This window comes from Pseudomonas sp. SZ57 (assembly GCF_009495975.1).
GTDB classification, from domain to species: domain Bacteria; phylum Pseudomonadota; class Gammaproteobacteria; order Pseudomonadales; family Pseudomonadaceae; genus Aquipseudomonas; species Aquipseudomonas syringae.
In genome coordinates this window covers 12,353-70,023 of record NZ_WIBD01000035.1, presented here as the reverse complement: position 1 = coordinate 70,023, position 57,671 = coordinate 12,353, and the positions used below count along the sequence as shown (strand labels likewise).

General features: G+C 57.7%; 46 protein-coding genes, 1 tRNA gene and 1 pseudogene (1 of these 48 cut by a window edge). 26 read left to right on the top strand and 22 right to left on the bottom strand.

Annotated elements, in window-relative coordinates; all coding sequences use genetic code 11:
• From GE543_RS25405 to GE543_RS25390, 4 genes are all read right to left on the bottom strand, one after another.
• Positions 1–46 carry the beginning of a polyamine ABC transporter substrate-binding protein gene (locus GE543_RS25405; protein WP_003394920.1) on the bottom strand. It extends 989 nt beyond the left edge of the window, so 46 of the gene's 1,035 nt are visible here — the first part of the coding sequence; it begins with the start codon at positions 44–46; its stop codon lies beyond the left edge, outside the window.
• Positions 47–128: 82 nt separating this feature from the next.
• Complete coding sequence (locus tag GE543_RS25400; RefSeq protein WP_003394921.1) at positions 129–1,253, bottom strand: ABC transporter ATP-binding protein; 1,125 nt, start codon at positions 1,251–1,253, stop codon at positions 129–131.
• Between the two features lie 463 nt (positions 1,254–1,716).
• Positions 1,717–2,346, bottom strand: coding sequence for a response regulator transcription factor (locus tag GE543_RS25395; protein ID WP_003419741.1), 630 nt, complete (start codon positions 2,344–2,346; stop codon positions 1,717–1,719).
• Positions 2,343–4,355: a transporter substrate-binding domain-containing protein gene (locus GE543_RS25390; RefSeq protein ID WP_153222641.1), complete on the bottom strand. Its 2,013-nt coding sequence runs from the start codon at positions 4,353–4,355 to the stop codon at positions 2,343–2,345. The genes GE543_RS25395 and GE543_RS25390 overlap by 4 nt, the downstream gene beginning before the upstream one ends.
• Positions 4,356–4,469: 114 nt before the next feature.
• On the opposite strand from GE543_RS25390, the gene GE543_RS25385 reads away from it, so the two are divergent.
• Entirely contained in the window at positions 4,470–5,474 is a 1,005-nt protein-coding gene (locus tag GE543_RS25385) for an alpha/beta hydrolase family protein (RefSeq protein ID WP_046271696.1), read from the top strand.
• 8 nt (positions 5,475–5,482) lie between these two features.
• Here GE543_RS25385 and GE543_RS25380 read toward each other — a convergent pair whose 3' ends face one another.
• The 3 genes from GE543_RS25380 to GE543_RS25370 form a co-directional block, all read right to left on the bottom strand.
• Positions 5,483–6,250: a TerB family tellurite resistance protein gene (locus GE543_RS25380; RefSeq protein ID WP_153222640.1), complete on the bottom strand. Its 768-nt coding sequence runs from the start codon at positions 6,248–6,250 to the stop codon at positions 5,483–5,485.
• Complete coding sequence (gene murU, locus GE543_RS25375; RefSeq protein ID WP_178118671.1) at positions 6,251–6,922, bottom strand: N-acetylmuramate alpha-1-phosphate uridylyltransferase MurU; 672 nt, start codon at positions 6,920–6,922, stop codon at positions 6,251–6,253.
• Positions 6,923–7,024: 102 nt separating this feature from the next.
• The gene (locus tag GE543_RS25370; RefSeq protein ID WP_153222638.1) at positions 7,025–8,047 is read right to left on the bottom strand and encodes an aminoglycoside phosphotransferase family protein; all 1,023 of its coding nucleotides are present in this window, start codon (positions 8,045–8,047) and stop codon (positions 7,025–7,027) included.
• A 129-nt stretch (positions 8,048–8,176) separates the two neighbouring features.
• On the opposite strand from GE543_RS25370, the gene GE543_RS25365 reads away from it, so the two are divergent.
• The 11 genes from GE543_RS25365 (at position 8,177) to GE543_RS25315 (ending at position 22,251) form a co-directional block, all read left to right on the top strand.
• A complete protein-coding gene (locus tag GE543_RS25365; RefSeq protein WP_003419759.1) occupies positions 8,177–10,957 on the top strand; it encodes an LPS-assembly protein LptD in 2,781 nt (926 codons plus the stop codon).
• Entirely contained in the window at positions 10,938–12,260 is a 1,323-nt protein-coding gene (locus GE543_RS25360; RefSeq protein ID WP_003411767.1) for a peptidylprolyl isomerase, read from the top strand. The genes GE543_RS25365 and GE543_RS25360 overlap by 20 nt, the downstream gene beginning before the upstream one ends.
• Complete coding sequence (pdxA, locus tag GE543_RS25355; protein WP_371927265.1) at positions 12,257–13,246, top strand: 4-hydroxythreonine-4-phosphate dehydrogenase PdxA; 990 nt, start codon at positions 12,257–12,259, stop codon at positions 13,244–13,246. The genes GE543_RS25360 and pdxA overlap by 4 nt, the downstream gene beginning before the upstream one ends.
• Positions 13,243–14,049 carry a 16S rRNA (adenine(1518)-N(6)/adenine(1519)-N(6))-dimethyltransferase RsmA gene (gene rsmA, locus GE543_RS25350; RefSeq protein WP_003419764.1) on the top strand — a complete coding sequence of 269 codons (807 nt, stop codon included), beginning with the start codon at positions 13,243–13,245 and terminating at the stop codon, positions 14,047–14,049. Before pdxA ends, rsmA begins: the two co-directional genes overlap by 4 nt.
• Positions 14,050–14,165: 116 nt before the next feature.
• Positions 14,166–14,546, top strand: coding sequence for a Co2+/Mg2+ efflux protein ApaG (gene apaG, locus GE543_RS25345; RefSeq protein ID WP_003316251.1), 381 nt, complete (start codon positions 14,166–14,168; stop codon positions 14,544–14,546).
• Entirely contained in the window at positions 14,546–15,421 is an 876-nt protein-coding gene (locus tag GE543_RS25340; protein ID WP_153222637.1) for a symmetrical bis(5'-nucleosyl)-tetraphosphatase, read from the top strand. The genes apaG and GE543_RS25340 overlap by 1 nt, the downstream gene beginning before the upstream one ends.
• Positions 15,422–15,444: 23 nt before the next feature.
• Complete coding sequence (gene glpE, locus GE543_RS25335; RefSeq protein WP_003341167.1) at positions 15,445–15,765, top strand: thiosulfate sulfurtransferase GlpE; 321 nt, start codon at positions 15,445–15,447, stop codon at positions 15,763–15,765.
• 284 nt (positions 15,766–16,049) lie between these two features.
• Complete coding sequence (locus GE543_RS25330) at positions 16,050–17,972, top strand: PrkA family serine protein kinase (RefSeq protein WP_003341169.1); 1,923 nt, start codon at positions 16,050–16,052, stop codon at positions 17,970–17,972.
• Positions 17,973–18,093: 121 nt separating this feature from the next.
• The gene (locus GE543_RS25325; protein ID WP_153222636.1) at positions 18,094–19,365 is read left to right on the top strand and encodes a YeaH/YhbH family protein; all 1,272 of its coding nucleotides are present in this window, start codon (positions 18,094–18,096) and stop codon (positions 19,363–19,365) included.
• Positions 19,362–20,924 (top strand): SpoVR family protein, encoded by a 1,563-nt coding sequence (locus tag GE543_RS25320; protein WP_003419771.1) that lies wholly within the window; start codon positions 19,362–19,364, stop codon positions 20,922–20,924. Before GE543_RS25325 ends, GE543_RS25320 begins: the two co-directional genes overlap by 4 nt.
• A gap of 97 nt (positions 20,925–21,021) precedes the next feature.
• Positions 21,022–22,251, top strand: coding sequence for a multifunctional CCA addition/repair protein (locus GE543_RS25315; RefSeq protein ID WP_153222635.1), 1,230 nt, complete (start codon positions 21,022–21,024; stop codon positions 22,249–22,251).
• A 316-nt stretch (positions 22,252–22,567) separates the two neighbouring features.
• Here GE543_RS25315 and folK read toward each other — a convergent pair whose 3' ends face one another.
• A complete protein-coding gene (folK, locus tag GE543_RS25310; protein ID WP_153222634.1) occupies positions 22,568–23,092 on the bottom strand; it encodes a 2-amino-4-hydroxy-6-hydroxymethyldihydropteridine diphosphokinase in 525 nt (174 codons plus the stop codon).
• A complete protein-coding gene (gene folB / locus GE543_RS25305) occupies positions 23,083–23,436 on the bottom strand; it encodes a dihydroneopterin aldolase (RefSeq protein ID WP_003316242.1) in 354 nt (117 codons plus the stop codon). Before folB ends, folK begins: the two co-directional genes overlap by 10 nt.
• Positions 23,437–23,510: 74 nt before the next feature.
• Here folB and plsY point away from each other — a divergent pair, with 74 nt between their 5' ends.
• Complete coding sequence (plsY, locus tag GE543_RS25300; RefSeq protein WP_178118670.1) at positions 23,511–24,080, top strand: glycerol-3-phosphate 1-O-acyltransferase PlsY; 570 nt, start codon at positions 23,511–23,513, stop codon at positions 24,078–24,080.
• A gap of 23 nt (positions 24,081–24,103) precedes the next feature.
• Here plsY and tsaD read toward each other — a convergent pair whose 3' ends face one another.
• Positions 24,104–25,129 (bottom strand): tRNA (adenosine(37)-N6)-threonylcarbamoyltransferase complex transferase subunit TsaD, encoded by a 1,026-nt coding sequence (tsaD, locus tag GE543_RS25295; RefSeq protein ID WP_153222632.1) that lies wholly within the window; start codon positions 25,127–25,129, stop codon positions 24,104–24,106.
• Between the two features lie 198 nt (positions 25,130–25,327).
• Between tsaD and rpsU the strand changes: the two genes are divergently transcribed.
• The 7 genes from rpsU to GE543_RS25260 all read left to right on the top strand — a co-directional run bounded on the left by rpsU (position 25,328) and on the right by GE543_RS25260 (position 35,809).
• Positions 25,328–25,543, top strand: a complete 216-nt coding sequence (gene rpsU, locus GE543_RS25290; protein ID WP_002551877.1) for a 30S ribosomal protein S21 — start codon at positions 25,328–25,330, stop codon at positions 25,541–25,543.
• Positions 25,544–26,022: 479 nt separating this feature from the next.
• On the top strand, positions 26,023–27,978 hold the full coding sequence (gene dnaG, locus GE543_RS25285; RefSeq protein ID WP_003411786.1) for a DNA primase: 1,956 nt from the start codon (positions 26,023–26,025) through the stop codon (positions 27,976–27,978).
• Between the two features lie 67 nt (positions 27,979–28,045).
• Positions 28,046–29,896, top strand: a complete 1,851-nt coding sequence (gene rpoD / locus GE543_RS25280; RefSeq protein WP_003411788.1) for an RNA polymerase sigma factor RpoD — start codon at positions 28,046–28,048, stop codon at positions 29,894–29,896.
• Between the two features lie 269 nt (positions 29,897–30,165).
• Positions 30,166–32,652, top strand: coding sequence for a bifunctional diguanylate cyclase/phosphodiesterase (locus GE543_RS25275; RefSeq protein ID WP_153222631.1), 2,487 nt, complete (start codon positions 30,166–30,168; stop codon positions 32,650–32,652).
• Positions 32,653–32,667: 15 nt separating this feature from the next.
• Positions 32,668–32,744 (top strand) — tRNA-Ile (locus tag GE543_RS25270).
• 647 nt (positions 32,745–33,391) lie between these two features.
• Positions 33,392–33,682 (top strand): antitoxin VbhA family protein, encoded by a 291-nt coding sequence (locus tag GE543_RS25265; RefSeq protein ID WP_153222630.1) that lies wholly within the window; start codon positions 33,392–33,394, stop codon positions 33,680–33,682.
• Between the two features lie 288 nt (positions 33,683–33,970).
• Complete coding sequence (locus GE543_RS25260) at positions 33,971–35,809, top strand: retron Ec67 family RNA-directed DNA polymerase/endonuclease (RefSeq protein ID WP_153222629.1); 1,839 nt, start codon at positions 33,971–33,973, stop codon at positions 35,807–35,809.
• 47 nt (positions 35,810–35,856) lie between these two features.
• Here GE543_RS25260 and GE543_RS25255 read toward each other — a convergent pair.
• From GE543_RS25255 to msrA, 6 genes and pseudogenes are all read right to left on the bottom strand, one after another.
• Positions 35,857–37,399: pseudogene (locus GE543_RS25255) on the bottom strand (IS66 family transposase).
• Between the two features lie 16 nt (positions 37,400–37,415).
• Complete coding sequence (gene tnpB, locus GE543_RS25250) at positions 37,416–37,775, bottom strand: IS66 family insertion sequence element accessory protein TnpB (protein ID WP_256664802.1); 360 nt, start codon at positions 37,773–37,775, stop codon at positions 37,416–37,418.
• 281 nt (positions 37,776–38,056) lie between these two features.
• Positions 38,057–38,956: an RES family NAD+ phosphorylase gene (locus GE543_RS25245; RefSeq protein WP_218571931.1), complete on the bottom strand. Its 900-nt coding sequence runs from the start codon at positions 38,954–38,956 to the stop codon at positions 38,057–38,059.
• Positions 38,957–39,082: 126 nt separating this feature from the next.
• Positions 39,083–40,018 (bottom strand): sce7725 family protein, encoded by a 936-nt coding sequence (locus GE543_RS25240; protein WP_153222627.1) that lies wholly within the window; start codon positions 40,016–40,018, stop codon positions 39,083–39,085.
• A 7-nt stretch (positions 40,019–40,025) separates the two neighbouring features.
• The gene (locus GE543_RS25235; RefSeq protein WP_153222626.1) at positions 40,026–40,910 is read right to left on the bottom strand and encodes a sce7726 family protein; all 885 of its coding nucleotides are present in this window, start codon (positions 40,908–40,910) and stop codon (positions 40,026–40,028) included.
• 405 nt (positions 40,911–41,315) lie between these two features.
• Positions 41,316–41,822 carry a peptide-methionine (S)-S-oxide reductase MsrA gene (gene msrA / locus GE543_RS25230; protein ID WP_153222625.1) on the bottom strand — a complete coding sequence of 169 codons (507 nt, stop codon included), beginning with the start codon at positions 41,820–41,822 and terminating at the stop codon, positions 41,316–41,318.
• 441 nt (positions 41,823–42,263) lie between these two features.
• Here msrA and GE543_RS25225 point away from each other — a divergent pair, with 441 nt between their 5' ends.
• Positions 42,264–43,079 (top strand): formate/nitrite transporter family protein, encoded by an 816-nt coding sequence (locus tag GE543_RS25225; RefSeq protein WP_153222624.1) that lies wholly within the window; start codon positions 42,264–42,266, stop codon positions 43,077–43,079.
• 176 nt (positions 43,080–43,255) lie between these two features.
• Here the strand turns inward: GE543_RS25225 and GE543_RS25220 are convergent, their stop codons facing one another.
• The 4 genes from GE543_RS25220 to GE543_RS25205 all read right to left on the bottom strand — a co-directional run bounded on the left by GE543_RS25220 (position 43,256) and on the right by GE543_RS25205 (position 49,486).
• The gene (locus GE543_RS25220; protein ID WP_153222623.1) at positions 43,256–43,831 is read right to left on the bottom strand and encodes a LysE family translocator; all 576 of its coding nucleotides are present in this window, start codon (positions 43,829–43,831) and stop codon (positions 43,256–43,258) included.
• 49 nt (positions 43,832–43,880) lie between these two features.
• Entirely contained in the window at positions 43,881–44,717 is an 837-nt protein-coding gene (locus tag GE543_RS25215) for an AraC family transcriptional regulator (RefSeq protein WP_065348933.1), read from the bottom strand.
• A gap of 99 nt (positions 44,718–44,816) precedes the next feature.
• The gene (locus GE543_RS25210; protein ID WP_153222622.1) at positions 44,817–45,449 is read right to left on the bottom strand and encodes a 4'-phosphopantetheinyl transferase superfamily protein; all 633 of its coding nucleotides are present in this window, start codon (positions 45,447–45,449) and stop codon (positions 44,817–44,819) included.
• Positions 45,446–49,486, bottom strand: a complete 4,041-nt coding sequence (locus GE543_RS25205; RefSeq protein WP_153222621.1) for a Pls/PosA family non-ribosomal peptide synthetase — start codon at positions 49,484–49,486, stop codon at positions 45,446–45,448. Before GE543_RS25205 ends, GE543_RS25210 begins: the two co-directional genes overlap by 4 nt.
• A 560-nt stretch (positions 49,487–50,046) precedes the next feature.
• On the opposite strand from GE543_RS25205, the gene GE543_RS25195 reads away from it, so the two are divergent.
• Positions 50,047–51,177 carry a Fic family protein gene (locus GE543_RS25195; protein WP_153222620.1) on the top strand — a complete coding sequence of 377 codons (1,131 nt, stop codon included), beginning with the start codon at positions 50,047–50,049 and terminating at the stop codon, positions 51,175–51,177.
• 12 nt (positions 51,178–51,189) lie between these two features.
• Here the strand turns inward: GE543_RS25195 and GE543_RS25190 are convergent, their stop codons facing one another.
• Both GE543_RS25190 and GE543_RS25185 read right to left on the bottom strand, forming a co-directional pair.
• Entirely contained in the window at positions 51,190–52,416 is a 1,227-nt protein-coding gene (locus GE543_RS25190; RefSeq protein WP_153222619.1) for a type II toxin-antitoxin system HipA family toxin, read from the bottom strand.
• Positions 52,416–52,739, bottom strand: coding sequence for a helix-turn-helix transcriptional regulator (locus GE543_RS25185; protein WP_003316216.1), 324 nt, complete (start codon positions 52,737–52,739; stop codon positions 52,416–52,418). The genes GE543_RS25190 and GE543_RS25185 overlap by 1 nt, the downstream gene beginning before the upstream one ends.
• Before the next feature lie 309 nt (positions 52,740–53,048).
• On the opposite strand from GE543_RS25185, the gene GE543_RS25180 reads away from it, so the two are divergent.
• The 4 genes from GE543_RS25180 (at position 53,049) to GE543_RS25165 (ending at position 57,247) form a co-directional block, all read left to right on the top strand.
• Positions 53,049–54,134 carry an FUSC family protein gene (locus GE543_RS25180; protein ID WP_032609321.1) on the top strand — a complete coding sequence of 362 codons (1,086 nt, stop codon included), beginning with the start codon at positions 53,049–53,051 and terminating at the stop codon, positions 54,132–54,134.
• Between the two features lie 10 nt (positions 54,135–54,144).
• Positions 54,145–54,606, top strand: coding sequence for an Lrp/AsnC family transcriptional regulator (locus GE543_RS25175; RefSeq protein ID WP_371927264.1), 462 nt, complete (start codon positions 54,145–54,147; stop codon positions 54,604–54,606).
• Positions 54,607–54,757: 151 nt separating this feature from the next.
• Positions 54,758–56,437: an NAD(P)/FAD-dependent oxidoreductase gene (locus GE543_RS25170; protein WP_153222618.1), complete on the top strand. Its 1,680-nt coding sequence runs from the start codon at positions 54,758–54,760 to the stop codon at positions 56,435–56,437.
• Positions 56,438–56,452: 15 nt separating this feature from the next.
• Positions 56,453–57,247, top strand: a complete 795-nt coding sequence (locus GE543_RS25165) for a carbon-nitrogen hydrolase family protein (RefSeq protein WP_153222617.1) — start codon at positions 56,453–56,455, stop codon at positions 57,245–57,247.
• The last annotated feature ends 424 nt before the right edge of the window (positions 57,248–57,671 follow it).

Here is a 57,671-nt window from a genome sequence, read left to right as displayed (position 1 = left end):
ACATCATGCCCAACGTGATGGCGGTGAACTTCAAAGACTTCAACATAGGTTCTTTTCTCCACGAGCAGTGTTGGTAAGCGATTGGGATGGGCGATCAGGTCGCCTCTGTTATTGCTTTTGTCGGTAGATCAATGCACTTGCTGCATGGGGTCGAGCGCCCGGACGTGCTCGACTTGCCAGCCGATGGGCACTACGTCGCCCACGCTCAGGCCGGGGTCCAGTTCGGCAATCGGCTGTTTGACGAAGAAGTCGTTCTTGCCGGCCACTTCCAGACGCACGCGAACGTGGTCGCCCAGATAGATGAACTCGGCCACACGACCGGAAAAACGGTTGGCGCAGCTCTCGCTGCGGCCATTGAGGTTGATGCGCTCGGGACGGATCGACAGGGTCACCGGGCCGCCAGGCTGGCCGACGTTGATCGCCAGCGCGTGGACTTTCTCGCCGCGCTCCAGCTCGACCACACAGCGGTCGCCGTCCTGACTGACCAGACGTCCATTGAGGCGGTTGTTCTCGCCGATGAAGTTGGCGACGAAGGTGTTCTTTGGCTCTTCGTACAGGCTGCGGGGCGGTGCGATCTGCTGGATTTCACCCTGATGGAAGACGGCGACCCGGTCCGACATGGTCAGGGCTTCGCCCTGGTCGTGGGTCACATAGACCACGGTCACGCCCAGGCGCTGGTGCAGGTGCTTGATCTCCATCTGCATGTGTTCGCGCAGTTGCTTGTCGAGGGCGCCGAGCGGCTCATCCATCAGCACCAGTTGCGGTTCGAAGACCAGCGCACGCGCCAGTGCTACGCGTTGCTGCTGGCCACCGGACAGCTGCGCCGGGTAGCGATGCGCAAAGGTGTCGAGCTGGACCATGCCCAGTGCCTTTTTGACCTTCTCGCCGACGTCGGTCTTGCTCATGCCACGCACCGACAACGGGAACGCCAGGTTCTCGGCCACGGTCATGTGCGGAAACAAGGCGTAGTTCTGGAACACCATGCCGATGTCGCGTTTGTGCGGCGGCACGTTGTTGATGGCGCGGCCACCGAGGAGGATTTCACCGGCCGTGGGAGTCTCGAAACCGGCCAGCATCATCAGGCTGGTGGTCTTGCCAGAGCCGGAAGGACCGAGCAGGGTCAGGAACTCGCCCTTGCGAATGTCCAGGTTGAGGTCTTTGACGATCAGTGCTTCGCCGTCGTAGCTCTTCTGCACACCACGAAAGCTGACCAGAACATCATTTGCTCCAGCGCTTGTATCGACGTCGCTCATTACCCACACCTTTGTTTTGTCTGCGTGGGCTCAAGCCTAGAGCAGCCCGAAGCCCCCGAAAATCGGGGGCCGGGAGAGAATCGCCTAGGCCGGCTGGAAGGCCAGGGGTAGGGATTGCCCTACAGAGATGGCGCGATTGGACATGTCGGCTCAGGCATCCTTCTCGACAGCGCACTCACGTGGAGCACTCATCGTTATACACAAGTCCTAGAACGCGCAGGATAAAGGGCTTCAAGGCTTCGGCCCGAAGGGCGTAGGAGCGAACTTGTTCGCCAAGACAGTTTTTCAGACGATTCATTTTCGGCGATCATACCGGCCCTCTCGCGAACAAGTTCGCTCCTACGGCCTTCGGCCAGAATCCAAATCAGACTTGTGTACAACGATGAGCGCTCCAGCGTGGGAATGCAGGTCTCGACGCTCTGCGTCGCAAAGGGGCGCGGGGTGTCGGGTGTCGTTTTCAGACTCAGAGCAGCTTGTGCTCCATCGCGTACTTGACCAGATCGGCCAGCGAGTTGAGTTTCATTTTTTGCATCAGCCGCGCCTTGTGGGTGCTGATGGTCTTGCTGCTCAAGGCCAGTTGCTGAGCGATGTCGTTGACGTTGGCGCCTTGGGCGAGGCGCTCGAATACCGAAAACTCGCGCTCCGACAATAACGAGTGCAAAGGCCGGCTGTCGGTGAGGCCGACTTCAAAGACCATGCGGTCGGCCAGGTCCGGGTCGATATAACGCCCGCCGGCCGCCACCCGGCGAATGGCAGTCAGCAGCAGCGCCGGGTCGCTGTCCTTGGTGGCATAACCTGCCGCGCCGACCTTCAATGCACGCGCGGCCATCTGCGCCTCATTGTGCATCGACAGCACCAGAATGGCCGGCGGATTGGTCAATGCGAGAATCCTCGGTATAGCCTCGAGCCCGTTGACGCCGGGCATGGAGATATCCAGCAGCACCACTTCGCAGGCCACATGACGCAGGGTTTCAAGCAACTGTTCGCCGTTGCTGGCCTCGCCCACCACTTGCAGATCCCTGGCCATGCCAATCAATTGCTTGATCCCTTCACGCACGATGGTGTGGTCTTCGGCTACCAAAACACGAATCACTGTTTTCGCTCCTGTGCGAGGGTGTCCAGCGGGATATAGGCGCGCAAGGTTGTGCCCTCACCCACCTCGCTGTCCAGCTCCAGTCGGCCACCGAGCATCAGCACCCGCTCGCGCATCCCGACCAGACCAAACGAAACCGCCCTGCCCGATTCGATGACAAAGCCCTGCCCGTCATCGGCGATGCTCATGCACATCATGCCGTCCTGCAACGTCAGGCTGATCTCTACCGTGTGGGCCCGGGCATGGCGCATCACGTTGGTCAGGGCCTCCTGAAGGATCCGGAACATGCCTGTGGCCCTGGCATCGCTGAGCGCCGGGAGATTGTCCGGCACCTGCACCAGACACGGGATCTGCGTGCGCGCCTCGAAACGGCGCGCCTGCCATTCGATGGCCGATGCGATACCAGCGTCGAGAATCGGTGGCCGCAAGGCCGTGGCAACATCGCGCACCAGTTGAAACAACTGAGCGATCAGACGCTTCATGCTGTCCAGCCGCTCGCTCAGGCCAGGGTCGAGGTCGGCATAGGCCAGCTCGCACATCGACGTCTCGAGTTTCAATACCGTCAGCATCTGACCCAGCTCGTCGTGAACCTCGCGGGCAATATGCGCCTTCTCCTCTTCACGCACGCTTTCCAGATGCGCTGACAAGTCACGTAACTGCTCATGCGCGCGGCGTCGTTCACTGACGTCAGTGAGGAACACCACCAGGTATTCGGCATCGCAAAAGCGCAGGAAGCTCAACGAGACATCGACAGGCAGCAGGCTGCCATCGGCGCGCAGGCAATGGGTCTCGAATACTTGCGGGCTGTCTTCGCTGGAGCGCGCGTTCTTCCACAGGTTGAGCCAGCGATCCATGTGCAGACCGGGCTCGAAATCGATCAGCGGGCGCTCGACCACCTGCCCCGGCGCATAGCCCAGCATGGACTCCGCCGCCCGATTGGCGTAACGCACGCGGCTGTCCCAGTTGACCCAGAGGATGCCGACGGTGCTTTGATCAATGGAAAACTGCGCCAGACGCAGCGCCTCCTCCTCTTCGACACGGCGGGCGAGTTCTTCACGCGCAGCCAGCAGCTCCTGCTCCAGCGCCTGCTGCTGGCGACGCTGCCAGATCACGATGGCGAAACACGCCAGCAACATCACCAGCAGCAGAATGCACAGGTTCTTCCAGAGTTTGGTCGACTCGATGAAATGGGACGGGGTCAGCGGCATCCAGCGCGCATGCAGCTGCTCCAGCTCCTTGGCAGGAATCGCCCGCAAGGCTTCGCTGACGATGGCGGCCAGCTCCGGCATGTCGCGACGTGAAGCCACCCGCAACAATTGTGGCAGCCCGATATCCCCCACCACCGCCAGCGCGGCGAACTCCGGCTCGCGAAGCAGACGGCTCAGTTGCGCTTCGTCCACCACCGCATAACGCGCCTGCTGACTGAGCAACAATTGCAAGGCCTGGCGCTCCAGCGGCACCCCTTGCAGGTTGAGGTGCGCAAAGTTGCTGCGCAGGTAGTCGGCCGTGGTGCTCGGCATGCGTACCGCGACGCGCGAAAGACTGTCGAGTTTCTCCAGGTCCACGGCAGTGCTGCCATCACGTTCGCCGATCAACAGCTGCGAAACACGCAGATACGGATCGGAAAACAACCACAGACGCAGGCCTGCGGGGGTTTGCATCAAGCCGGGCGCAACGTCGATTTCACCCTTGGCCAGCGCGTTCTCCAGCGCGCTCTGGTCAGGAAAATTCCGCCACAGCAAGTCGACCGGCAGCGTCGCCGCCAGCGCATTCATCAGGTCGACGTTGGCGCCGGACAACTGCTGCAAGCGTTGATCGAACTGCGCGTAAGGCGCGCGCAATACCAGCCCTACGCGCAACGGGCCATGCTGGTCGAGCCAGTTACGCTGCGCTGAACTCAACTGCGCAACGGCAGGTGTTTCAGGTTCGTCAGCCTGCGTATTCGCCATCTGAGCCATCAAGAGCAAGGCCAGGCAGCCGATAAAACCGGTGCGCAGAAGACGAATCATCAGTATGTCGCTCTCGTGTGTGCGTATCACGGCCGTGTGCCGCGCAGGCTCAGGCCTGACAAAAGCCGATCAACCCATTAGGCTGCCGGGATAGTTTCTGGCTTGGAATATCCGATGTCCTACACCTTTCGCGCAACGTTTCCTGCATTGTTTCTGTCATTGATACTGCCTTGCGCCTTGCCTGCCCTCGCAGCGGACCCGACCCCTGACCCGGCCAAGGACGCTGCAGCGCAAGCGCCCGTCGAAAGAGCCCCGCTGCTCAGCCGCTCGCAGGAAGACGCAATAGCGCTGGAACGTCAATTGCCGCGCGAAGATCAGCAGCAACTTCAGGCCGGAGACGATAGCTTTCTCGCGCTCTGGAAACCCGCCAACACTGAGGCCCCTGAAGGCGCGGTCATCATTGTGCCCGGCGAAGCCGAGTCACCGGACTGGCCTGACGCTGTCGGCCCGCTGCGACGCAAGTTTCCGGATGTCGGCTGGTCGAGCCTGAGCATCACCATGCCGGACCCGCTCGACAACACGCCGGGGGCACGCGAGCCCGATGTTGCTCCGGCAGATGCAAACGCCGCCAAAGCCACTGAGGCACCGAAGGAAAAACCCAAAGACGCCACGGAGACAGCAAAAGACCCGGCCGCAGAAGCCGAGGCCCTGGCTGCGGCTGAAACAGCCAAGGCTGCTGCCGACGAAGAACTCAACAAGGCTCAGGCCGAGCGCATCTTCGCGCGGATCGAAGCCGCGATCAGCTTTGCGCAGCAGAACAAGGCACGCAGTATCGTGTTGATCGGCCACAGCAGCGGCGCGTACTGGGCGGCCAGGTTCCTCAATGAACGGACGTCGCCTGTGGTGCAGAAACTGGTGATGCTGACGGCGCGTGAACCTCTGAATACCAAGCCTTCGCTGCTGGACATGGTGCCTCAGCTGAAAGTAAAAGCCGTCGATTTCATCTACAAAAACGCGCCTGACGAGGCTGCAAAGGCGCGCCTGCAGGCCAGCAAACGCACCAAGGGGCCGGGCTTTACCCAAATCGGCCTGATCAACATCGCCGGCAGCGGAGATACCGAACAAGAGCAGCTGTTCCGCCGCGTTCGCGGCTGGATAGACGCCAAAGAGGAAAAGTAAGCGCTGGCTCAGTTGAACCCGCGTCGGGCTTTCACCACCCGATAGGCATTGTGCAATTCACTGGTCTTCTCGGTCGCCACCCGCACTTGCTGTGGATTGGCGCCCGAGCCGGCAATCTTGTCAGGGTGATGCCGACTGAGCAGGCGCCGGTAGGCTCGCTTGATGCTCAAAGGATCGGTGTCCGACCTTATTCCCAGCAACGTCATCGCACTTTTGTAGTCGTCGCCGCTGCTGATCGGCGAGCGCTTCATGGGGTCGTGGTCAGCCGCCAGCGCCTCGACCTGCGGCCCTGTCCAGCCAAGCCACATGCCCCATACCCCGATCAGCTCGCGTTCGACCCGGGAAGCCTTGCCGTCCGCCCAGGCCATCCGCCAGCAGGCGCGCAACATATCCTCGGCAGTGTCCGACTGCCCTTGCAGGCCACGCAGGTAACTGCGCAGGCCATCGGTGCCGTCGCGGCCGCGCTTGAAGGCGTTGATGGCGCGCAACTGATCCGTCTCGTTCAGGTTCAAACGGCGCATCTCGATACGTGCCTGATGGATATGGCTGGCCAGAACCCGTCCGTTACTTTTGGCCAGACGGCCCAGCAACACAAACAGCAGGTCATTCTGGGGGATCGTTGCACGTCCGCCCAGACGCTCACGCAGATGCGCCCAACTCTGCAGTTTCAGGCGCCGGTCCAGCGCCTGCCCCAACAGAGCACCGAGCATTGCGCCTGGAATACTGGCAATTGCGTAACCGACTCCAGCGCCGATCAGTGTGCCGGGCCAAAGCATTCAGCGAGTCTCCGCAAGCATCTGCTCGACTTCAGCCAGGCGCTCGTGGGTGCCGACATCGACCCAGCGCCCTCTGTAGTGCTCGCCTGTGACCAACCCCTTATGCATCGCCTCGCGCAACAGCGGCGCGAGCTTGAACGCGCCGGGCTCGCAATTGGCAAACAGCTGTGGATGGAGGATGGCGATACCGCTGTAGGTCAGGCGCTGAACCGCCGAATCGTCGTCGCGCACCTGACCGTCGACCAGCGAGAAATCACCCGTCGGGTGATGCGCGGGATTATCGACCAATACCAGATGCGCAAGGCCGGCAAGCGGCACGCGCAATGCGCTGAAGTCGTAATCGGTCCAGATATCCCCGTTGATCACCACGAACGGCTCAAGGCCAAGCAGCGGCAATGCCCGCTGAATGCCACCGCCGGTTTCAAGCGGCAGGCCTTCGGGGGAGTAACGGATGCTCAGGTCGAAACGCTGACCGTCACCCAGGTAATCCTCGATCTGCTGACCCAGCCACGCATGGTTGATGACCAACTGGTGAAACCCTGCATCGCGCAAGGCGTTCAGGTGGTATTCGATCAACGGTACATCCCCGACACGCACTAACGGTTTGGGCGTATGCAGGGTCAACGGGCGCATTCGCTCGCCTTTACCGGCGGCGAGAATCATCGCTTTCATGCAGTCCTCTTCGACACAATCAAGATCTTTTCCAAAATGGCCATCTTTCAAAGCGGCCCTTTATAAAACCGGCTGTCTATGACGTTGGCCGTCTCTGTCATTTCAGACAGCGGTGTCTACCGGCTGCAGACTGGTAAGCAACTGCCCGAGCTGCGCCAGCTCTGGGCGACGTGACAATACCGCCTCTATATAAGCGAAAAAGCGCGGAACGTCTTCCAGGTAGCGAGGTTTTCCATCGCGGTGACAAATGCGGGCAAAAATGCCGATCACCTTCAAATGTCGCTGTACACCCATCAGATCACTGGCGCGCTCGAATGAGGCAAAATCTTCCTGTACCGGAATGCCGACGGCACGCGCCTGATCCCAGTAGATGCGCAGCCAGTCACTCACGCGCTCCTGTGGCCAGCTCAGGAATGCGTCCTTGAACAGGCATGTCACGTCATAGGTGACCGGGCCATAGACCGCATCCTGAAAATCCAGCACGCCCGGGTTAGGCTCGCTGATCATCAGGTTTCGCGGCATATAGTCGCGATGCACCAGTACTTTGGGCTGTGCCAGGGCGCTGTTGATCAACAGCTCGCTGACCTGCTGCCAGTCGCTCAGCTGCGCCTCGTCCATCTCGATACCCAGGTGCCGCTTCACGTACCACTCGGGAAACAGCTCCAGCTCACGGCGCAGCAACGCGACGTCATAGCTGGGCAATGGCGCGTCCATAGGCAGTTGCTGGTAGGCCAGCAACGCCTGAATGGCATCAGCGAACAAGGCATCGGCATTATCGGCGTCAATGACATCCAGATAAGTTTGACGGCCCAGATCGTTGAGCAGCAAAAAGCCTTGTGTCAGGTCTTCGGCATAAATTTTTGGAACATTAATGCCCGACTTTTCCAATAAATGAGCGATATCCACGAACGGTTTGCAGTTTTCCTGCGGTGGAGGGGCGTCCATGACAATAAAAGTTCGGCCCGCACCCTCCCAGCGAAAATAACGGCGAAAACTTGCGTCACTACTGGCCGCAGTCAATGTAGCCGGGGGCACGGCGCCCCAACCGTGCGCCGAAAACAGCGCCGGCAACTGCTCATCGAGCCAAACTTTCAGGGATTGCAGGCGTATATCTTGATCTGACATTACAAGGGTCTCCGACGGCGCTAGCCGTCAAGCGGGTCATGCTTTATTATCCGGAATCTTTTTCAGCCCATCGAGAGGCGTGCGGCCCCCCCGCGGGCAGATGGCGCGCAGGAAGCCCGGACTAATAAGATGGCATTGAAATCCCCCGCGTTTCGTAAAAAATTTCCGTTGCTCGTAACCGGCAGTCTGCTGGCGATGCAACCTCTGGCCACTCAGTTCGTGGTCGCCGCGGAACAGTATGACTGCTCAGTCTCTGCTTCGGGTGCCTGGAACTGTGCGCCGAAATCCAATGCTGCTGCAGTGGATCTGCCTCCGCGCCCCGTGCATGACACGACGTCGGTCAGTTCCAACGGCACGGTCACCTCACAAGGCACCTCTTCGGGTGAACAGTCTGCAGGTACGCAACTGGTCACTGAAGCCAAGGGCAAAGGTCTGAAGTCGCGTAGTGCTGACTACAGCCACCTCGATTGGGTTCCTCGCGAAAAGCTTACCGCAGCGCAACTGGCCGAGACCGGCCCGTATTGCTCGGGTGCCTACGTCGAGCCGATCCGTCCTGGCATGGACGACAAGACGCCGATGAAAGACGCGCCGATGTTCGTGGGAGCCAAGGCTTCGCGTTACGAACAGGAAGCGCAGGTCGCCACGCTGGCGGGTGATGTCGTGATGCGCCAGGGCAGCATGCAGGTGCAGGCCCAGGAGGCTGCACTGCATCAGGCCGAAAACCGTGGCGAGCTGAACGGCGATGTCCGTCTGCGCGACAACGGTGCGCTGATCGTCGGTGACAAGGCCGAACTGCAACTCGACACCGGCGAAGCCCGTGTCGACAACGCCGAGTACGTCCTGCACAAGTCGAACATTCGCGGTAACGCCCTGTACGCCAAGCGTGCAGAGAACGCGATCATCCGGCTCAAGGACGGTACCTACACGACGTGCGAGCCGAACAGCAACGCCTGGACGCTCAAGGGCAACAACATCACGCTGAACCCGGCCACCGGCTTCGGTACAGCGACCAACGTTACCCTGCGGGTCAAGGACATACCGGTTCTGTACACGCCGTATATCTACTTCCCGATCGACGACCGTCGTCAGTCCGGTTTCCTGCCGCCGACCATTGCAGCAGGCGGCGACAACGGCTTCACGCTGGTCACCCCGTACTACTTCAACCTGGCGCCGAACTACGACGCCACGTTGTACCCGCGTTACATGGCTGATCGTGGCTTGCTGATGGAAGGCGAGTTCCGCTACCTGACCAAGGGCAGCGAAGGTCAGTTTGGCGGCGCGTACCTGAACGACGAAAACGACGACCGCAAACTGCAGTCGGACTACGACAAGACCCGCTGGATGATCAACTGGCAGCACAAGGGCGGGCTTGATACGCGCTGGCTGACCCAGGTCGATTACACCGATATCAGCGATCCGTATTACTTCCAGGACCTGGAAACCGATCAGATCGGCGTCAAACGGACTGACTTCCTCAACCAGCAGGGCTCCCTGACCTACCGCGGCGACAGCTTCGCGGCAGTGCTCAATGCTCAGGCCTACAAGCTGGCGACGGTTGCCAACGTTACGCCGTACAACCGTCTGCCTCAGCTGACGCTCAACGGTACGTTGCCCTACAACCCCGGCGGTCTGAAGTTCGATTATCAGACTGAAGCGGTGCGCTTCGAACGTGACCTGCGCAGCGGCGCGTTCATCGATGAAGATGGCAACTCCGAGACACGCCTGGACAACAACATCTCCGGCCTGGCTCGCGCCAACGGCGATCGTCTGAACCTGGCACCGTCCGTCAGCCTGCCGATGAACTGGACCTATGGCTTCCTGACGCCGAAGCTGAAGTATGTCTACACGCAATACGATCTGGATCTGGACAGTCAGGGTAAAAACACCCTGCTGGCCGGCGAAGAGTACAGCAGCAGCCAAAGCCGCAGCGTACCGATCTTCAGCGTCGACAGCGGCCTGTACTTCGACCGCAATACCAACTGGTTCGGCAAGGATTACCGCCAGACCCTGGAGCCGCGCCTGTTCTATCTCTATGTTCCCGAGAAAGACCAGACCGACATCCCGGTATTCGACACCAGCGAAAGCACGTTCAACTTCGCCTCGCTGTTCCGTGACAACCGCTTCACCGGTTCCGACCGCATCGGCGACGAGAACAAACTGTCGCTGGGCGTCACCAACCGCTGGATCGAGGAAAACGGCTTCGAACGCCAACGCTTCAGCATCGGTCAGGCGCTGTATTTCGAAGACCGCAAGGTGCAGTTGCCGGGCGTGGTGTTCGCGGATCGTGATGATGCGCGCTCCAACGTTTCGCCTTATGCACTGGAATACGAATACCGCTTCAACCGCGACTGGCGCTTCAACTCCGATTTCAACTGGGATCCGGACAGCCGAAGCACCCGTTCGGGCAGCGCAATGTTCCACTACCAGCCTGAAGACAACCCGAACAAGGTCGTCAACCTCGGCTATCGCTATCGCAACGACCAGATTCGTTACGACGAAAGCACCGGCCGTTGGGTCGTGGGTGGTGGTGACTACGGCACCCCGGGTTCGCCAAACTACGTGAAGGACTACTACAAGATTCAGCAGCACGATTTCTCGGTCATCTGGCCGATCGTGCCGCAGTGGAGCCTGATCAGCCGTTGGCAGTATGACTACAACCGTGAACGCACCATCGAAGCTTTCGGCGGGTTCGAGTACGACAACTGCTGCTGGAAAATGCGTCTGGTCAATCGCTACTGGATCGACTACGACGAGTTCAGCCAGGCAGCACCTCAGAACGAGAAAGGCGACCGCGGCATATTCCTACAAATCGTGTTGAAGGGGCTCGGCGGTGTAACTGGCGCCAAGGTAGACAGCTTCCTCGACAAAGGCATTCAAGGTTATCGTGAACGTGAAGACCAAGCTTTCTGATTGTCTGCGCCCGCTGATGCTGGGCGCGTTACTCCTGAGCGGTGCAGTGCATGCTGCGGTTCAACCTCTGGACAGTGTCGTGGCTATCGTCGACAACGATGTGATCATGAAAAGCCAGATGGACCAGCGTGTACGTGAAGTTCAGCAGACCATTGCCAAGCGCGGCTCTGGTGTACCGCCTGCAGAAGCCCTGCAACCACAGGTTCTGGATCGTCTGATCCTGGAAAACCTGCAGTTGCAGATGGGCGAACGCTCTGGCATTCGTGTCTCCGACGAAGAACTGAACCAGGCCATCGGCACCATTGCCCAGCGCAACAACATGAGCGTGGAGCAGTTCCGCGCCGCGCTGGCGCATGACGGCCTGTCCTATAACGATGCGCGCGAACAGGTGCGCCGGGAAATGATCATCAGCCGCGTGCGTCAGCGCCGGGTGGCCGAACGTATCCAGGTGTCCCAGCAGGAAGTGAAGAACTTCCTCGCCTCCGATATGGGCAAGGCTCAGCTGTCTGAAGAGTTTCACCTGGCCAACATTCTGATCGCCACACCTGACAGCGCTTCCTCGGACGCCATCCAGGCTGCTGCGGTCAAGGCCAAGGGTATCTACGACCAGCTGAAGAAAGGTGCTGACTTCACCCGTCTCGCAGCCACCTCCTCGTCCAGCGAAAACGCACTGGAAGGCGGCGACATGGGCTGGCGCAAGGCTGCGCAATTGCCACCGCCGTTCGGTGACATGCTCAGCTCGATGCCAGTCGGTGACGTGACGCCTCCTGCACGTACGCCGGGCGGTTTCATCATTCTCAAGCTGCTGGAAAAGCGCGGTGGCCAGGGTGAGGCGCAAATGCGTGATGAGGTGCATGTGCGTCATATCCTGATCAAGCCAAGCGAAATTCGTAACGAGGAAGAGACCAAGCGTCTTGCCCAGAAGATCTACGACCGCATCGAGGGCGGCGAAGATTTCGCCGCGCTGGCGAAAAGCTTTTCGGAAGATCCGGGTTCTGCACTCAATGGCGGCGATCTGAACTGGGTAGATCCCAACTCTCTGGTTCCGGAGTTCCGCCAGGTGATGGGCGAAACGCCACAAGGCGTCTTGTCCAAACCGTTCCAGACCCAGTACGGCTGGCATGTGCTCGAAGTACTCGGTCGTCGCTCCAAGGACGCTACCGATCAGGCTCGTGAACAGCAGGCGCTGAACGTATTGCGTAACCGCAAGTACGACGAAGAGCTGCAAACCTGGCTGCGTCAGATCCGCGACGAAGCCTACGTTGAAATCAAACTCCCTGGCGCGACACAGGCTGCAAAGTGAAACCCAAGCGTTTCGCACTGACACCCGGCGAGCCGGCCGGCATAGGTCCTGACCTTTGCCTGCTGCTCGCCACGCAGCCTCAGCCATACCCCCTGATTGCCATCACCAGCCGCGACCTGCTCCTTGAGCGGGCCGCGCAACTGGGTGTGGCGGTCAGTCTGATCGAGGTCACGCCCGACGCGCTTCCCGACCTGCCTGCACCTGCCGGCAGTCTGTACGTCTGGGATACGCCACTGGCCGCTCCGGTGAAAACCGGCGTGCTGAACAAGGCCAATGCTGCGTTCGTTCTGGAAACCCTGACTCGCGCGGGCCAGGGCTGCCTGGACGGCCTGTTCAGCGGCATGATCACCGCCCCGGTGCACAAAGGCGTGATCAACGACGGCGGTATCGCGTTTTCCGGGCACACCGAATTTCTCGCTGAACTGACTCACACCGAACAGGTGGTGATGATGCTGGCAACCGGCGACCTGCGCGTAGCGCTGGTGACCACTCACCTGCCGTTGCGCGATGTGGCCGACGCCATCACAGCGGATCGTCTGGAGCGCGTGACACGCATCCTGCACGCCGATCTGGTCAACAAGTTCGGCATTGTCCACCCACGCATTCTGGTCTGCGGCCTCAACCCTCATGCCGGCGAAAGCGGGCATCTGGGTCGTGAGGAAATCGACATCATCGAACCTGCTCTGGAGCGCCTGCGCAGCGAAGGCCTGGACTTGCGCGGCCCGCTGCCTGCAGACACTCTGTTTACCCCCAAATATCTGGAGCACTGCGACGCAGTGCTGGCGATGTACCACGATCAGGGCCTGCCCGTGCTGAAATACAAAGGTTTCGGCGCAGCGGTCAATGTGACGCTCGGCCTGCCAATCATCCGCACCTCTGTCGATCACGGCACGGCGCTGGACCTGGCCGGCACTGCGAACATCGACACCGGCAGCCTGCACGTCGCACTGCAAACCGCCTACCAGATGGCCGAGACCCATTCATGACCGAGCACTACCAACACCGGGCGCGCAAGCGCTTCGGGCAGAACTTCCTGCACGATGCAGGCGTTATCGACAAGATCCTGCGTGCCATCCGTGCCAAACCTGAAGACCGGCTGCTGGAAATCGGACCGGGCCAGGGTGCACTGACCGAGGGCCTGCTTGACAGCGGCGCTCAGCTGGACGTGGTCGAGCTGGACAAGGACCTGATCCCGATCCTGAACGGTCAGTTCGCCAGCAAGCCGAACTTCAACCTGCATCAGGGCGATGCGCTGAAATTCGACTTCAACACCCTCGGCGCCGAACCGCGCAGCCTGCGGGTGGTGGGCAACCTGCCGTACAACATCTCGACACCGCTGATTTTTCATCTGCTGCAGAACGCCAGCCTGATCCGCGACATGCACTTCATGCTGCAAAAGGAAGTGGTCGAGCGCATGGCTGCCGGACCCGGCGGCGGTGACTGGGGCCGTCTGTCGATCATGGTCCAGTACCATTGCCGCGTCGAACACCTGTTCAACGTCGGACCGGGTGCATTCAACCCGCCGCCGAAAGTGGACTCGGCCATTGTGCGCCTCGTCCCTTACGAAACACTGCCGCACCCTGCCAAGGATCACCGTGTGCTGGAGCGGATCGTGCGTGAAGCGTTCAACCAGCGTCGCAAGACCCTGCGCAACACGCTCAAGCTGCTGTTGACCAGCGATGAGATCACCGCTTCCGGAGTAGACGGCAGCTTGCGTCCCGAGCAGCTCGATCTGGCTGCATTCGTTCGTCTGGCAGACACTCTCAGCGAAAAAGTTGTGACAGAGTGAACCCTGGGGACAAGTAAACGGCAGGCTCAGTCTTCATTTTCCGCTTACTTGTCCTAGACTGATCTACCTGCCGCACACGCCCTTTTTTCGCAGCTATGGATTTCAAGGCCTATTGCATGCCCGATTCTCGTTACAAGGTCGACGTCAGCGTCGTCACACGCTTCCTCTCGGAGCAGTCGCAACCCGAGCAGAACCGCTTCGCTTTCGCCTACACCATCACCGTGCACAACAATGGCGAGCTCCCTGCCCGGCTGCTGTCGCGGCACTGGGTCATCACCGACGGTGATGGCAATGTCGAGGAAGTACGTGGTGAAGGCGTGGTTGGCCAGCAGCCACTGATCAAGGTCGGCCAAAGCCATACCTACAGCAGTGGTACGGTCATGACCACCAAGGTCGGCAATATGCAGGGCACTTACCAGATGCTGGCCGAAGACGGCAAACGCTTCGATGCCGTTATCGAGCCTTTCCGTCTGGCCGTTCCGGGCTCGCTGCACTGATGGCGGTGTACGCGGTCGGTGACCTGCAAGGCTGCCTTGAACCTCTGCAATGCCTGCTCGAGCACGTGCACTTCAACCCGGAGCAGGATCGCCTCTGGCTGGTGGGTGACCTGGTCAACCGTGGCCCGCAATCGCTGGAAACGCTTCGATACCTGTACAACATTCGCGAATCGCTGGTGTGCGTGCTCGGCAATCATGACCTGCACCTGCTGGCAGTGGCCCGTAAAAAAGAGCTGCTGAAGAAAGGCGACACGCTGCTTGAAATCCTTGAAGCGCCTGATCGTGATGACCTGCTTGGCTGGATACGTCGGCAGAAGCTCATGCATTACGACGCAGAACGCAATGTCGCCATGGTGCATGCCGGTATCGCGCCACAGTGGGCGCTGAAAAAGGCCTTGAAGCACGCTGCCGAAGTCGAGCACGCGCTGCAGGACGACACGTTGTACGGCGCCTTTCTCGACGGCATGTACGGCAATGAACCGGCCAAGTGGGATAACGACCTGCAAGGCGTGACGCGTCTGCGGGTCATCACCAACTACTTCACCCGCATGCGCTTCTGCACCAGCGACGGCAAACTCGATCTGAAGAGCAAGGAAGGGGTCGGCACCGCGATACCTGGCTACGCGCCCTGGTTCAGCCACCAGACCCGCAAGACCCGCGACGTGAAAATCATTTTCGGCCACTGGGCTGCGCTTGAAGGTCGCTGCGACGAACCTGACGTCTTCGCCCTCGACAGCGGATGTGTCTGGGGCGGCTCGATGACGCTGCTCAATGTCGATACGCTTGAACGTCATCAGTGCAATTGCGATGCTATCGGCAATGCCGCCGACGGGCTTGTTACCCGCGTGCAACCCGGTGCTACTCCCCTTCCGTAACCTCAGGCTCAGGAGCCCAGGCAATGACTGAATTCAAACGTATCCCACCTGAACAGGCCCAGGCTCTGCGCGAGCAAGGCGCCGTACTGGTCGATGTTCGGGACCCACAGGCTTTCGAGAGCAATCACATTCCGGATTCCGTGCATCTGGACAACCACTCGATCGCCGACTTCATCCGCGAAGCCGATCTGGACAAGCCGCTGGTGGTCGTCTGCTACCACGGCAACTCCAGCCAGAGCGCTGCAGCCTATCTGGTCGGCCAGGGTTTCTCCGATGTGTACAGCGTGGACGGCGGTTTCGAGCTGTGGCGCGCCACTTATCCGCAAGAAACCGTGCAAGGCTGATAGAAAATATTTTTATGACAGCTGATCCCGCGTTCTACGCGGGCTCGCGAGCCATCTGACGAACGGTCAGCCCGTCTTCTCGCGCATCCCTTCTTTATCTTTCCGAATCCGAACTATCCTTAGCCTAGGCCATCCGTATTCAGGGGAGAGCCGGTACACCGGCGCGTGGGTCATCGGTAGTTACTTTTAGGGTGTTCTGGGGGGAAACAGCAGCCGTAGTTTGGTCGCTGCCAGCATCGACTGACGATCCGCCGCCGGCTCCACGTATCGAGCGAGGTGACGTCATGAGTATATTCAGCCACTTCCAACAACGCTTCGAAAGCACGCGGCAAGAAGAGCTCTCGCTACAGGAGTATCTGGAGCTCTGCAAACAGGATCGCAGCGCCTACGCCTCTGCCGCAGAACGCCTTCTGCTGGCTATCGGCGAGCCTGAACTGGTGGATACCTCCGCCAACTCCAGGCTGTCGCGCATTTTCTCCAACAAGGTCATACGCCGCTATCCGGCCTTTGCCGACTTCCACGGAATGGAAGAATGCATCGACCAGATCGTTTCGTATTTCCGCCATGCCGCCCAAGGCCTGGAAGAGAAAAAGCAAATCCTGTATCTGCTCGGCCCGGTGGGTGGCGGTAAATCGTCCCTGGCGGAAAAACTCAAGCAACTGATCGAAAAAGTCCCGTTCTACGCCATCAAGGGCTCGCCTGTCTTCGAGTCGCCCCTGGGCCTGTTCAACGCCACGGAGGACGGCGCGATTCTCGAAGAAGACTTCGGGATTCCGCGACGCTACCTGAGCACCATCATGTCGCCCTGGGCGACCAAACGCCTGGCCGAGTTCGGTGGCGACATCAGCCAGTTTAAGGTGGTGAAGCTCTACCCTTCGATTCTCAACCAGATTGCCGTGGCGAAAACCGAACCCGGCGACGAAAACAACCAGGACATCTCTGCGCTGGTCGGCAAGGTGGATATCCGCAAACTGGAAGAATTCCCGCAGAACGACGCCGATGCCTACAGCTACTCGGGCGCGCTGTGCCGGGCCAACCAGGGCCTGATGGAATTCGTCGAGATGTTCAAGGCCCCGATCAAGGTCCTTCACCCGCTGCTCACCGCAACCCAGGAAGGCAACTACAACAGTACCGAAGGGCTGGGCGCGATCCCGTTCACCGGTATTTTGCTGGCGCACTCCAACGAATCGGAGTGGCACAGTTTCCGCAACAACAAGAACAACGAAGCCTTCATCGACCGTATCTACATCGTGAAGGTGCCGTACTGCCTGCGTGTCAGCGACGAGATCAAGATCTACGACAAGCTGCTGTTCAACAGCTCGCTGTCCAAGGCGCACTGCGCGCCGGACACCCTGAAAATGCTCGCGCAGTTCACCACGCTGTCGCGCCTCAAAGAGCCGGACAACTCCAACATCTACTCCAAGATGCGCGTGTATGACGGCGAGAACCTGAAAGACACCGACCCTAAAGCCAAGTCGATCCAGGAGTACCGCGACAGTGCGGGCGTCGACGAAGGCATGAATGGTCTGTCCACCCGCTTCGCGTTCAAGATTCTGTCCAAGGTGTTCAACTTCGATCCGCACGAAATTGCGGCCAACCCGGTGCACCTGCTTTACGTACTGGAACAGCAGATCGAACAGGAGCAGTTCCCCGCCGAAACGCGCGAGCGTTATCTGCGCTTTATCAAGGAATACCTGGCACCGCGCTATATCGAGTTCATCGGCAAGGAAATCCAGACGGCGTACCTGGAGTCCTACAGCGAGTACGGTCAGAACATTTTCGACCGCTATGTGCTGTATGCGGACTTCTGGATTCAGGATCAGGAATACCGCGATCCGGAAACCGGCGAGATCCTCAACCGTGTGGCCTTGAACGAGGAGCTGGAAAAGATCGAGAAACCGGCTGGCATCAGCAACCCGAAAGATTTCCGCAACGAAATCGTCAACTTCGTGCTGCGTGCCCGCGCCAACAACAATGGCAAGAACCCGACCTGGCTCAGCTACGAGAAGCTGCGGGTGGTGATCGAGAAGAAAATGTTCTCCAACACCGAGGACCTCCTGCCGGTCATCAGCTTCAATGCCAAGGCCAGCAAAGAAGATCAGCAGAAGCACAACGACTTCGTGACACGAATGGTCGAGAGGGGCTACACGGACAAGCAGGTACGTTTGCTTTCCGAATGGTATCTGCGCGTGCGGAAATCGCAGTAAAGCAGCTGCAAGCTTCAAGCTATCAGCTGCAGGCGACAAGCGATCAACACCCGGTCTCGGGATTGATCGTTTGCTCGCTTGCAGCTTGAGGCTTACAACTTGAAGCTCCCCGGAGGAGCCTATGAGCTATGTGATCGACCGACGTCTCAACGGCAAGAACAAGAGCACGGTAAACCGCCAGCGGTTTCTGCGGCGTTACCGTGATCACATCAAGAAGGCAGTGGAGGAAGCGGTCAGCCGGCGCTCCATCACTGACATGGAACACGGCGAACAGATTAGCATTCCCGGGCGTGACATCGACGAACCGGTCCTGCACCACGGTCGCGGCGGTAAGCAGACCGTTGTTCATCCTGGCAACAAAGAATTCACCACCGGTGAGCACATCGCCCGCCCTCAAGGTGGCGCTGGCGGTAAAGGCCCCGGTAAGGCGGGCAATTCCGGCGAAGGGATGGATGAGTTTTCGTTTCAGATTACTCAGGAAGAGTTTCTCGAATTCATGTTCGAAGACCTGGAGCTGCCGAACCTCGTCAAGCGCAACCTGACCGGCACCGACACCTTCAAGACCGTGCGCGCCGGGATCAGCAACGAAGGCAACCCGTCGCGGATCAACATCATCCGCACCCTGCGCTCGGCGCATGCACGCCGCATCGCGCTGTCCGGCAGCAGTCGCGCGAAACTCAGGGAAGCGACCGCCGAGCTTGAGCGCATGAAGCGCGAAGAGCCGGATAACTTCGGCGACATTCAGGAGCTGGAAGTAGAGATCGACCGACTGAAGGCACGCATTCGTCGTGTGCCCTACCTCGACACCTTCGACCTCAAGTACAACCTGCTGGTCAAGCAACCTAACCCCAGCTCCAAAGCGGTCATGTTTTGCCTGATGGACGTCTCCGGCTCCATGACTCAGGCGACCAAGGACATCGCCAAGCGCTTCTTCATCCTGCTGTACCTGTTCCTCAAGCGTAACTACGACAAGATCGACGTGGTCTTCATTCGTCACCACACCAGCGCCCGCGAAGTGGACGAGGAAGAGTTTTTCTATTCCCGGGAAACCGGCGGCACCATCGTTTCCAGCGCATTGAAACTGATGCAGGAAATCATGGCCGCACGCTACCCGAGCAGTGACTGGAATATCTACGCGGCACAAGCGTCGGACGGCGATAACTGGAACGATGATTCGCCCATCTGCCGGGAAATCCTCACCAAACAGATCATGCCTTTCGTGCAGTACTACACGTACGTGGAAATCACACCGCGTGAGCACCAGGCCTTGTGGTACGAATACGAACGCATCGGTGAAGATTTTGCCGACACGTTTGCCCAGCAACAGCTGGTCTCTGCCGGTGATATCTATCCGGTATTCCGCGAACTCTTTCAGCGAAGGTTAGTGTCATGACCGCCAGAGAGCAGAAGCGCCAACCCCTTTCCACGGGGTCAGAGTGGACATTCGAACTGATCCGCGCCTACGACCGCGAAATCGGCAGGATTGCCGAGCGGTATGCGCTGGACACTTATCCCAACCAGATCGAAGTGATCACGGCCGAGCAGATGATGGACGCCTATGCCTCGGTGGGCATGCCGCTGGGCTATCACCACTGGTCCTACGGCAAACACTTCCTCAGCACGGAAAAATCCTATTCTCGCGGCCAGATGGGCCTGGCTTACGAGATCGTCATCAACTCCGACCCGTGCATTGCCTACCTGATGGAAGAAAACACCATCTGCATGCAGGCGCTGGTGGTGGCCCATGCGTGCTATGGCCATAACAGCTTCTTCAAGGGTAACTACCTGTTCCGCACCTGGACTGACGCCAGTTCGATCATTGATTACCTGGTGTTCGCCAAGCAGTACATCATGCAATGCGAGGAGCGCCATGGCATCGATGCCGTGGAGGACTTGCTCGACTCCTGCCATGCGCTGATGAACTACGGTGTGGACCGCTACAAGCGCCCCTACCCGATTTCAGCCGAAGAAGAGCGGCGTCGGCAGAAGGACCGGGAGGAGCACCTTCAGCGACAGATCAACGATCTTTGGCGCACCATCCCGAAAAGTGCCGACAAGAGCAGCAAGGAAGACAACGCGCGCTTTCCGGCCGAGCCGCAGGAAAACATTCTCTACTTCATCGAGAAACACGCCCCGCTGCTGGAACCATGGCAGCGCGAAGTGGTGCGCATCGTGCGCAAGATCGCGCAGTATTTCTATCCACAGCGCCAAACCCAAGTGATGAACGAAGGCTGGGCGACATTCTGGCACTACACGCTGATGAATGACCTGTACGACGAAGGGCTGGTCACCGACGGCTTCATGATGGAGTTCCTGCAGTCGCACACCAGCGTTATTTTCCAGCCCGGTTTTGACAGCCCCTACTACAGCGGCATCAATCCTTATGCGCTGGGCTTTGCCATGTATCAGGACATCCGGCGGATGTGCGAACACCCTACCGATGAGGATCGCCAGTGGTTTCCGGAAATTGCCGGCAGCGACTGGCTGACGGCGATCAAGTTCGCGATGACCAGCTTCAAGGACGAGAGCTTCATTCTCCAGTACCTGTCGCCCAAGGTGATTCGCGACCTGAAGCTGTTCAGCATTATGGACGACGACCAGAAGGACGACCTGCTGGTGCCCGCCATTCATGATGAAAACGGCTATCGGACCATCCGCGAAATACTCGCTGCACAGTACAACCTGGGCAATCGGGAGCCCAATGTGCAGATCTACAGCATCGACCGCCGAGGCGACCGCTCGCTGACCTTGCGCCACCAACAGCACAATCGCAAACCGCTTGGTGACTCGACAGACGAGGTGCTCAAACACCTGCACCGGCTGTGGGGCTTTGACATCCACCTGGAAACCCTGCAGGGCGATCAGGTGGTCAAGACCCATCACGTACCCCCGAAAGGCGAGCATGCCGACAGTGAATATCCCCGGCTTGATATGGCGGTCGTCCACCTTTAAACGCTAGGGCAATAGCGCGTTAAACGCTTGCTCATACAGCTTTAGCCTCCATAAGCACGACACAAGGTTTATCCTGTCGCGCTTACGGAGGCTTTTTATGCAGATTTATAAAGTGGGCGGTGCTGTACGCGACCGTCTTCTGGGTCAACCTGTCACGGACATCGACTGGGTCGTGGTCGGCGCAAGCACCGAGGACATGCTGATCAAGGGCTATCGCCCGGTCGGTACAGATTTCCCGGTGTTTCTGCATCCGCTGACCAATGAGGAATACGCGCTGGCGCGCACCGAGCGCAAGAGCGGCGTGGGCTACGGGGGCTTTGTTTTCCACGCCAGCCCCGAGGTAACGCTCGAGCAGGATTTGATTCGGCGTGACCTGACGATCAATGCCATGGCTGAAGACAAGGACGGCAATTTAACCGATCCCTACAACGGCCAGAAGGATTTGCAAGCGCGGATATTGCGTCACGTTTCACCCGCATTCGCCGAAGATCCGCTCAGAGTCTTGCGTGTGGCGCGATTCGCAGCGCGCTACGCCGGTTACGGTTTTACCATCGCGCCCGAGACCCTGGGACTGATGCGACAGCTCAGTGAATCCGGCGAACTCAAGGCGCTGACTGCCGAGCGAACTTGGAAGGAAGTCTCTCGCGCACTCATGGAAGAACAGCCTCAGGTGTTCATCCAGGTGCTGCACGACTGCGGCGCGCTCAAAGAGCTGATGCCCGAAGTCGAAGCGTTGTTTGGTGTACCGCAGCCGGCCGCGCATCACCCGGAAATAGACACCGGCGTCCACGTGCTCAGCGTCCTCGAGCAATCCGCACGCCACAAACACCCGCTGACAGTGCGCTGGGCCTGCTTGCTGCACGACCTCGGCAAAGGGCTGACACCGGAAGCCGAATGGCCAAGGCACATCGCCCATGAACACACCGGCCTGCGCCTGATAAAAGCGGTCAACGAGCGTTTTCGTGTACCACGGGACTGCCAGGAACTGGCGCTGCTGGTCGGCCAGTACCACACTCACGGCCATCGTGCGCTGGAGCTGAAACCCTCGACCCTGCTGGAGTTGCTGCAAAGCTTCGACGTCTACCGCCGCCCGCAGCGCTTTGAAGAGTTCATTGCCGCCTGCGAGATGGACGCACGGGGACGTCACGGCTTCGAACAACGCAGTTATCCACAGGCCGACTACCTGCGCGGCGCCGCCGAGGTCGCACGCGCGGTATCAGTACAGCCGTTGCTGGAACAGGGTCTGAAAGGCAAGGAACTGGGTGACGCGCTGAAGAACGAGCGCTTGAAGGCACTGAAAACCTACAAGGCCGAGCACGTTGCCTGACAGGCAACGCTCATCGTTACACGCAGATCTAACTGCTTATCGTGCCAATGCTCCGCGTTGGCATGCAGTTCATGACGCTCTGCGTCAAAAATCTTCAGCCTGGCGAAACAGCACGGATAAACAAAGCTCAGGCTTTAAGGCGGCCTGCATCTCGTACAGACTGAATCAGGCGGCAACGCTGCACTGTGTGACGCGGAGCGTCACGAACTGCATTCCCACGCGGAGCGTGAGGAACGAGAGGTGTCCGGGGGAGCACTTTTCGTAACTATGCGCAGCTATGGACGCTCTGCACTCGGGCTGAAAGACGAGGATGACCTCAGCTACGCAGCAAATCCTCAGGCGTCAGTGCAAGCCCGCGCCACTCGAACGCCACCGGCCAAAGCTGCTGATCGATCTGCGCATCAGCCCAGAGTTTGCTGAAAGCAATCCCCACACCGGGATGCAGAATTTCAGGGGCAATCAACGCCAATGGACGCAGTACGAAGGCATTCTTTAGAATTTCTGCCCTCGGCAAGATCAGCCCGTCGAAGTTACCGACCTGTTCGCCGTACAGCAGCACATCGATATCCAGCGGCAACCCTTTGCGATCCGGGGCATAGCGGCCATTGTCCGCTTCGATGAATTTCAGGCGACGATCCAGCTCCATCAAGGGCAGATCGGTCAGCGCCGACACCACCAGATTGAAGAACGGCCCGCTCTTGATACCCACGGCATGGCTCTCAAAAACCGGCGAACAGCTCAGGTCGGTCAGGAAGCCATCCAGCGCATCGAGCCCCGCAACCAGATGGCGCTCACGCTCGTTGTTGCTCCCCAGGCCGAGGAAAATCCGCGTCAGCGACATCCGCGCTCGATCTCCACGCCCACACCGGCTGCGGCCGCTACAGCACCGGGCTTGGTCAGTTTCAGGCGCAGCCAGGGAATATTGAATTCACCCATCAGCACTTCGGCCAGTCGCTCGGCGAAGGTCTCCACCAACTGGAACTGTGCCTGCTCGGCGAACGCCTGAATACGTGTCGAGACACTGGCGTAGTCGAGGGCCTTGCTCAGATCGTCCCCTGCGGCTGCGGGGCGATTGTCCCAGGCGAAGCTGAGGTCCAGACGCAGGCACTGACGAATGCCGCGCTCCCAGTCATAGGCGCCAATGACCGTATCGACCTCAAGGCCCTCGATGAAAACTCTGTCCAAGCACTACTCTCCACTGCACGACAAGGGCGCGATGCGCCGTTAGAATCAGGGCATCCTCGCCCGGAATGGTTCGCATGTTTTGGTTAATGGCCACCTTCGCCTACCTGCTTGGCTCGCTGTCCTTCGCCATCCTGCTCAGCCGCCTGAGCGGCAGGCCGGACCCGCGCGCCAGTGGCTCCGGCAATGCCGGCGCGACCAACATGCTGCGTCTGGCCGGGAAAAAACTCGCCATCCTGACCCTGCTCGGCGACCTCTGCAAAGGCCTGGTGCCGATCCTGATCGCCAGCGCCTTGGGCATGGACATCGCACAACAGGGCTGGATCGGCGTCTGCGCAGTGCTGGGCCACCTGTTCCCGGTGTACTTCCGCTTCCGCGGTGGCAAAGGCGTAGCGACCGCCGCCGGCGTGCTGCTGGGCCTGTATCCGCCCGCCGCTGCCCTGGCGATAGTCGCCTGGCTGCTGACGCTCTACCTGACCCGCACCAGCTCGCTTGCCGCCCTGATCGCCACACCCCTGACCCTGCCATTGCTGGCCTGGCAGGAGCCTCATGCGCTACTGCCGATGAGCGTGTTGACCCTGCTCATCGTCTGGCGCCATCGCGGCAATCTACGCGACCTGCTCGCCGGGCGCGAACGACATTTCTGAGGCGTAACCCGCCTCGTCTGCCGTCACAGCCCCGACAACTGCTCCATGGGCCAGCGCGCCTGCACGCTGATGCTCAAATCTTCCCTCTGCCCGACTTGCAAACGCTGGCACCCGGCAAACGCGATCATGGCGCCGTTATCAGTACAAAACTCGGGCCTTGCGTAATAGACATGGCCGCGCAAGTCGCCAAGCATGCTTTCCAGCGAAGCGCGCAGTGCCTTGTTGGCGCTGACGCCACCGGCAATCACCAGGCTTTTGAGGCCGGTCTGCTTGAGCGCGCGCTTGCACTTGATGGTCAAAGTCTCCACTACCGCCTGCTGGAAGGCCAGAGCGATGTCGCAGCGGGTTTGCTCACTGTCGTCTCCAGCGTTCCGGCATTGCTGCCAGGTATTGAGCGCAGAGGTTTTCAGGCCGCTGAAGCTGAATTCCAGACCGGGACGATCGGTCATCGGCCGAGGGAAGACAAAACGCCCTGCCACGCCCTGCAAGGCTGCCTTTGAAATCTCCGGGCCGCCGGGGTACTGCATGCCCATCATCTTCGCGGTCTTGTCGAACGCCTCGCCTGCGGCATCATCCAGCGTCTCGCCCAGCAGCTCGTACTGACCGATGCCGTCGACGCGCACCAGCTGCGTATGGCCGCCGGACACCAGCAAGGCGACGAACGGGAACTGTGGCGGGTTTTCTTCCAGCATCGGGGCCAGCAGATGACCTTCCATGTGATGCACGCCCAGCGCCGGGATATCCCAGGCGAACGCCAGTGCCTGAGCGCACGAAGCGCCGACCAGCAAGGCGCCGACCAGCCCAGGGCCGGCCGTGTAGGCAATGGCGTCGATATCAGTGGCTACGCAGTCCGCCTCGGCCAGTGTCTGGCGAATCAGGGGCAGCATGCGCTTGACGTGATCGCGCGAAGCCAGCTCCGGCACCACACCGCCATAGGCACGATGCAGGTCGATCTGGCTGAATAATGCGTCCGCAAGCAAACCGCGTTCGCTGTCGTATAACGCGACGCCGGTTTCGTCGCAGGAGGTTTCTAATCCCAGTACTAGCATGGGGTTGCGCCTTGTAGGGGGCAGATTTGAAGGCGCGCATAATAGTCGCCGACCGAGGTGCCGACCAGCGGTTTTCGATCAGAGGCTTTGCATTCCTCTCAATGAGGGGTTAACATCCGCAACCCTTAAAAACCGACGTACTTTTGTGCAGTGTTTGCACTGAGCGTTGACCCCGGTAATGAATGAAGGTAGCTCTGGATGCCAGCCGTCAAAGTTAAAGAGAACGAACCCTTCGACGTAGCTCTGCGTCGTTTCAAGCGCTCCTGCGAAAAAGCCGGTGTTCTGGCTGAAGTTCGTAGCCGCGAATTTTACGAGAAGCCGACTTCGGAGCGTAAGCGCAAGGCAGCAGCTGCTGTCAAACGCCACGCCAAGAAAGTCCAGCGCGAACAGCGCCGCGCCGTTCGTCTGTATTAATTTACAGACCTTCGTCGCAAGCTTCTGCCTTGCCCGGCCAACCAGCCGGGCTGTCGGCAGTTACAGCTTCGCTGTTTCGCGTTTGCTTTATTGATTGACCCTGTCCAGGCCGCACATGCGACTCGGATATTCAGTCAAGCACGTCACGGCCTGTTCACAGGCTACATCGGTTATGCCCACTCGGGCAGCACATCGACCGATGACAAGACGAGTATGCCTTGATGACTTCGCAAGAAGCTCAGCCAAGGCAGCGTCTTCCGTGTCCCTGGCTCTGTACCACTCAAGTGGACAACGAAGCTTGTGGCCTTTCCGACCTGCTCGCGGGTTCAAGATTTATTCCTTTCAGGCCAACACCGTCCTTCGGATGCAAAGACGCGCCCGTTTATTGCCGACGTCTTCAAAAAGACGGCTGACAGGCTGACGGAACGCTCGTAGAGTCATCCGATATTTTTGCACCACGCTTGAATGATGAGAACGCCATGGCCGGGCTGATTCCCCAGAGCTTTATCGACGACCTTCTGAACCGCACCGATATTGTCGATGTTGTCAGTTCGCGCGTGCAGCTCAAGAAAGCCGGGAAGAACTACACCGCGTGCTGCCCGTTCCACAAAGAGAAAACACCCTCTTTCAGCGTCAGCCCGGACAAGCAGTTCTATTACTGCTTCGGTTGCGGCGCAGGTGGCAACGCGCTTGGCTTCATCATGGACCACGACAACCTGGACTTCCCCCAGGCTGTCGAAGACCTGGCCAAGGCCGCCGGCATGGAAGTGCCTCGCGAACAGAGCGTAAAAGGCCAAAAGCCCCGGCAACCGACCGATTCCCCGCTCTACCCGCTGCTGACCGCCGCCGCCGAGTTCTACCGCCAGGCCCTGAAAAGCCACCCGTCACGCAAGGCTGCGGTGGATTACCTCAAGGGCCGCGGGCTGTCCGGCGAAATCGCCAGGGACTTTGGCCTGGGCTTCGCCCCTCCCGGCTGGGACAACCTGTACAAGCACCTGAGCAGCGACTCGTTGCAGCAAAAGGTGATGATCGATGCCGGCCTGCTGATCGAGAACGCCGAAACCGGCAAACGCTACGACCGCTTCCGCGACCGGGTGATGTTTCCGATCCGTGACTCACGCGGGCGCGTCATCGCCTTTGGCGGCCGCGTACTGGGCGATGACAAACCCAAGTACCTGAACTCCCCGGAAACACCGGTTTTCCACAAGGGCCAGGAGCTGTACGGGCTGTTCGAGGCGCGCAAATTCAATCGCAACCTCGATGAAATCATCGTCGTTGAAGGCTACATGGACGTCATCGCCCTGGCACAGCAAGGGTTGCGCAATGCCGTGGCCACGCTGGGTACTGCAACCAGCGAAGAGCATTTGAAGCGCCTGTTCAGGGTGGTACCCAACGTACTGTTCTGCTTCGACGGCGATCAGGCCGGACGTAACGCTGCATGGCGTGCGCTGGAAGCGACCCTGTCGAACCTGCAGGACGGACGCCGGGCGCGCTTTCTGTTTCTTCCCGAAGGCGAAGACCCGGACACACTGGTGCGCTCCGAAGGCACCGACGCGTTCAAGGCACGCATCAATCAGCACGCACAGCCGCTGGCCGATTACTTTTTCGAGCAACTGACTAAAGAGTCCGACCCGCGCTCGCTGGAGGGCAAGGCGCACATGGCCACCCTTGCGGCGCCATTGATCGACAAGGTGCCCGGCGCGAACCTGCGTATTCTGATGCGTCAGCGCCTGACCGAAATTACCGGGCTGACCGGCGAGGCCGTCAGTCAGCTGGTGCAGAGCGCGCCGGCAGAGGCGCCACCGAGTTACGACCCGTATGTCGACTACGACGCCATGCCTGATTTTGCCGATTACCAGCCACAAGGCGGTTATGAGCCTCAGCAGGAATGGACGCAGAAGAAAACCGGCGGTCCGAATCAAAAAAAATGGGACAACAAATCCTGGGGCAAAAAAGGCAAGCGCCAGGACTTCGAACCTCGAACGCCGCGTGTTCCCACCGCCGTCGAGCCGCCCATGCAGGCCGCACTGAGAACCTTGCTGCATCACCCCGAATTGGCGGAAAAGGTCGAAAATGCCAGCCATTTCGCTGCAGAAGACCAATCCAACGCACAACTGCTGGTCGCTCTTATCGAGGCCCGGCAAAAGAATCCGAACCTTCGGTCGTTACAGTTGATAGCGCGATGGCACGGGACTGAACAGGGCCGCTTGCTGCGCGCACTGGCAGAAAAGGAATGGCTGATTGAGGCCGATAACCTTGAACAACAGTTTTTCGACACTATAACTAGCTTATCCGCTCGCCAACGCGAGCGCAGTCTGGAACATCTGATCAGCAAGGCTCGGCAGACCGAGTTGAGCGCAGAAGAGAAAATTCAGCTTAGGGAACTGCTAAATCGCAATGTTCCCGCACAAACCCCGACCTCAACTGGCGCGTGAGGTCATAGCTCGGGTATAATCCTCGGCTTGTTTTTTGCCCGCCAAGACCTTCAGTGGATAGGGTGTTATGTCCGGAAAAGCGCAACAGCAATCTCGTATCAAAGAGTTGATCACCCTGGGTCGTGAGCAGAAGTATCTGACTTACGCAGAGGTCAACGACCACTTGCCCGAGGATATTTCAGATCCCGAGCAGGTGGAAGACATCATCCGCATGATCAACGACATGGGGATCCCGGTACACGAGAGTGCTCCGGATGCGGACGCCTTGATGCTGGCCGACGCCGATACCGACGAGGCAGCCGCAGAAGAAGCGGCTGCAGCGTTGGCAGCGGTCGAGACCGACATCGGGCGTACCACCGATCCTGTTCGTATGTACATGCGGGAAATGGGCACCGTTGAACTTCTGACCCGTGAAGGCGAAATCGAAATCGCCAAACGTATCGAAGAAGGCATCCGTGAAGTGATGGGCGCAATTGCGCACTTCCCAGGCACGGTTGACCATATTCTCTCCGAATACACACGCGTCACCAGCGAAGGCGGTCGCCTTTCCGATGTCCTGAGCGGCTATATCGACCCGGACGACGGCATTGCGCCGCCTGCCGAAGTCCCGCCGCCTGTCGACCCCAAAGCCGTCAAGGCCGAGGGTGCCGATGACGACGAAGAAGAGTCGGCAGACGCCAGCGACGAAGAAGACGAAGTCGAGAGCGGTCCTGATCCGGTCATCGCCCAGCAGCGCTTCGGTGCGGTTTCCGATCAAATGGAAATCACCCGCAAGGCCTTGAAGAAGTTTGGTCGCGACGACAAGCACGCCATTGCCGAAATGGTTGCACTGGCCGAACTGTTCATGCCGATCAAACTGGTTCCAAAACAGTTTGAAGGTCTGGTAGAGCGTGTACGCGGTGCTCTTGAGCGTCTTCGTGCTCAGGAACGCGCCATCATGCAGCTGTGTGTACGTGATGCACGTATGCCGCGCGCCGACTTCCTGCGCCAGTTCCCAGGCAACGAAGTTGACGAAAGCTGGACTGACGCACTGGCCAAGGGCAAGAGCAAATACGCCGAAGCCATCGGTCGCCTGCAGCCTGACATCCAGCGTTGCCAGCAGAAGCTGTCCGCACTGGAAGAAGAGACCGGCCTGAAAATCGCCGAGATCAAGGACATCAACCGTCGCATGTCGATCGGTGAGGCCAAGGCCCGCCGCGCGAAGAAAGAGATGGTCGAAGCGAACTTGCGTCTGGTGATCTCCATCGCCAAGAAGTACACCAACCGTGGTCTGCAATTCCTCGATCTGATCCAGGAAGGCAACATCGGCTTGATGAAGGCTGTGGACAAGTTCGAATACCGTCGTGGCTACAAGTTCTCGACCTATGCCACCTGGTGGATCCGTCAGGCGATCACTCGCTCGATTGCCGACCAGGCACGCACCATTCGTATTCCGGTGCACATGATCGAGACGATCAACAAGCTCAACCGTATTTCCCGGCAGATGTTGCAGGAAATGGGTCGCGAACCGACCCCGGAAGAGCTGGGCGAACGCATGGAAATGCCTGAGGATAAAATCCGCAAGGTATTGAAGATCGCAAAAGAGCCGATCTCCATGGAAACCCCGATCGGTGACGACGAAGATTCGCACCTGGGTGACTTCATCGAAGACTCGACCATGCAGTCGCCAATCGATGTCGCCACTGTTGAAAGCCTGAAAGAAGCGACACGCGAAGTGCTGTCGGGCCTTACCGCCCGTGAAGCCAAGGTTCTGCGCATGCGTTTCGGCATCGACATGAATACCGACCACACGCTTGAAGAGGTTGGTAAGCAGTTTGACGTAACCCGCGAGCGGATTCGTCAGATCGAAGCCAAGGCACTGCGCAAGCTGCGTCACCCGACAAGAAGCGAGCACCTGCGCTCGTTCCTCGACGAGTAATCGCACCAGCGAGTCAACAAAACCCCCGGCATGCCGGGGGTTTTGCGTTTCCGGGGCAAAAGAAAATTCAAAATTTGCAGGCCCAGTTGTCAATTGACCCAATCAAAAAGAGGTCAGACATCAGTCTAATTGCAGCGCCTGAAAAATTGACCTACAACTATGTATCACACCAGACACCAGCGCTCTTCGAACCAAGCCTTGGATCATTGAAGTTACAAGGTTACGCCACACCATCATCAGCGATAGTCAGACACGGACGTAAGCCGCATATGCGTGGAGTAATCAAAAACAGTGACCGGGAAGCGTCATGCCTGTCCGAGGGAAAATTCGCCTCGATCTTCGCTCAATGCCCGGATGCCATGCTGATCGTCAGCCTTGCCGACGGACACATCATGGATGCCAACGAGGCGTTCGTAGAGCGAACCGGCCTCCCCCTTGATGAAGTGATTGGCAAGACGCCGACAGAACTGAATCTGTGGGCAGTGCCAGGCATCGGCCCAAAAGTCCTGCTGCAATTGCAGACCGGCGATATCCATAATCTGGAGATACCCTTTCGGCGCAAAAACGGCGAAACCTTTTCAGGGCTCATGTCCGCCCAACCGTTCGAGCATAGCCCGATACCTGCCGTGCTGGTGATAGTGCGTGATATCACCCAGCTCAAACTGGCCCGACAACAATTACAGCTTTCCGAAGAGAAGTTCGCCAAAGCCTTTCATGCCTCGCCTGACGGGATGGCGATTACCCGGCAGCAGGACGGCATGCTGCTGGAGGTCAACGAAGGGTTCTGCCGCTTGACCGGGTACAGCGAAGAGTATTGCCTTGACCACTCGACATTCGACCTGGGTATCTGGGTTGACCTGAGCGAGCGCTCAATACTCATCGAGCAAATGAAACAGCATGGTTTCGTCAGGGATCTGCGGGTCCGGATTCGTAACAACAATGGCGATGTTCGACTGTGCGAACTGTCCTCTCAACCCCTCATCATTGCAGGTGAAGACTGTCTGCTGACGATTACACGGGATATCACCGAAAGCAGGCAAATGCAGGAGAAACTGCATCTCGCGGCGACTGTTTTCGAGAGCACTGCCGAGGGTGTGCTCATCACCAATACCGACCAGAGCATCAGCGCCGTCAACCGCGCGTTCACGGAAATCACTGGCTACAGCGAAAGTGAAGCCATCGGGCAGACCCCTCGCCTGCTTGCCTCCGGCCAACATGACAGCGCGTTCTATGCCTCGATGTGGCACCAACTGACAGCCGAGGGCCACTGGCAGGGCGAAATCAGCAACCGCCGCAAGAACGGCGAGCTTTACCCGAGCTGGCTGACCATCAGTGCCGTGCGCAACAAAGACAACTTCCTGACCCACTTCGTCGCCGTCTTCGCCGACATTTCCAGCCTCAAACACGCCCAGGCGCGCCTCGACTATCAGGCCCATCATGACCCGCTCACCGGCCTGCCCAACCGAATACTGTTCGAGAGCAGGCTTCAAGCCGCCCTGCTGCACAGCGAAGAGTCCGGCAGCCTCGGCGCAGTCCTGTTCCTCGATCTGGATCGCTTCAAGCACATCAATGACAGCCTGGGCCACCCGGTCGGCGACCTGCTGCTGAAAGGCATCGCACACCGGCTAAAGGAAACCCTGCGCGACATCGACACCGTCGCACGTCTGGGCGGCGACGAGTTTATCGTTCTACTGCCGGGCCTGCTGCAAGCCAGCGACGCACAGGCCATCGCCAATAAATTACTGGCCTGTTTCAACACGCCCTTCGAGGCTGGCGAACATGAGCTCTACATCAGCCCCAGCATCGGCAGCTGCGTGTTCCCCACCGACGGCACAGACGTAGCCACGCTGGTCAAAAATGCCGACGCGGCGATGTACCGCTCCAAGGCAAAAGGCCGCAACAGGGTCGAAAGCTATACCTGCGACCTCAGTGAGCAGGCCAGTGAGCGCATCGCCCTTGAGCAGGAACTGAGACGAGCCCTGGAGCGCAATCAACTGACACTGGCCTACCAGCCCAAAATCAACCTGACGACCCAGACACTGGCAGGCGCAGAAGCCCTGATCCGCTGGAACCACCCGACCTTTGGCGAAGTGCCGCCCGAACACTTCATTCCTCTGGCGGAAGAAAACGGCATGATCCTGCAGATCGGCGACTGGGTGCTGGAGCAGGCCTGCCGCCAGATGGGCGTATGGCGCAAGACCTGTCAGCCGTTCGGCCCGCTCTCGGTGAACCTGGCAGGCGCGCAACTGCGCCAGACCAACCTGCTGGAACGCATCGAACAGCTGCTCACGGACAACGGCCTGGAACCCGGCTGCCTGCAACTGGAGATCACCGAAAACTTCATCATGAGCCAGACCCAGGAAGCGCTGGCCGTGCTGCACCAATTGAAGACACTCGGTGTGCAACTGGCGATCGACGACTTCGGCACCGGCTACTCCTCACTGAGCTACCTCAAACGCCTGCCACTGGACATCCTCAAGATCGACCAGTCCTTCGTCCGCGGCCTGCCGGAAGACACCCACGACGCCGCCATCGTCCGCGCCATCATCGCCCTGGGGCGCAGCCTGCAACTGACCGTGATCGCCGAGGGCGTGGAGAACAGCGAGCAGCAGCAATTCCTGACCAGCGAAGGCTGCGAACAGATCCAGGGCTACATCGTCAGCCTGCCCCTCGACGCCGAAGAATTCCGCGCAAGATTTCTTCTTATGAATCTTTCGGACTTTTCGGATAGCACAGCCGCGAAACCGCCGTTATAATCCGCGACCTACTGAGGGCCCATAGCTCAGTTGGTTAGAGCAGAGGACTCATAATCCTTTGGTCCACGGTTCGAGTCCGTGTGGGCCCACCACCTTTGAAAGCCGCGCATTGCGCGGCTTTCGCGTTTCTGGCGGAACCACCTCAGACACAGTCCTATGGTCCAAGGGTACAATTTAGGTACAGTGCTGGTTCGCTAGCCGCCTAGGAGCACCCTCTCATGGCTACTCTCGTCAAAGCTCCTTCGCTCCCTTCCCGCTCGCGGGAAGGGCGGGGGATGGGCAATTCACAAATCCGTTAACCTATTGTAAGTAAAAGACTAATAGCAAAAACAAGACAGTTTCAGCGCGCACCTGATTTCAGGTTCAGTCATAAGCCGCATTAAAAACCTGCCACGGACACACATCTCCACGGCGGACGAATGCAACAAGACTGCGAAAACTCCGCGCTCCGCTTGGGCAACCCCTTCGGTTGCATCCCTTGTCCGAACCTGCCGGAATGGCTGAGAGGGCAGGTACAGCGGGCGGAGCCCTTGACCTCCCCCTTACCATAGGCTCAGTGCTTCCTGTGGCGTCAAGGGTTCGGCTATGCCCGGCCTCCTGCTCGCTTTCGGCTGCGCTCCGCATGCGGCTTCAGGTGCCGCCCTTGACACCGCATCCAGCCAAAACCTTGATACTTTGGTACGCACCTGAGACTGGAGCGGCCCCCCTCCTGCGTTCAACAAAACGGTGAGAAATCCACATGACCTCAGAAAAACAAGAGCCAACGCAGCATCAAGGAAGCACCGAAATCGAAGCCGTTGATGGGAGTAATCCGGAGCATCAGATTTCTGAGGCAGAGCAGAACCAGCGTAAGAAAGCTGTCGCCCTCACCAATGCGTCCATTGGGCTTTCTGGATTCGAAACCTCAGAAGCAATGAAACACCTTGGTCAGCGCTACATCAACGGCGAAATTGACCTGAACGAGTTTGTGGTGCTCTCGCAGAAGATACTTCCTGATACGGGCGATTCTCAGCCATCAGGAACGCAGTGAGCTTTGCTAAAAGCTTGTTCATAAACAAGAACTAAAGCGGATGGAAATCTAGTACAGGATAGGCTTTCACCGGAAAGCTGTACTACACAACGCCATCACACCTTGCAAAAATGATGGCGCCTTGATAGCTTCCGCCATGGCTTATGGGCAGATTTTTGGATCGCGGATCGCGATCAGTTAAAACAATGTCCGAAAGGGCTGCCTTATGAGACTTGTCGACCCTTGACGGTCCCTCCACTTGCGTAGGAGTGCCCATAAGCCATTTTTTTCCTCTGCACAGTTCATAATATGAAAAATATCGACGCTCTGCGAGCTGCACGAACAAAACCAGAACTTGCACTACTCCTAGGCGTAAAAGCTTCTTTCCTTACATATGTTCTGTATGTATTAAAGCCTGACACACTATATAGAAGCTTCACACTAAAAAAGAAAAGTGGCGGCACCCGCACAATACATGCACCATACGAAAGCCTTAAGAGCATACAGTCCTCGCTATCTAATCTCTTACAAGACTGTATCGAAGAAATTAACAAAGCCAAACCTGCAAAGGCTATCAAAACAAAATTTATTATCACTAAAAAAGATAAAAACTCAGACCATAAAAAGAAGAAGCGTCCAGATCACACATTCACACCGACACTCTCTCACGGCTTTGTTCGCAAGCGTTCAATTATCACAAACGCAATGATGCACCTTAATAGAAAAAATGTTCTAAACGTAGATTTAAAGGATTTTTTTGACAGCTTTAATTTTGGAAGAGTGCGTGGTTTTTTTATTACAAACCGAAACTTTCAGCTCCACCCTGACATAGCAACAGTGATCGCGCAAATAGCCTGCTATAACAACACCCTTCCGCAGGGAAGTCCGTGCTCCCCAGTAATAACAAATTTAATCACCCACATCCTAGATATAAAGCTTGCAGCCTTGGCGCGAACCTACTCTTGTACATACAGTAGATATGTCGACGACATTACTTTTTCTACACGGAAAAAAATCTTTCCTGAGCAGATCATGAAAGACCTAGAAGGATCTTACACAGCCGGATACCTACTTAACGGTGAAATCCAAAGAGCTGGGTTTAATCTAAACCCTAAAAAAACTCGAATCCGAAACCAAGATTCACGCCAAGAAGTCACCGGATTAGTTGTAAATAAAAAACCAAACGTGAATTCAAAATATTGGCGCACTGTAAAATCGCAGTGCCACTTACTTTTTAAGAGTGGTACGTTTGTAGATATAATTGACGACAAGCCGGCGCCGGGCAACATCAACCAACTGGAAGGCCGTTTAAACTTCATCGACCAAGTTGATTATTATAATCGTCTGCGCGACAAGGCGCCACTTAATCCCGAGTACATGCCCCACAAACCCAGCAACAACACACGAAGACTATTAAGTGGTAGAGAGCTTACATTTAGCCGTTTTTTATACTTTCGATCATTTTATGCTAATGAAAAAGTAACGATAATATGCGAAGGCAAGACAGATAATATTTATTTAAAAGCCGCCATAAAAAAGCTTAGTCCTGCTTACCCCAAATTAGCTAAGCCCAAATCTGCAACATCCGCATATCAGCTGCTTGTATCTATATTCAATTATAGCGCCCGAACGCGCTTTTTAATGGAATTATACGGCGGCACTCCCTACTTAAAAGATTTCATAGCAGAGTTCAAAGAAAATCATAAGTTCTACAAAGCACCCAAGCCTGCCAACCCCGTTATTATTATCTTAGATAACGACAAAGGCTTCAACATCGTCGAAAGCTTGCTTAGGGGGGACAAAGTGCAAGCGACTCCATACCCAAGAACACCCGGTCAATTTGAGTTCAGGGGAGCGAACTTCATCCACGTCACTGAAAACCTTTACCTCGTGCTGACACCCCTAGCGCCCCCCCCAGACAGACAAACTGCAATTGAAGATTTGTTCACTCAGGACACACGAGACGAACAGGTTGATGGAAAAATTCTTAGTTTAGAGAAAGAATTTGACAAGGCCACTCACTACGGCAAAGACGCATTTGCCAACAAAGTAGTACTGGTTAAAAAAAGCAGCATTGACTTCTCCGGATTTAACGTAATTCTCAATCGGATTATGCAATGCATAGAGCATTATGACTCTATAAAATAGAGGTAGCAGCGCCACAAACCCCACCTAGCAAAAAATGAGGATTGGGTTTAGCGAGGCATCTCTGGCGAGCAGTTCCACGGCAGCAAGGCTTCGTAAGCCTTCTACGGATGCAGCTTGCGGCAACCGCTCAAGCACTTGGCGCAGCCACGTATAAGGCTCTTGGCCGTTGAGTTTGGCGGTCTCGACCAAGCTGTAGATCTGGGCGCTGGCCGTGGCGCCTTTGGGCGTGTCGCTGAACAGCCAGGCTTTTCGTCCGATGGCGAACGGCCTGATTGCTCTTTCGGCAGCGTTTTTGTCGATGGGTAGAAAACCAGCTTCGATATAACGCTCTATCCGGCTCCAGTTGTGAGCCAGTTAGTTCACAGCTTTACCCAAGGCTCCTTGTGACGTGACCTGCGGCTGCGTTGTTTCCATCCATGCTTTGAGCTTCGTCAGCTCAGGCAGGCTTTTTTCCTGACGACCGATGTAACGTTGCTCATCGCTGACATCCTTGAGTTCACGCTCGATGCCATACAGTTTGTTAATGCATGCCAGTGCAACATCAGCGCGGCCCGTTTTGCCTTGAGGCTGCACTTTCTTTGCCTCCACGAACTTGCGTCGTACATGGGCCATGCACGCCAGACGTTCCACACCCGGTTGCAACGTCAAAGCGTTATAGCCCGCGTAATCGTCGGTGATCACGTAGCCCCGATAACTCTCCAGCAGGCACAGCGGCACTTCCTGCGCACGGCTGGTGGTGTAGTCGAACAGGAGGACTTTTCGGTCTGGTGGTCCGCTGGCCTGTACCCACATCCAGGATTGGCTGGGCGGTTCACGATCTGGCTCTTTTAGTACCTGGACTCGGGTTTCATCGCAGTGGATAAACGGGCTTTCGAACAACCGATCACGCATCAAATTCAACAGCGGCTGGAAGTGCTCGCTGCACTGGATCACCCAGCGCGCCAGCGTCTGGCGCGGTATCTCGATGCCATGTCAACTCAGCACCGTTTCGAAACGATGCAGAGGCAAACCGTCGACATATTTGGTGGTCAGCAGCATGGCTAGTACGCTCGGACTGACCATGCTCGTTTCGATCAACTGAGCCGGTTTGTCAGCCGTGACCGGTGCCGTTTCGCAACCGCGGCAACTGTAGACTTTGCGGATATGTTTAATCACCGGGATCTACATCGGCACGATATCCAGCTGCTCGCTGGTTTCTTCGCTGATGACATGCTTGCGGCAACCGCAGGCACAGGTCAGTTCGTGCTCAGGCAGCTCGTGGATGACTTCGATGCGGGGAAGATCAGCCGACAGTGGCTTGCGTTTACCACGGTATTTGACCGGTGCAACGACCTCTTCGTCAGCGTCGCCGAAGGGTAGCATCGGCTCGCTTTCGGGTTCGTTGAATAGCGCGAATTGCGGCGTGTTGGGTTCGACCGTCTGTTCGGACTTACGTCCGAACAGTCCGAACAGACGGTCGCGCAGTAACTTGATCTGTTCGTTGAGATCGACGATATGCCCCTTGTCAGCCGTGCGCTCAATCAGTAACTGCGCGAGCAGTTGCTTGAGCAATACAGGGTCATCTGGAAGATCTCCGGGCATGGAAATCATACCCGGATTATACCTGTCAGGCGACGAATCTTGGAGTTAAAACCTGATGAGAGCGGTTGCGCCAGAGATCAAAACCGTCGAGCAACCAGTTCAGTTCCTGAACCGTCAGCACGATGGCTTCGTCTGTCTCATCGGGAGAAGTTTTGAAACGCTCGGACTCCAGGCGTTTGAGCCAAAGGCAGAAGCCGTTGCGCTCCCAGTAAAGGATTTTCACTCGGTTACGAGGGCAATTCAGAAAAACAAAAAGCACGGGATCGAACACGGCAACTTTGATGTCGAGCTCGACCAGTGCAGCCAGGCCGTCAATAGATTTTCGAAAGTCCACCGGTTTGGGGTAGAGGTACACTTTTTCGACTTTGGCGTCGGGTCGCATCATTAGGTGCTGACTCCTGAAAAGAATCGGGAGCACAGCATCAAGCTTCAATGGCTGGTTGGGAATGTGGGGTTCATGAGGCGCTTACCAAAAAAGGCCGCAACCAAAAACAATGATCGCGACCGAACCAAACTCGATGTTCACTCAACATTATCAATGTATTGTTTAAACTGATCATGCTTCAGTTTATTTGATTTTTCTGCAACTATGCAAACAGATCCTCTTGGACCACTCTGATAGCCATTATTTTCCCCTCCCCCCCAATATTCAAAAGCCCCGAAAAATCATTCACCGAAATTCACCATTACGCTAATTACGCGCTGGCTTTTTATTTCACCGACTCTCGCCAAGTGCGGGTCAAACAGAGCTAGGTTAACGCCGTCCCCAACCGAGCTTCGGTATAAAACCCCATCGAAACCGCAAACCTTCACATACTCACATAGGAATTGACTAGGTACATAGTCAAATGCAGCGGAACGCGGAAGAACAGGCCTGGTTAGCTCATCACCCAATTTCTCAAGAAACTCTATGTCGCTTCTGAGCATAGAAATCTCTGTTTCGTCGGACAAAATAAATGGCGATACACTACGGCGAGGATGCCTCAAATCTATAAGTTTCAATGCAGCTGGGATTTCATATGCTGCAATGCAAGCAAGCTCTCCCGTGTGGGGCCTTATTTCAGAAATCGCAGTCAACTCAGTAGAGGCTAGATACAAATAGGGTATACCGGCAGGGTTGGCCCTACCATGAGAAGCCAAATGCTTGGGGGGAGCCCCCATCTCATTAGGAGGGAATGGATCAGCACCACTTTGAATCCGAGACCTGAACCAGAGAGCAGGGAGCTCATCTTGAGGCAAAATCAAAAAACTAAATAAACGACTGAGACGCGACAGGTTGATTTCGGTTTTTGGAAAATATCTGTTCTGATGAATTAACTCTTGACGAAGATCACTCCAGCGTTGAAGTGCATTCTCAGCAGCTAGATTGGCTGACGGTTTGAATCTTTGCCTCACTACTTCGCCATCATCTAAAATATCGCTCAACAGTTCCTTAGAGTGTGCGACATCCATACGTTCATGGGCGAACAGTCCCCAGTCACTTTTTAAAAGATCAACCAAACCAGAACCTGCGGGGTCAGTGACATAGGCTCCTCTGAGCAGTTCAAAATGTTCTCTTAACTCCATAGGCTCAAGCAGCGGCTGATTTACGGATAGGCAGTAGTTACAGTTTCCTAAACGCTTGGAAACTTCAGAGAAGACGCTCCGCCTGAGATGAGAGTCACCAAAACAGACCGGGCAGCAGTACATACATTATCTTCCATAAAAATAATTAGCCATTACTTCGATATGATGCTGCATGGATAATTTCTTGATATAACCAAGCCCTGGAAAGTGGCCACGATTGTGCAAGTCAATAAACTCTTGCACCGCCCTCGTTCTATCTATCTTGGTATCTGGACTAGTAGCTTCAGCAACAAGTTTTCTTACAGCCTCTGCGAACTTTCCAGCGGGGTCGGTCGGAGTCTCAAATCTATCAGACTTAAAGTGATGGATAAACATATCATCACCTTGATCATCATCGATAAAGGTTAGATGAATTGCGACAGCGTAGGCGGGCCCACCACCTTCTGAATACTCATCACCAACCATTAGAAAGTCGCCGAAGCCATCTGCGCCGTCTTCAATGAAGGTTATATGGAGATCAGAAAAGAACTCGACTTCCGGATGCAGACGATTTGCGCGTTTAACGAACCCGTCTTTGACTATGATCCGCTCAAACTCATTGAAGCTTCTTTGGTATCTACGGTTAGCCTTTTCAAGAAACACATGGGCTACATCGTCATCAGTATCAATCAGATTTAGGAGGTCTGCATCATCGCGGAATCCAGCATGGATAAAAAGGACCCTCCGTCCATCGAGGGTTTCCAAGAGTTCTCTAATCTCTTCCAAATCCGTGTTCTCGCTGAGCAATATACCAGCGAACACAGAACTATTCTGCTCATAGGTGTCTTCCAACAATTCGAGAATAGAAGAAAAATCCCTTGAAAGCTCGCCATATTGGGGATTAACGACCAATACAATGTTGCCACCAGCATCAATCACTGCATCAACAGTACGAACAACTCCACTCAGCGACTCTTTAACTGGCTCTAGGATTGGGACAAACCCACGCCTGGCCATAATATCTGCACACTCACGAATTGCAATTAAATCATACTGCTTACCACGAAAATAAGGGTAGTACATGCTCCATTCATCCCCATTTCAATGCATCCATTAGAGGAGTATCCAATGCTCCAAGCAGATTTTCCTTTCCGCGTTTTTTCATCGGAACGGTCAGTGCAAAAACCCTCAATGACCGGGGTACTTTCTGCAAGGATTCAGACATCCCAGACAAACTTCTAGTTATCTTTAGAACCTTTACCATTTCATCATGCACCTGTGCCGAAGGTAGCTTAGAAAACTCTAACTCCAACGCGTAATGCATTAGCGTATTAGGTAGATCTGGCACAGCGACACCTAAACGCTTTAGAACCTCACCTGCCTCTTTTTTTGTAATGCTGTTGAATATAGAGACAGAATTAGTTCGTTCAGGATCATTCACTCCTTTCCGAATTTTTGAGATTTGAAATCGCTCAGTGAGGACCGACACCCCGACAAAATCTGGCACGGTATCTTGAACTGCCCTCAAATGCTTTTCAGCACAAAGCACCGTGACTTCTGCAAAGACTTCACTGTACGATGAGACTTGCGTACACAATCTATCTAGGCGGTCTCTCTCAGACTTAATCTCAAACGCATTCGAGGTTCCGTTGAGCATAACGAGATCAGCCTTATTCCCACCTACTCTGAACTCATCAACGATAGAGGCTGTATTGAGAGAGTGAGAGCCCAGCAAGACTTTCTGAATAATAGCTGATTTATACGCATATTCGTTCCGAAGGTCTGAGCGTTTCAAAAAATTGAAACACTCATCAAAGAATCTTCCGACACTCCAAGTGCAGGTATTTTCTTCGCGATAAATCTCATGCACCAGCCGCGCAAAAAGGGACGAGCGACCGTCTCTTACAAGCTCCCGAAAGACGGCAGAGGAGAAGATCCTCGCGATTGCCGCCTGAACGTGACCCTCTGTCTGCATGACTCTGTTCACCCCGTCAAACCCTTCGATTATTCCTTTCGGACCAGCGGAAGGGAATCCTACGCTGGTGTGGCCAAGTTGCCATTATACCCCTTCCCCCATCACCTCGCTTCGGTACAATAGCGGTACGCTAGGCAGCTTGTCTAAATTTCGATTACCTTCGCCAAACCCGCTTCCAGATTGAGCTTGAGCTTCCTGCACCTTCGTTACCCTACGAGAGGCTCCGGTTGGTTCGCGATCCGGCTAGGCGACTCATAATCCTTTGGTCCACGGTTCTAGTCCGTGTGGGCCCACCAACTTGAAAGCCGCACATTGCGCGGCTTTTTTGTTTTGGGGTGGTTCTCTCAGATACAGGTCAGCTTTTGCGCTCTCCCCTATCGCGGCCTTTCCCGATGCGATTCAGGTTCAAGCCCGCTTGGGCAACTTCCAGTTCGGCCGGATGAAGTGGCAGGTATAACCGTTCGGTATCCGCTCCAGATAATCCTGATGCTCCGGCTCCGCCTCCCAGAACTCACTCGCGGGCTCGATTTGCGTGACCACACGCCCCGGCCACAGCTTGGAGGCGTCCACGTCAGCCGCGGTATCTTCGGCAATATCCCTTTGCTGTTCGCTCAGGTAGTAAACCGCCGAACGATAGCTTGGCCCAAGATCATTGCCCTGCCGGTTAGGCGTGCTCGGGTCATGGATCTGGAAAAAGAACTCAAGAATCTGCCGGTAGCTGATCACCGCCGGGTCAAACACGATCTCAATCGCTTCGGCATGGTTGCCGTGGTTGCGGTAGGTGGCGTTCGGTACGTCACCACCGGTGTAGCCGACTCGCGTATGCAGCACGCCGGGGTAGCGTCGCAACAAATCTTGCATGCCCCAGAAGCAGCCGCCGGCAAGGATGGCGGTTTCGGTTGAGTTGGTCATGGTCTGTCCTTGCGGTTTATGGAGACAGGGATAGTTATGGGGTGATGCCGGGCAATACCAAGCCGGATGAAGTAAAAAACAGGATCGTGTTGCGGAACGAGTAAACGTTTTACAGAAGCCTTGGCGCCTTGCTCCGTTGCCTACAGTTGCGTCAGGATCCGCTGGCTTGAACGCTTGAGTCCGCATTTCTAAGGTGGCTCGGTCGCTGACAACTCAGTGATCGGGTTTAGTTGACCCACTACAAACCTGCCAACCAAACAACTATAAGCCCAATCCCCGCGCAAACCTGCCCAGTCATCGACCCTCTCAATCACCCGATCAAAACATCCGATTAGCCATCCTCCGAAACATTCCGTAACGTTGTTTCCCGGTGCGACAGATGCGCGCACCGCTTGAGCTTTTAATCCCCACGCTCAGCCCACGACCACGCACGAGCCCACCATGTCTTTGAACACCCCGCAGCAAATCGCTGAAATTGCCGTCGAAAGCGGCGTCAAGAAAGCCCACCTGGGCCTGTCTTCGTTGATGATCCTGGGCTTTCTGGCAGGGGCTTTCATCGCCCTCGGGTTTCTTCTCGATATTCATGTCAGCACCATGATCCCCCACGAGTGGGCGTCGCTGGGCAATCTGCTTGGCGCTGTGGTGTTCCCGGTTGGGCTGATTCTGGTGGTGCTGGCTGGCGGTGAGTTGCTGACTGGCAACATGATGAGCCTGCCCATGGCGCTGTTCGCCGGGCGTATCGGTCTGGGTCAGTTGGTGCGCAACTGGGTGCTGGTGACGCTGGCCAACCTGATCGGCGCGCTGTTCGTCGCCTATTGTTTCGGCCATGTGGTGGGCCTGACTGAAGGCGCCTTCATGGCCAAGACCGTGGCCATCGCCAATGCCAAGGTGGGGGCCAGCTTCGAACAGGCCTTCATCTCAGGTATTGGCTGCAATTGGCTGGTGTGCCTGGCGGTGTGGCTCAGCTACGCGAGCAAGGATGTGATCGGTAAAGTGGTCGGCATGTGGTTTCCGGTGATGGCATTCGTAGCGATCGGTTTTCAGCACATCGTCGCCAACATGTTCGTCATTCCTGCAGCGATCTTTGCCGGCGCCTTGAGCTGGGCGCAGTTCGGCGACAACTTCGTTCCGGTATTTTTGGGTAACGCGGTGGGCGGCGCGGTGTTCGTCGGCTTGGCCTACCACCTGGCCTTCTTCAATACGGCAACCCGACCTGCTGAGCTGTCCAGGACCAGCGGCGCGCAAGCACCGGAATAATCTGACGCCATATAAGCTCTGCGGTGAAAAGAGATGACGACCGCAGAGCAAACCAGCAAGTTGAAGAGCAAAACTCACGTCACAAGCAAATAGTCGAGTTGCTCGACAAGAGCAGCCTTTGATTTGAAATGAAGCCGACTCCTCGCGTGCCTGCTGCCAACCCAGACCGCACACGTTCAGACACTGTCCATAAAACCGATCCACGCCGCCAGCAGCAACAAAACCGCCAGCACTCGATTCATGCACTGCACTCGCCAAGGCGATGTGAGCCAGCGGGTCGAGCCTGCGCCCATCAGCGCCCAGCTGCCGAGGCAGGGCAAGGAAATCAGAAAGAACACCAGCGCCAGGTAAGACACCGGGTTGCGCTGGCTGAATACACTGACCACCGCCAGCGCCATGACCCAAGTCTTGGGATTTACTACTTGCAGTGCTGCGCCACCGATAAAGCCCATCGGCAGGCGGTTTTGCCGCTCGATTGAGTCGGTCGGGCTGGCACCTATCTTCCAGGCCAGCCAGGTCAGCCAGAGCACGCCGACCCATGCCATGACGCGCTGGGCATTGGGGATCGCGAGCAGTGAGTGGCCGACACCCATGCCGACGAGCAACACCAACAGTGCAGCGCCGGTGCAGGCTCCCAGAATCAACGGTACAACGGCGCGCCAGCCGAAGCGGGCACTGTTGCTTAATACCAGGATGTTGGTGGGGCCGGGGGTGATCGAGGCGACGAAGGCGAACAGTATGAAAGGCAGCATGATCGGCAATCCAGGGCTGAAAAAGCCCATGCTGCGACATACCACAGGATCAGTCTGGAAGGTTTGAGCAGCGCAAGCGATAGGCCGCCGGGCTCAGTCCGTAGGCGCGCATGAACCAGCGGCCCAGATGGCTTTGGTCAGCGAAGCCCAGATCGCTGGCCACCTGAGCGGGCCAGATTCCGGCTGCCAGCATTCGACGGGCCTTGGCCAGGCGCAGCTGTACCAGATATGCATGAGGCGGCAGGCCGAAGGCGGCCTTGAACGCACGCGTCAAGCGAAAGCGGTCGACGCCACAAACAGCTGCCAACTCGTTCATGCCCACGTCCTGATGCAGATGCGCGTGCAGATAATCCCTCGCCCGCAAGGCCACTTGCGGCAAGCGCGGATCGGGATCGGTCATGCGTCGCCATTGCACCCGATCAATGAGCTGCGCCAGTAATTCATCCAACGCGCTTTGACGAACGATGCGTAGCTCATTTTGGTGCAGCGCCGTGAAAGCGAACGTGACCGCGTGAGCCAGCCGTGATTCGGTTTGCAGGGTGTTGGCGAAAGAAGGCAGATGCTGGTCGGGAGCCTGTTCGAACAACCCACTGAGCTCCCGGCTCAGCCAATGCGGGTCCAGGTACAGCATCTGATAAGTGAACCCTTCGGCGCACGGGGCATTGCCATCATGGATTTCTCCCGGCTCCAGTGTGAACACCTGCCCGGGCGTGCTGGCATGGCGCTGACGGCGGCAATTGAACTGCTGCACACCTTGCCGGGTAACGCCCACCAGATAGCTGTCATGCCAATGGGGATCATAGGCATGCCCCTGAAAGTGCGCGTGCAGCGTCTCGATACCTGTATCAAGGTCGCGAGCGAGGTCTATCCAGTGTGTGGAAGGCATAAAACACCTGAATCGATGAAAGCGATTGGTTATCGCTGACGTCAGAAGGTGAGTCTAGAACATTCGTGCATTCATCTTCGATTGGCAGCAGCGCATCAATCAAGGTGCCGTGCGCCGCTCAGCCTGATTCATGTACTCCATCAAAACCTGACTCAACGCCACCACTCCAACCATCCCCTCCGCCAATTCAACCTCAACCCCCACACCCTGCAACCCTCCCTGTGCTGTCCATTCATCGAGCGCCAATCCATGCAACTTCAAAAATGCTTCACGCCTGCACCATGCCTTGGCGAACGCAATCGTGCGAACCGACTCGGGCATGCCTGACAGCACATTGGCAACATCAGCCCCCAGATAATCCTGCGCGACAGCATGCCAGTCCGGCACGGCCTGAACCTGCATCAAGTCCACGCCCACTGCGCCTTGGAGATCGATGGCAGCCAGCGAGCATCCGGCTTCGTGGCTGATGGAAAATCCGGGCTCTGGTAACCCGTCGATAAGCAATCGCGGCGCGACACCTGGGGCGCTGATGAACGTGATCGCGCCCGATGGCAATTCGAGCCACTGTTCCACGGCGGTACGCACGCAAGTCCGAATGCGGTTTCTGGCTTCATCCCTTGAACAACCCGGCCTGGTAACGCAGCTGACCAGCAATACATTCTGCCGAGGGAAAGGCTTTGGCGGGGCAAGCCGGCCATCTTCATCGAATGCCCAGCTCGCCCCGCGTTTCATGCCCTGTCAGGTGACGCGGGGCAACCTGCCCAGCGGCTGCCGGCAGGGATGTGCTCACCCTTCATCACCAGGGTCAGTGCGCCAAGGTGCGCATCGTTGCCGACGACCGCGCTATAGAGCACGGCGCTGCGTGGGCCCATGTACACGCGTTCGCCGATGCTGACGTGGTCGATTTTCATGACTCGGTCTTCGAACAGGTGGGTCTGCGGGCAGGCGCCGGCATTCAATTCGCTGTCTGCGCCGATGCTGACGCAGTCGAATTCGGTGATGTCGGTCGTGTCCATGTAAACCCCGCGACCAATCTTGCAGCCAAGCACATTGAATGCCAGTGGCAACCACGGTGTGCCGCGCAAGTAGCGCATGAAGTTTGGTGCGGCCATGCCTTCGTACAGACTGGTGATGCCCTCCGAAAGCCATACGAAGGGCGTCCACATCGGGTCAGCGCGTTTGCGATAGCGGCCCATCACTAGCCACTTCAGGGCCACGATCAGCAGAAAGTTACCCACGCTGTACGCCATGCCGATGACGGCGAGGTAGGCCAGCACGGCGCCCCAGCGATCGTTGTCAGCGAGTGGCATCAGGTCAAGCATCACCGTGTAGCCAACGGCGATCACCACCGCGTGCGGGGTGACAATGCGCACGCCTTCGACAAGGCCGCGGGCCAGGCGGCGCAGCCGTGATGGCTTGAAGGTCAGCGATTCGGGAGCGCCGCTCACCTGCTCGCGGGCAGGCAGGTGGATCGGTGGGGAGCCCAACCAGGTGTCGCCGTCGACTATTTTGCTGTTGTGCGGTGCGCAGGAATGGACGCCGATCAGGACGTTTTCCGGCAGCACCGTGCCATCAGCGATGTATCCGCCGTTGCCGACAAAGCTGCGATGGGACACGACAGTGGGTTGCATGGTCATCCAGCCGCCGTCGATGCGCTCATCACCAAGCATCACCGCATCGGCGATAAAGGTTTCATCGCCCAGGGTCAGCATGTCCGGGATGACGCCCTGCGCACTGGAGATCTCGGCATCACGCCCTACTTTCGCGCCCAATAGCCGATACCAGAAGGGCGAATACACCGTGGCGTAGATGCCGGACAGCACGTTGAGGCTCGCTTCCTGAATCTGGCTGATCAGCCATTTGGCGCAGTAGGTATTGCTGTGTACCTCATAACGGCCCGGTTTGAGGCGCGGGAAGACGAGCCAGCGCAATGCCGCCGACGCCAGGACGGTCGCGACAATCAGCAACGCACTGGCCGGGAAGGCGATCAGGAAATAGCGCGCCAGTTGTCCCAGTGGTCCGCTGCCCTCGAACCATGGCAAGACGTTCTGCGTGTCGAACCAGTCAATCAGGAAGAAGGTCGGGAAGACCGGGATAAAGAATAACGTCGCGATCAGCAGTACGCCGAAGGCGAAGAACAGTTTTTCTGCCCGCAAACGCGCAGGACTGGTCACAGGCCGCGCCGGTTGACCGAGCGTATCGAACGCGCCGACATCACGCGCTGGCGAGCCCTGCCAGATGCGCCCAGCGGGAACCTCTCGGCCGTCGGCCATGGCCGATTGGGCTTCCAGATGTCCCCACGGGCCTACAGCCGTATTGCCTTCCATGATCACGTAAGAGCCAACACAGGCATTGTCCTGCAAGGCGATACGCCCCAAATGCAACTGGCCCCGTTCAACGCGCGCATTTTCGAAGCTGACACCGTTGCCGACGCTGACCCCGTCGCCGATTTCCAGCAGGTCGTGAGCCCGTACTGTAGCGCCGCCAATAATCACGTCCTGCCCGATCTTCGCGCCCAGTGCGCGCAGCCACAGGGGATAAAGTGAAGAGCCACTCAGCAGATAAGTCGGCGCCGACTCGACCATGCGGTCTGCGGCCCACCAGCGAAAGTAGGTAACGCCCCACAGCGGATAGATCCCAGGCTTAAGGCGGCCGACGATCAGCCACTTGGCTGCCAGCGCGATGAAAAACTGCAGAACGGTGGCAATCAGAAACACCGAGATCGACGCCAGAGTGGCCAGCGCGACAGAGTCGTCGGGCGAGCCGGTGAGCAAGTGGTAGGTAAAGAACGGTGCGAGCCATTGGGTCATGCGCAGGCTGACCATGACCGGCAATGCCAGCGCCTGGGCCACGCCGCAGCGCCAGCGACGCCAGGCTGACGGAGGTGTCCACTCCACCGGCGCGTCCACCTCTTGTGGCGCCTGGTCCAGCACTTCGGCAATCGCCCCGATACGCCGATGCTGGTAAATGTCGCGCACCGTGACTTGGGCGAAGCGCGGGTTGGCCCGCAGGGCCGAGGCCAAACGCGCGGCAAAGAACGAATGCCCACCCAGATCGGTGAAAAAGTCCGCATCGCGACGGATCGGCATGCCGGGGAACAGCGTGCTCAGCGCGGCAAAAAGTGCAATCTCACCTTCGGTTTGCGCCACATCAGAGTCTGCGCTGGCGGCCTTGGCATCGACCGTCAACGGCCGGGCCTTGAGCGTTTTGCGGTCGATTTTGCCGGACGTGAGGCGCGGCATGCTGTCGAGCAATTCGAAGTGTCCCGGGACCATGTACGGCGGCAACTGCGCCTGCAGGGTTTTGCGCAACTGACTCGTGAATGCGGAAGGCGTCGAGGTGTCGCTCACCAGATAGGCAATCAGCTGATCAACGCCCGCCTCGTTGTGCAACAGGACGGCAACGGTGCCCACGCCAGGCTGTTGCGCCAACAGCGATTCAATCTCGCCCAGTTCGACGCGAAAGCCGCGAATTTTTACCTGATCGTCGGCCCGCCCAAGGCACTGCACCTGCCCTTCATGGTCGATCCGGGCAAGGTCGCCGGTTCGGTACAGACGCGCATCGTGATAGTCGGTGGACCATGGGTTCGGCAGGAATTTTTCCTGGGTCAGGTCCGGCCGGCCAAGATACCCCTCGGCCAGACCGGGGCCGATGATGCACAGCTCGCCGACTTCGCCACGCGGCAGCAGGCTGGGCGCCAGGGTGCTCCCGACTGCGGGGTCATTGGCGATGACCAACAGCCCGTAATTGGGTAACGGTGTGCCAATCGACACCGGGCGACCACGCGACAGACGCGCCAGGCTGGCCGATACAGTGGCTTCGGTAGGGCCATAGGTGTTGAACATCTGCCGGTTCGGCGTTGCCCAGCGATCGACCAGCGATTCAGGGCACATCTCGCCGCCCAGGTTGATCAGGCGCAGGCCGGGAACGTCTTCGCTGAACAGCGCCAGCAAAGTGGGCACCGCATGCAAGACGCTGATGCGCTGCTCATTCAGCAAGCGCGGCAGGGTTTCGGGGTCACCGCTGGTTTCCTTCGGACCTATCCACAGCGTCGCGCCCACCAGATAGGCGATCCAGATTTCTTCGAAGGACATGTCGAAGGCCACGGAAAAGCCCTGGTAAACCCGATCGCTTGCCCGAATGCCGAGTATCGCGTTCTCGCTGCGCAGAAAATGGCAGATGCTGCGCTGGGAAATCAGAATGCCCTTGGGCTTGCCCGTAGAGCCGGAGGTATAGATCACATAGGCTGGATGGTCGGGAAGCACACCACTGCGGCGCACCAACGCTGCGTCGGTCGGCGTCAGCAGATGTTCGGCAGTCCACACCTTCAAGCCGGTATCGGCCAACACCGGCATCAACGCATCACAGGAAACCAGCCCGACTGCGCTGGCGTCCTCCAGACAAATCTGCAGGCGCTCCACCGGCGTGTCCTGATCCAAGGGCAGCCAGGCAGCACCCGCCTTGGCAATACCGGCCTGCATGACCAGCAGCTCGATGCCGCGTGGCAACCATAGACCGACAATGTGCCCCGGCCGAACACCCGCATCGATCAGCGCAGACGCCACCTGATCAGCCTGCCGGTCCAGCTCGCCATAACTGATCTGACGCTCGCCGAAGATCAATGCCACATGCTGCGGATTGCGCCGGGCACTGGCTTCCAGCAGATCGGCCAGCACTTCCTCACGTAGCAGCTCAGGTTGAATAGGACCGTAAATCACGTCCAGCGATTGTTCGTTCTGGCCTAGCGTCGACAGGTTCAGGTTATTCATGGCAGCAGGTATTAGCTCGTCTGAAGGAGGTGCCTGAGATTTTCTGGTTATGAGCCGGTCCGTCAGCGATTGGCGCGAATTCTGTGGTCGTTGCGTGTCCGGAATATGTCCGTTTTGATACATTTTGGCTGGAGCGCTGCAGCTCTCACCGAGGCAAGAGAACAGGCTGGCAAGGCGAATATGGCAAAGGCTGGCTGTACGAATCTTGAACAACAAAACGAAGGTGGCGGATTGCCCACCAGGTGTTCATGTGTCGGACTTGCAACTCAATGAGCAAAAGCAGGGGTCGTTGAACAGCGCCCTGGTCCGGGGCTACAGCTATACGCCGGTCCGGTTGATCCATCAGGAATGCGGTGTGAGAGTCACCCTCCACATTGCCGCGCGAGTTACAGCAGACGCCTCACACTTCGGGTTCAATGACTCACAGACCGTGATGAGCTTTCACGTAATCCGTGCCGCCTCGATGAGCACATCTGGACGGTGAGCCGAATAATCACCACAATCGGCTCATTCCATGAGCCGATTAACTTTTTATTCGGCTCACTGCATAGGCGGATACGATGTCCGAACATCTCTGGATCTGGCAACAGCCGAACTGGCCGCGCTTCCATTGGCGCGAAGAACGCCTTGCACCGTTGATACGAGCGTGCGCCAAGGCTCAAGGTCGCTTGCTGGGTATGAGCGGTGCAGTGGGTGGCGATGCGCAAATGTGCGAGGGCTTGAATGCCCTGCTGCAGAATATCGTCACTTCGTCCGCCATCGAAGGCGAGCGACTGAATGCAGATTCTGTCAGGTCGTCGCTGGCACGCCGCCTGGGGATCGCCGATGACGGCAAGCATAGCCCTCGCAGCGAGGGGTTGGCCGAGCTGATGCTGGACGCCACACGTGGTCATGATCAGCCACTTGACTTGCAACGTCTGTGTACCTGGCATCGCTGGCTGTTCCCGGAAGAGGACAGCTTTGTGTCTGCTCGCATCCTGGTTGGTCAGTTGCGTAGCGACGAACCTATGCAGGTGGTCTCAGGGAGACTTGATCGACCCATCGTGCATTTTGAAGCGCCACCGCGGGCTGGACTTGCGCAGCAACTGGACGATTTTCTCGACTGGTTTGCCAGCAGTCAAAATGATCCGGCGCTCGATCCATTCGTGCGTGCAGGTATCGCGCATTTCTGGTTTGTAACCCTGCATCCGTTTGACGACGGCAATGGTCGCCTGACTCGGGCCATTACAGACCTGGCACTGACTCAGGGCGATCAGCAAGCCATACGACTGTTTGCCATGTCCGCCAGCATCCTTGCTGACCGCGCCGGCTATTACCACGTTCTGGAGACCAGTCAGAAAAGCACGACCGATATCACCGAGTGGCTGGAATGGTTCCTGCGCACATTGTTGAAAAGCATTGAAAACGCCTTGGTTCATATAGAACGAGTACTGGGCAAAACGCGATTTTGGCAATTACATCGCGACAACGACCTGAGCGCCGAACAGGTCAAGGTGCTGAATCGGCTACTGGATGGCGGCGAGCGTGGCTTTGAAAACGGTCTGAGCGCAGCGCAGTATCAGGCAGTGGCGAAGGTCTCGAAGGCCACCGCTACCCGCCACTTAAGTGATCTGCTTGCCAAAAACTGCCTGGTTCGCCTACCCGGTGGAGGCCGCAGCACTCGCTACCAGATCAATCGGCCCTTGCCGTAGAACCCTGAGCTGCTAGCGCTTCAGACGTGCGCCACTGGTAGCATCGACTGCAGCATCCAGTTCCGCAGCGGACAGAAACTGGCTGTAGTAATCATGCAGTTCGGCTTCCCAACCGGCCACCTCGTCCAGCGCCGCCTCGGCTTGTTCCTTGCTCAAGGCAAAGTGAGCGTGCTGACTGAGCAGATTGCCTCGGTTGAGCCACGACCCTTCGATGCCGACTGACATGGGAAGTGCCTGAGCAGGCCCTTCGTCCAGAATGGGCAGTACGTCGTACATCGGCGATAACCTCCAGCCACCTTCTTTCCAGATGACTGCGTGGTTACGGGGATGGTCATCGGCATTGCCGACCAGCACGTTGTAGGCCATGCGCCGATACAGCTCATGCCGATCAACGTCAGGCGCACCACGACGATACAGCTCATCGGCGAGTGCCGCATATTGCCAGTCGGGGTGCGTACGGGCCTTCCACTCGGCGTCCAGCAAGGTCAAGCCGCTGAGCATCGGCAGTCGGCGGAAGCGATGGGTTTGCTCATCAAAAGCGCGGTCGAAACGCTCGACCAACAGTGTATTGATCCGCTCGCCGCGATACAGAGAGGTGTTGGCCGCCTGCAACCCTTTAAGCCCGGCGAAGGTCATGCAGGCATGCTCAACGGAGGGCAGGTCATAGTGATCGAATTTGTCGCGAGGCTTGGCCAGAATCAGTTTTCTGTCGCCCAGATAAGTTCGCTTGGGGCGTGCGCCGCCAGCGGAAGATCGCTGATCCCTTACTTTCAGAACCTCCAGCTGCTCGGCGCTGAGCTGGCTGTCATAGATCGCTTCACAGGCATCGATGAAATGATCGAGCCCTTTGGCACGAAAGGCCTTGGGAGGCGTCTGGCCCAGCCCGTCCTGCGCGACACGCGACAGGCCAGCCATGATATTGCCCCCTCTGTCGCTGTTGGGCGACTTGAGCAGCAGCTGTATCGAGTCCAACGGGCCTTTTTCAACCCGATGCAGCAACCGCTCTCCCCAACCATCGGGCATGGCATCATCGATAAAACCCGGGACGCCACCATTTTTAGTCACGGTGTAGGACCGCGTGGACAGCGGATACCTGAAAGGATCCGGCACCCAGATGTTTTCCTGCACCGCATCCGGTGCATATTGGAATGTTCCGACGCCAGCCTGAATCGTCAGCTTGCCCAGCGTCAGTGTCTCTCCGCTGACAGGGCATTCCATGTAGATATAAGCCTGGGCCATCAGAAGTCCTCCGGCTTGTGTCGAGGCAGGCGGACACGCTTTCGGTCGGCAGCTTCGAGCTGCTCGACACTGAACGACTCGTCATCCCGAAGCCCTTGAAACAATCGCTCCGACACTCCCAGCCCCCAGACCACCAACATGAAGTCACGCAGCGACACGCCTTCGGCATTGCCTGCCTCAATACGTCGAAACGTACGAAGCGAGATGCCCAGCCTTTCGGCAAGATCGACCTGGCGGATGCCTTGCTGCAACCTGGTCTGCTTTACCAGCAGCGCAATGCGCAAAAGCGTGTCGGTGCACTGAACAGGGAAAAAAGCCTTCATGAGCAGTTACCAGCGGGCGGGCGCAGGAATTCGAGAAAAACAAAGTAACACGTATAGCTACGTGGACCTGAAAATAATAGCTCACGAAAGAACACATTAAGTCTCATAAAGTGTCACAAAGTGACATCTTAATTACTCATAAAAATCGTGATGACTGCCTTCAGTACGTCATTCCTACACCTTGAATGCACAATGCCACGTCACTGATCATCGACATACCCCACCCATCCCCCATCAAAATGTGGCTTACTGAGGACTGCCACCATCCAATCAGGGAATCTCTTCCCTACCCTCGCGGTCTCTTAACGCATGACGAATTCGCGCTCTGCTTTCATACCCTCCTGGCTTCGCCCTGTTCTGCGTCCTTTGCTGGACCCGTATCGCCGTTATCGGCATGCGCGGCTGATCCACGCGGCGCGGATTGCGGTGGGCCTGCTGGTGACTATTCTGCTGACCACTGGCCTCAACCTGCCTCACGGCGAGTGGGCGTCGGTGACCATGCTGATCGTGATCGGCGGTTTGCAGCACCACGGCAATATCGGCAAGAAGTCGGTCGAACGGGCCTACGGAACGTTGATCGGTGCCGGTCTCGGTCTGATCGTGGTGGTCCAGCAGGGCTACCTGGAAATGCCGTTGCTGACCTACGCAATGATGTCGGTGATGTGCGGTTTCTTCGCCTATCACGCCATTGGCAAAGGCGGTTACACCGCGCTGCTGTCGGCGATCACGCTGTTCATCGTCGCCGGTCATGGTTACAACCCGATCAGTGACGGGCTGTGGCGTACCGTCGATATTCTGATTGGTATCGCGCTGGCCCTGGCGTTCTCCTTCGCCCTGCCGCTGTATGCGGTGTTTTCCTGGCGCTACAACCTGGCCAGTGGTTTGCGTGACTGCGCCAAGGTCTACGGGCGCATCGTGCAGGGCCAGCCGGTTACCGCTGACGAGCATTTGAAACTGACCGCCAGGCTCAACGGCACGATGCTGCAATTGCGCTCGCTGCTGCCGTCGGTGTCCAAGGAAGTGAAGATGTCCATGGTCGAGCTGGACGCCATTCAGGGTCACTTCCGCATGTGCCTGAGCACCCTGGAGATTCTCGCCAATATTCGCCCGGCGAACCTGAATCAGCTTGCTGACGAGACACTCAAGGCATCGTTGGACGCTGACTACCGCCAGATTCGCCGGCAACTGATCGGCATGGCGCGCGCCCTGCAAACCGGGGCCACCGAGCGTCTGGAACGCACCACTGAAACACCGGAGACGCCGGAAACACCACCAGTGAAAGCCGTCATTCCTACCGAGCTGAAGGGCTACCACTTGATGACTCAGCAGTTGGCGCTCAACCTCGACGGCCTGCAGGCGCGTCTGGCCAAGACCGCCAAACGCTGGAAGTTTTAAGGAACCGCCCGTGCCCGATACTCGCCCGCCTGTGCTGGATGAAATCGATCGCCAGCTGATTGCCGCGCTGCAAATCAACGCGCGTGAAAGCGTCGCCATGCTCGCCCGGCAACTGGGCATCGCCCGCACCACCGTCACCTCGCGTCTCGCACGCCTGGAAAGCAGCAAAGTGATTACCGGTTACGGCGTGCGCCTTGGCCAGCGCGTGGTCAGTGGCGGGTTGCAGGCGTATGTCGGCATCACCGTGCAACCCCGCTCGGGCAAGGAAGTGTTGCGGCGCCTCAGTGCCATGGCGCAGGTTCAACAACTCTGTGCAGTGAGTGGCGAGTTCGATTATGTCGCCTGGCTGCGCACGGATTCTCCCGAGCAACTGGACCAGCTACTGGACCTGATCGGCAGCGTGGATGGCGTGGAGAAGACCACCACATCGATCATCCTCAGCAGCAAGATCGACCGCGGCCAGCCGCTGTAACTGCACGCTTCTATCAAGCAGCCATACAAACCGACCAGCAGATTCGTCACTTAGCCCAAACAAACAGCATATCGACGACACTTTGCGTCTTATTAACGTGCCCGCCCTTCTCTAGACTGTTGTTTTTCGCCGTTGCCCATCAAGGTCCGTCATGAAGAACAATCGTCACCCCGCCAACGGCAAAAAGCCGATCACCATGTTCGGCCCCGATTTCCCCTTCGCCTTCGATGACTGGATTGAGCACCCGAAAGGCCTGGGCAGCATCCCTGTGGAGAACCACGGTGCTGAAGTGGCAATTATCGGTGCCGGGATAGCCGGTCTGGTGGCGGCCTACGAATTGATGAAGATGGGCCTCAAGCCGGTGGTGTACGAAGCCTCGAAAATGGGTGGCCGCCTGCGCTCGCAGGAGTTCGAAGGCGCCAAAGGCATCGTTGCCGAACTGGGCGGCATGCGCTTTCCGGTGTCCTCGACAGCGTTCTTCCATTACGTCGACAAGCTGGGCCTTGAGTCCAGGCCGTTCCCCAACCCGTTGACCGCGGCGTCCGGCAGCACCGTTATCGACCTGGAAGGCACCACGTACTACGCACAGATGCTCTCGGACCTGCCGGCACTGTTTCAGGAAGTCGCCGACGCCTGGGCCGACGCACTGGAAAGCGGCTCGCAATTCGGTGACATCCAGCAGGCGATCCGCGACCGCGATGTGCCACGTCTCAAAGAGCTGTGGAACAAGCTGGTGCCGTTATGGGACGACCGCACGTTTTATGACTTTGTCGCGACCTCCAAGGCCTTCGCCAGGCTGTCTTTCTTTCATCGCGAAGTGTTTGGCCAGGTGGGCTTCGGCACGGGCGGCTGGGACTCGGACTTCCCCAACTCGATGCTGGAAATCTTCCGCGTGGTAATGACCAACTGCGATGAGCACCAGCATCTGATCGTCGGCGGCGTGCAGCAAGTGCCGGTCGGTTTGTGGAGCCATGTACCCGAGCATTGCGCGCACTGGCCCAAGGGCACCAGCCTGTCGTCGTTGCACCGCGGCGCACCACGTCCCGGCGTGAAGCGCATTGCACGCGCCGAGGATGGCAGTTTTGCGGTGACTGACAATTGGGGCGACACCCGTCAGTACGCTGCCGTGCTGACCACCTGCCAGAGCTGGCTGCTGACCACGCAGATCGAGTGTGAAGAGTCGCTGTTCTCGCAGAAGATGTGGATGGCCCTGGACCGCACCCGTTACATGCAGTCCTCGAAGACCTTCGTAATGGTCGACCGCCCGTTCTGGAAGGACAAAGACCCGGAAACCGGCCGCGACCTGATGAGCATGACCCTCACCGACCGGCTGACCCGTGGCACATACCTGTTCGATAACGGCGACGAAAAGCCGGGCGTGATCTGCCTGTCCTACTCGTGGATGAGCGATGCACTGAAGATGCTCCCGCAGCCCATCGAGAAGCGGGTGAAGCTGGCGCTGGATGCCTTGAAGAAGATCTACCCGAAAGTGGACATCGCAGCGCGGATCATCGGTGATCCGATTACCGTGTCATGGGAAGCCGATCCGCACTTCCTGGGTGCGTTCAAGGGTGCGCTGCCGGGCCATTACCGCTATAACCAGCGCATGTACGCGCACTTCATGCAGCAGGATATGCCCAGCGAACAGCGCGGCATGTTCATCGCCGGCGACGATGTGTCCTGGACACCGGCGTGGGTCGAAGGCGCTGTGCAGACTTCACTGAACGCCGTGTGGGGGATCATGAACCACTTCGGCGGCAAGACTCACGCCGAGAACCCCGGCCCCGGTGATGTGTTCCACGAAATCGGCCCGATTGCACTGGGCGACTGACAGAAGGAAAACCCCATGCGCGTTGCGCTGTATCAATGCCCGCCATTGCCGCTGGATGTCGGCGGCAATCTGACTCGCCTGGAACAGCAGGCTCAGGCCGCCGCCGAGCAAGGGGCACAGGTGCTGATCTGCCCGGAAATGTTCCTCAGCGGCTACAACATCGGCGCTGAGGCTGTCGGTGAGCTGGCGCAGGCGCAGGACGGTCCGGCAGCGACGCGCATTGCCGCCATTGCACAGGCCTGCGGCATTGCGATCCTCTACGGCTATCCGGAGCGCGCAGCTGATCAGCGAATCTACAACGCCGTGCAGTTGATCGACAGCCAGGGCACGCGCCTGTGCAACTATCGCAAGACGCACCTGTTCAGCGAGCTGGACAGGTCGATGTTCGCCGCAGGCGACGATCATTACCCGGTGGTCGAATTGAATGGCTGGCGCCTGGGACTGCTGATTTGCTACGACGTGGAGTTCCCCGAAAACACCCGTCGGCTGGCCTTGGCAGGAGCCGAGTTGATTCTGGTCCCCACCGCAAACATGCTGCCTTACGATTTCGTCTGCGACGTGACGGTTCGGGCGCGGGCCTTCGAGAATCACTGCTACGTGGTGTACACCAACTACTGCGGCAGCGAGGGCGAGATTCGTTACTGCGGGCTCAGCAGCCTCTGCGCGCCGGATGGCAGCCGCCCATTGCTGGCAGGTCAGGACGAAGCACTGCTGGTCGGCACGCTGGACAAGTCACTGCTGGCCAAGGCCCGAACCGCGAACGACTACTTCGTGGATCGCCGCCCGGCGCTTTATACGTCGCTGACTTGATCAGATTAGCCGGATGGATAATTCCCACGCAGGAGCGTGCGGAATAATCCTATAACTATCGTGCCCACGCTCCGCGACCATCGTCATACACAAGCCCGCTTTTGATTCTGGCCGGAGCCCGTAGCGAACTTGTTCGCGAAGACGTTCGCTCAGGCGATACATTTTTGGAAACCTTAACAGCCCCTTCGCGGACAAGTCCGCTCCTACGCCCGTTGGGCAGAATCAAAACGGCCTCCTGCCCGAGGGGTAGGAGCGAACTTGTTCGCGAAGACGGTCTTTCAAGCGATGCATTGTCGGGAAGCTTGGCGGCCCCTTTGCGGACAAGTCCGCTCCTACGCCCGTTGGGCAGAATCAAAAGCGGCCTTCTGCCCGAGGGGTAGGAGCGAACTTGTTCGCGAAGACGCTCGCTCAGGCGATACATTTT

Excerpts from the sequence above, each read along its gene's own strand:
- GE543_RS25190 (WP_153222619.1), bottom strand. The coding sequence starts at position 52,416 with ATGGCCCAGGCTTATATCTACATGGAATGCCCTGTCAGCGGAGAGACA.
- GE543_RS25165 (WP_153222617.1), top strand. The coding sequence starts at position 56,453 with ATGCGCGTTGCGCTGTATCAATGCCCGCCATTGCCGCTGGATGTCGGC.
- GE543_RS25325 (WP_153222636.1), top strand. The coding sequence starts at position 18,094 with ATGAGCTATGTGATCGACCGACGTCTCAACGGCAAGAACAAGAGCACG.
- GE543_RS25215 (WP_065348933.1), bottom strand. The coding sequence starts at position 44,717 with ATGCCTTCCACACACTGGATAGACCTCGCTCGCGACCTTGATACAGGT.
- GE543_RS25275 (WP_153222631.1), top strand. The coding sequence starts at position 30,166 with ATGCGTGGAGTAATCAAAAACAGTGACCGGGAAGCGTCATGCCTGTCC.
- GE543_RS25220 (WP_153222623.1), bottom strand. The coding sequence starts at position 43,831 with ATGCTGCCTTTCATACTGTTCGCCTTCGTCGCCTCGATCACCCCCGGC.
- rpoD (WP_003411788.1), top strand. The coding sequence starts at position 28,046 with ATGTCCGGAAAAGCGCAACAGCAATCTCGTATCAAAGAGTTGATCACC.
- GE543_RS25380 (WP_153222640.1), bottom strand. The coding sequence starts at position 6,250 with ATGCTTTGGCCCGGCACACTGATCGGCGCTGGAGTCGGTTACGCAATT.
- GE543_RS25245 (WP_218571931.1), bottom strand. The coding sequence starts at position 38,956 with ATGGAGTTAAGAGAACATTTTGAACTGCTCAGAGGAGCCTATGTCACT.
- GE543_RS25170 (WP_153222618.1), top strand. The coding sequence starts at position 54,758 with ATGAAGAACAATCGTCACCCCGCCAACGGCAAAAAGCCGATCACCATG.
- GE543_RS25195 (WP_153222620.1), top strand. The coding sequence starts at position 50,047 with ATGTCCGAACATCTCTGGATCTGGCAACAGCCGAACTGGCCGCGCTTC.
- GE543_RS25365 (WP_003419759.1), top strand. The coding sequence starts at position 8,177 with ATGGCATTGAAATCCCCCGCGTTTCGTAAAAAATTTCCGTTGCTCGTA.
- dnaG (WP_003411786.1), top strand. The coding sequence starts at position 26,023 with ATGGCCGGGCTGATTCCCCAGAGCTTTATCGACGACCTTCTGAACCGC.
- folK (WP_153222634.1), bottom strand. The coding sequence starts at position 23,092 with ATGTCGCTGACGCGGATTTTCCTCGGCCTGGGGAGCAACAACGAGCGT.
- GE543_RS25320 (WP_003419771.1), top strand. The coding sequence starts at position 19,362 with ATGACCGCCAGAGAGCAGAAGCGCCAACCCCTTTCCACGGGGTCAGAG.
- GE543_RS25210 (WP_153222622.1), bottom strand. The coding sequence starts at position 45,449 with ATGAAACGCGGGGCGAGCTGGGCATTCGATGAAGATGGCCGGCTTGCC.
- glpE (WP_003341167.1), top strand. The coding sequence starts at position 15,445 with ATGACTGAATTCAAACGTATCCCACCTGAACAGGCCCAGGCTCTGCGC.
- GE543_RS25260 (WP_153222629.1), top strand. The coding sequence starts at position 33,971 with ATGAAAAATATCGACGCTCTGCGAGCTGCACGAACAAAACCAGAACTT.
- apaG (WP_003316251.1), top strand. The coding sequence starts at position 14,166 with ATGCCCGATTCTCGTTACAAGGTCGACGTCAGCGTCGTCACACGCTTC.
- GE543_RS25340 (WP_153222637.1), top strand. The coding sequence starts at position 14,546 with ATGGCGGTGTACGCGGTCGGTGACCTGCAAGGCTGCCTTGAACCTCTG.
- GE543_RS25265 (WP_153222630.1), top strand. The coding sequence starts at position 33,392 with ATGACCTCAGAAAAACAAGAGCCAACGCAGCATCAAGGAAGCACCGAA.
- GE543_RS25330 (WP_003341169.1), top strand. The coding sequence starts at position 16,050 with ATGAGTATATTCAGCCACTTCCAACAACGCTTCGAAAGCACGCGGCAA.
- msrA (WP_153222625.1), bottom strand. The coding sequence starts at position 41,822 with ATGACCAACTCAACCGAAACCGCCATCCTTGCCGGCGGCTGCTTCTGG.
- GE543_RS25240 (WP_153222627.1), bottom strand. The coding sequence starts at position 40,018 with ATGTACTACCCTTATTTTCGTGGTAAGCAGTATGATTTAATTGCAATT.
- tnpB (WP_256664802.1), bottom strand. The coding sequence starts at position 37,775 with ATGATGCGACCCGACGCCAAAGTCGAAAAAGTGTACCTCTACCCCAAA.
- GE543_RS25235 (WP_153222626.1), bottom strand. The coding sequence starts at position 40,910 with ATGCAGACAGAGGGTCACGTTCAGGCGGCAATCGCGAGGATCTTCTCC.
- GE543_RS25180 (WP_032609321.1), top strand. The coding sequence starts at position 53,049 with ATGACGAATTCGCGCTCTGCTTTCATACCCTCCTGGCTTCGCCCTGTT.
- murU (WP_178118671.1), bottom strand. The coding sequence starts at position 6,922 with ATGAAAGCGATGATTCTCGCCGCCGGTAAAGGCGAGCGAATGCGCCCG.
- GE543_RS25385 (WP_046271696.1), top strand. The coding sequence starts at position 4,470 with ATGTCCTACACCTTTCGCGCAACGTTTCCTGCATTGTTTCTGTCATTG.
- GE543_RS25390 (WP_153222641.1), bottom strand. The coding sequence starts at position 4,355 with ATGATTCGTCTTCTGCGCACCGGTTTTATCGGCTGCCTGGCCTTGCTC.
- GE543_RS25315 (WP_153222635.1), top strand. The coding sequence starts at position 21,022 with ATGCAGATTTATAAAGTGGGCGGTGCTGTACGCGACCGTCTTCTGGGT.
- GE543_RS25225 (WP_153222624.1), top strand. The coding sequence starts at position 42,264 with ATGTCTTTGAACACCCCGCAGCAAATCGCTGAAATTGCCGTCGAAAGC.
- GE543_RS25400 (WP_003394921.1), bottom strand. The coding sequence starts at position 1,253 with ATGAGCGACGTCGATACAAGCGCTGGAGCAAATGATGTTCTGGTCAGC.
- GE543_RS25205 (WP_153222621.1), bottom strand. The coding sequence starts at position 49,486 with ATGAATAACCTGAACCTGTCGACGCTAGGCCAGAACGAACAATCGCTG.
- tsaD (WP_153222632.1), bottom strand. The coding sequence starts at position 25,129 with ATGCTAGTACTGGGATTAGAAACCTCCTGCGACGAAACCGGCGTCGCG.
- GE543_RS25185 (WP_003316216.1), bottom strand. The coding sequence starts at position 52,739 with ATGAAGGCTTTTTTCCCTGTTCAGTGCACCGACACGCTTTTGCGCATT.
- plsY (WP_178118670.1), top strand. The coding sequence starts at position 23,511 with ATGTTTTGGTTAATGGCCACCTTCGCCTACCTGCTTGGCTCGCTGTCC.
- rpsU (WP_002551877.1), top strand. The coding sequence starts at position 25,328 with ATGCCAGCCGTCAAAGTTAAAGAGAACGAACCCTTCGACGTAGCTCTG.
- GE543_RS25370 (WP_153222638.1), bottom strand. The coding sequence starts at position 8,047 with ATGTCAGATCAAGATATACGCCTGCAATCCCTGAAAGTTTGGCTCGAT.
- rsmA (WP_003419764.1), top strand. The coding sequence starts at position 13,243 with ATGACCGAGCACTACCAACACCGGGCGCGCAAGCGCTTCGGGCAGAAC.